Here is a 55,539-nt window from a genome sequence, read left to right as displayed (position 1 = left end):
GAGAAAGTCGACCTCACGATCCGGTCGGGCGAGATCGTGGGATTGCTCGGACGCTCGGGTTCCGGCAAGTCCACGTTGCTGCGAATCATTGCCGGCCTGGTCAAGCCATCCTCGGGCCAGGCAACCTGCCGGGGCCAATCGATCATCGGGCCGCCGAACGGCGTCGCAATGGTGTTCCAGTCGTTCGCGCTGTTTCCCTGGTTGACGGTGCTCCAGAACGTTGAGCTCGGGCTGGAGGCACTCGGCGTCGATGCCAATGAACGGCGCAACCGTGCGCTGGCGGCGATCGACCTGATCGGCCTCGACGGATTCGAGTCGGCCTTTCCCAAGGAGCTGTCGGGCGGCATGCGCCAGCGCGTCGGCTTTGCTCGTGCGCTGGTCGTGCACCCAGACTTGATGCTGATGGACGAGCCGTTTTCGGCGCTCGATGTGCTGACCGCCGAAACGCTGCGCACCGATTTGATCGATCTCTGGATGGAAGGTCGCTTGCCGATCAAGTCGATCCTGATGGTGACGCACAATATCGAGGAGGCGGTCCTGATGTGCGATCGCATCCTGGTGTTCTCGTCAAACCCGGGACGTGTTGCCGCGGAGATCAAGGTCGAACTGCACCATCCGCGCAACCGGCTCGATCCGCATTTCCGCCAGCTCGTAGACAGCATCTACGCGCGCATGACTCAGCGCGCGGAGCCCAAGACGCCTTCCCTCGAAGGCATTCCCGGCTCCGGCGTCGGCATGACCCTGCATCACGTGTCGTCCAACGTGCTGTCCGGCCTGATCGAGACGCTGGCGGGACCGCCCTATTACGGACATGCCGACCTGCCGGTGCTCGCAAGCCAGCTCCAGCTCGAGGCCGACGAGATCCTCCACCTTGGCGAATCCCTCCAGCTCCTGCGCTTTGCCCAGCTCAGCGAGGGCGACCTGATGCTGACGGAAGCCGGCAAACACTTCGCCAATCTCGAGACCGATGCCCGCAAGAAGCTGTTCGCCGAACATCTTGTCACCTACGTGCCGGTGATGGGATTGATCCGCCGCGTGCTCGACGATCGTCCCTCGCATACCGCGCCTGCCGCGCGGTTCCGCAACGAGCTCGAAGACTACATGTCCGAGGACTATGCGGACGAGACGCTGAAGACAGTGGTGTCCTGGGGCCGTTATGCCGAGCTGTTCGCCTATGACGAGCAGTCCGAAACGTTCAGCCTGGAAAACCCCGGCGAGAGCGGCTGAGCCGCGCCTGCGACAATTTGGTCGGAACCGGGCAAACCGCGTATCAAGTTCATATATAAAGGCTTCGGTCCGGCGTCCGCCGGGCCGATACCTTTCCATTGCGCACAATGTTGTCCGTCGAACTCATCATCGTCGCCGTCCTGATCGTCATCAACGGCCTTCTGTCCATGTCCGAGCTGGCGGTGGTCTCGTCCCGCCCGGCCCGGCTCTCGCTGCTCGCCGCCAAGGGCGTGCGCGGCGCCGAGCAGGCGCTGACGCTGGCCGCCGATCCCGGAAAGTTCCTGTCGACGGTGCAGATCGGCATCACGCTGGTCGGCGTGCTCTCGGGCGCATTCTCCGGCGCGACGCTCGGGCAGCGACTGTCACAATGGCTGGTCGAGCTCGGCCTGTCCTCCGGCATTGCCGACATCGTCGGCGTCGGCATCGTTGTCACGCTTATCACCTATGCGACGCTGATCGTCGGCGAGCTGGTGCCGAAACAGGTGGCCCTGCGCGACCCCGAAAGCATCGCGGTCAAGGTCGCGCCCGCCATGCATGCTCTGGCGCGAATCTCGCTGCCGCTCGTGTTTCTTCTCGATGTCTCCGGCAAGCTGATCCTCACGCTGCTCGGCCGCGGCGGCAAGGCCGAGGAGAAGGTCTCGGAGGACGAGATCCATCACCTCGTCAGCGAAGCCGAAAGCGCGGGCGTGCTCGAGCCCGGCGAGAAGGAGATGATCGCCGGTGTGATGCGGCTCGGTGACCGGCCGGTCGGCGCGGTGATGACGCCGCGCACCGACGTCAACGAGATCGACCTGAACGATGCGCCGGAGGCCATCCATGAGATCATCGTGAAGAGCCCGCATTCACGCTTTCCCGTCTCGGACGGCGATCGCGACAAGCCGATCGGCGTGCTCCAGGCCAAGGACCTGCTGATCGCCTACATGAATGAACGCACGCCGGATCTGCGCGCCCTCGTGCGCGAAGCGCCCGGCATTCCGGCGTCGGCAGATGCCCGCGACGTGCTGGCCATCCTGAAAGCTGCTCCCGTTCACGTCGGTCTCGTCTATGACGAGTACGGTGCCTTCGAAGGCATTGTGACTGCCGCCGACATCCTCGAGTCGATCGTCGGCGCCTTCCATTCCGAGGAAGGGCCGCCGGAGCCGGCCTATGTCAGGCGCGCCGACGGCTCGCTGCTGATCTCCGGCTGGATGCCGGTCGACGAGTTCGGCGAGTTGCTCGGCATCGAGCTGCCGCCGCACCGTTACAACACGGTGGCGGGCCTGGTGCTGCAACAGTTCAGCATGCTGCCCAACGTCGGCGATGCCTTCGACTTCGGCGACTGGCACATCGAGGTCGTCGATCTCGACGGACGGCGGATCGACAAGATTCTCGCGAGCCGGCGCGGCGAGATAGAGACGGGGTGAGCTTCGCTCTCAACTGTCGTCCCCGATCTGCGCTTCTCTTGTCCGGGACGACAGTTGAGTTTGCGGCGCGAGCTCGCGTCACACGCAGAGCCCTCACCCGAACCTCACCCCGATCCGCTTCTCCTTGCGCCAGACCACCGTGCAGGACAGGTGCGTTCCGTCAGCCTGGATGAACAGGGTAAAATGCTCGGGGATGCCGACCGGGCTGGTGACGTTGAGGGCTGCGCCGGTGTCGGAGAAATTGCGGACGGTGCAGTCGGTCGCGCCGCCGCCGAACTCGATGGTTCCGGCCTTCAATACGCGATGCCTGGCTTTGTTGCGTCGCTCATCCATGGGGCCAGTTTACACCGGAAGCTGACACAGACGTTAAGATGGGCTCCGGCCTCCACGAATTTGTGCCGCCTCGGGACGCGGCGGCATCGTACGTGGACCAGAACGTCATAGCGCCGGCTGGAACGTCTCCGCCCGGGCCATCCGCCAGGCGTCCCGGAACCGCGGGTCCTCCGTGCCTTCGAGCAACACGCCCGGGCGTAGCGCGGGATAGAGCTGCGCGAAGGATTTCACGTCGGTCGTCGACTTACGCTGTGTGAAGTGGATCGGGCGCAGCTCCTGCGGATGTTCGAGACCGGCCGCGGCAATCAGCTCGGTCAGCGAGTGCAGCGTCGCGTGGTGGTAGTTGTGCACGCGGTCGATCTTGAGCGGCACGTAGAGCGCGCGCGCACGTGTCGGGTCCTGCGTCGCAACCCCGGTCGGGCAGCGATCGGTGTGGCAGCTCAGCGACTGGATGCAGCCGAGCGAGAACATGAAACCGCGCGCCGAATTGCACCAGTCGGCGCCGAGCGCCATCGCCCGCGCCATGTCGAAGGCGGTGGCGATCTTGCCGGACGCACCGATCTTGATGCGGTCGCGCGCATTGATGCCGACCAGCGCGTTGTGGACGAAATTGACGCCCTCGCGCATCGGCATGCCCAGATGATCCATGAACTCCAGCGGCGCGGCGCCGGTGCCGCCTTCATTGCCGTCGACGACGATGAAATCCGGATAGATGCCGGTCTCCAGCATCGCCTTGCAGATCGCCAGAAACTCCCAGGGATGGCCGATGCACAGCTTGAAACCGGCCGGCTTGCCACCGGAGAGGCGGCGCATCTCGGCGATGAACTGCATCATGCCCGTCGGCGTGGAGAAGGCGCGGTGCGAGGCCGGCGAGATGCAATCCTCACCCATCGCGACGCCGCGGATCTTGGAAATCTCCTCCGAGACCTTCGCCGCCGGCAGCACGCCGCCATGGCCCGGCTTTGCGCCCTGGCTGATCTTGAGCTCGACCATCTTGATCTGGTCTTCGGTGGCGACGCGCGCGAACGCCTCCGGATCGAAGGTGCCATCGAGATGACGGCAGCCGAAATAGCCGGAGCCGATCTCCCAGATGATGTCGCCGCCCATCTCGCGGTGATACGGGCTGACGCCGCCCTCGCCGGTGTCGTGCGCGAAGCCGCCCTTTTTCGCGCCGGCATTGAGCGCACGCACGGCATTGGGGCTGAGCGCGCCAAAGCTCATTGCCGAGATGTTGAACACCGAGGCCGAATAGGGCTTGGTGCATTCCGGACCACCGATCATGACGCGGAATTTCTCCGCGGCGTGCGCCTTCGGCGCGACCGAGTGATGCATCCACTCATAGCCCTCGCGATAGACGTCCTCTTGCGTGCCGAACGGCCGCTTGTCGAGCTGCATCTTGGCGCGCTGATAGACCACCGCCCGGATGTCGCGCGAGAATGGCATCCCGTCCTTCTCGCTCTCGAAGAAGTACTGCCGCATCTCGGGCCGTATCTCCTCGAGCAGGAAGCGGATATGCGCCGAGATCGGGTAGTTGCGCAGGACCGCGTGACCTTTTTGCAGGAGATCGCGCACGCCGAGCAGAGTCAGCCCGCCGAAGATCACGATCGGAGTGACCAGGATGTCGAAGGCCTTTCGATCGGCAATGCCTACACCGATCAGAAGTGCGGTGACCACCGCGCAGATCGTCAGGATGATGTAGCGCGGCGAGAACGGAAGGAGCAGGGTTTCCATGATCCCCTCTTCGAGGGGGCCCCTGGGCTGATTGTGCATCTTGTTATCATGGGCCACGATCACATCCCTCCAGTCAGAATGACGGGGTACGACACGCCCTCGCCACGTCTATTGGATATGACGCGAGCCTGTCTTGAGGCTACCGAATCCGGATGCTGCAAATCAATCCATCCAGGCCGGGACCTTTTCAATCCATCCAGGCCGGGACCTTTTGCAGTGCAATAGTTTCAAATGAAATGACAAATCAGTGACTGTGTGGCTGGGCCTCGTGCGGGATGACGCCGTGCCGCTCGAGACCACCCTGCGTCAGCCAGGCATCGGTGCTCGCGATAGCGCGCGCGATGTGCTCGTCGGTGCGCGAGAAATCGTAAGGTGACCCGACCAGCGGACAAAGCGGTGGCACCACGACATATTCGATGTCGGACGCCAGCCCTTCGAGCTCCGCCACCAGCTGCCGCGCGATCAGCAGCGTCAGTGCATGCAGCGCGTTGGCGACGGCCCCCACCGGGGGGATGCTCGACCGCACAAGCGTGGCCGGTTGGCAGCACGACCAGCCGTTTTGCGCCTTTCGCGACCGCGACCCGGACGGGTGTGTTCGACGAAATCGCACCGTCGGCAAGGAACCGATTGCGGTAATGGACCGGCGTGAAAGCGCCGGGGATCGCGGTGGACGCCAGGATCGCTTCCACCGCCGGCCCTTCCGACAGCACCACGCTGTCTCCCGAGACGAAATCGGTGGTGACGATGTGCACGGGCAGCGCGGCATCCTCGAGGTTGCGATAGGGCAGACGGTCCTCAACCAGCTTGCGGATGCCGTCATGGGGAATCAGAAAATCCCGCCGCCACATGAATCCGGCGAGGCTTCGCCAGGTGACCGGGAAGACGTCATGACGCTTGAGGCCACGCCAGACCGCTTCAAGCCCGAGCACGCCCTTGAGCGAGGGATCGCCGGCATAATAGGCGCCATTGATCGCGCCGACGCTGGAGCCGACCACGAGATCGGCAACAACTCCATGCTTGGCCAGCGAATGCATCATGCCGACCTGGATCGCCCCGAAACTGCCGCCGCCCGCCAGCACGAAGGCGGTCGGTTTTGGCGGACGGCCATGGTCGTTCACGGACAAGACGTGCACAGCTCCCCCCAGCTCTCGCGTTGCAACATCGAGGCGAGATTTTGGCGCGAGCTTATAGCAGCGCCCGCGCGAGCGGCGCTAATAACAATGTCGGGGGAGAGAGGTGAGCGGGGAAGTACTGATGACTAGCGAGTGTGAGATGACGGCCACACACTAAACTGCCGTCCAGGCGAACACCGGAACGGCAGGAAAGTCAGCTTTGGCGAGCGGCTCTACCGCTCCACGAACGCCTTCTCAATCACGAAGTGCCCGGCTTGTTGCCGGAGCCCTCGATGAAATCGCGGCCTTCGAACATCACTTTCAGCTCTTCCAGCATCGCCGGGCTGCCGCACATCATGATGCGGTCGGTTGCGATGTCGAGCGGGCCCTGGCCGATGTCGTTGAAGATCTGCTCGGAGTTGATGAGGTCGGTGATGCGGCCGCGGTTGCGGAACGGCTCGCGGGTCACGGTCGGATAATAGACGAGCTTCTCCGACAGCAGCGGCCCGAACAGCTCATCTTCGCGCAAGCCGGCGACGAGCTTCTCGCCATAGGCGAGCTCGGAGACCTGACGGCAGCCATGCACCAGCACGATGCTCTCGAACTGGTCGTAGACCTCGGGGTCCTTGATCAGGCTCGCGAACGGCGCGAGCCCGGTGCCGGTCGAGAGCAGCATCAGCCGCTTGCCGGGGATGAGATTGTCGGTGATCAGCGTGCCGGTCGCCTTGCGGCCGACCAGGATGGTGTCACCTTCCTTGATCTTCTGGAGGCGCGAGGTCAGCGGACCGTCCTGAACCTTGATCGAGAAGAACTCGAGCTCTTCCTCGTGATTGGCGCTCGCCATGCTGTAGGCGCGCAGCAGCGGGCGGCCGTCGACCTCGAGGCCGATCATGGCGAACTGGCCGTTCTGGAAGCGGAAGCCGGTATCGCGCGTGGCGCGGAAGCTGAACAGCGTGTCGGTCCAGTGCTGGACGGAAAGAACCTTCTCTCGGTAAAACGCGCTCATGATTTTCGATATTCCGAATAATTGCGGTTTTAGGACAAAAGCGTCGCCCGGCCCCTGAAACGAGGCGGACACCATTTGCCATGGCGGAGGATTTCGCGTGTGTGATCTACGCCATTGAGACCAATAATCAACCTCGTTCCGCATGCAATTGATGCTGGTCAAACCGGCATTTGCGGCGGAAATGGTCAGATCATTAACGAATCTGCTGCCGGGCGCGCGCGGAGGGCAATTTCTTTTCCCTCCAGAGCTCGATTGCAGCACTTAATTTCCAGCGCGCTCGCGAGAATTTCATTAAGAATAGCTCTGATTTTCACCCCGGTTTGGCGCCGTTTCCCGCATTTTTGCGGCTTTTGGCGACAGGAACGACTGAAGCACATGGCAGGCGGCGAACGCATGTTCATCCAGGCGATCCGGCGCTATTGCGCGAACCATGGCATCGCGGTCGACGTCCGCTCCAGCGGCTGGCTGATCGCGATGCGCCGGGACGGGACGCACCGCTTCGCCTTCGGCTACGACATCGGCCTCAACAGCGCCATCGCCCACCGCCTCGCCAACGACAAATCAGCCACCGCCGAGGCGCTGGCGCTGGCGGACGTGCCCTGCGTTCCCCATCACCTCTTCCTCAATCCGAGCATGGGCGTGCACGTCGCCGGTGCCCATTGGCGTGAAGCGATGCTGGCGCTGCTCGCGCAACATCCGCAGGGCGTCGTGGTGAAGCCGAACGAGGGGACATCGGGCCGCGCGGTGTTCAAGGCGACGAACCGCGACGAACTCGATCGCGCCGTGACCGAGGTTTTTTCATCGAGCCTCGGCCTCGTGATCGCGCCTTATGTCGAGATCGAGGACGAGGTCCGCGTGATCCTGCTCGATTGCAGGCCGATGATCGTCTACCGCAAGGAGCGCCCGTCGGTCGTTGGCGACGGGGAGCATACATTGCGTGAACTCGCCACTCGGGCAGGACACGACAGTCAGCTCCGCGAACTCACCGCGCACGAGGTGAACGCGATCGTCCCGACGGGCGAGCAGCGCATCCTGAATTGGCGGCACAATCTCGACGCCGGCGCACGGCCGGTTCTTCTGGAGGATGGTGAGGTCAGCGCGGCCTGCGCAAACCTCGCCATCGACGCCGCCAACGCGATCGGGATCACCTTCGCCTCGATCGACGTGGTCCGCGTCGAAGGCGAGTGGCGTGTGCTGGAGATCAACTCTGGCGTGATGATGGAGGCGCTGGCGAAGCTGCATCCGGAGCTGGTGCAGGCGACGTACGATGCGGCGCTGGATCGAGTGTTTGAAAATTAGCAGCTGCGAACCCGCTGCACCCTCTCCCCTTGTACAAGGGGAGAAGGGAAGGCAGCGAGTTTGCGGCGCGACGCGAGCGATTAATTATTCGCGCTCGCCGAATCGTCCATCGCCTTGAACGCCTCTTCGAGCTGCAGCGAAATCGGCACGTTCAGCCGTTCGCCGGTCGGAAGCCGCGCGGTGAACCATTTGTTATAGAGCGGGATGAGGTCGTGGTTGGAGCCGAGCTTGCGGAAGGCGCGCTCGACCAGGGCTGAGAGCTGCGGCTCGCCCTTCCTGAACATGATGCCGTAGGGATCGTAGGACAGGTAATCGCCGGTAACGCGGAACTTGTCCTGCGCCTTGTGGCGCACGATCAGGCCGGAGAGCAGGATGTCGTCGGTCGCGAACGCATCGGCCTTGCCGTCGACGAGCATCTGGTAGGACTGCTCGTGATCGGCGCCGACGGCGATGTTCAGCCCCAAAGAGAACTTCTTGTCGGCCGCCCGTATCGCCTGCTCGTTGGTGGTGCCCTTCGTCACCACGATGGTCTTGTCCTTCAGATCGGTCAGCGACTGGACGCTGGACGCCTTCGGCACCATCAGCTTGGTGCCGGCGACGAACATCAGGGGCGAGAACGCGACGCGCTTGCCACGCTCGGCATTGGCCGTGGTCGAACCGCACTCCAGGTCGATCTTGTTCTGCAGCACCGCATCGATGCGGTCATCCGAGGTGACCTTGACGTAGTCGATCTTCAGATTGGGATCGTCGACCTCGACGCCGATCTCCTCGACGATGGCCTCGCAGAGCTCGAGGCTGTAGCCGATTGGACGGTTGGCTTGATCGAGGAAGGAGAACGGCGGCGAGCTCTCGCGATAGCCGAGCCGCACCGTGTGGCTGCTCTTGATGGCCGACAGCGTCGGGCTAAGCCCTTCGGTGCCTGCGCTCTGAGCCAAGGGGCCGGTTGCCAGCAGACACGCTGCCAGTAACAGGCTGCCCGAAATCGCCGTTGAAAGGCGCATGACGCACTCCCGTCAATGGCCGGCCATCGCGGGCACTTCGCCGGGCACCATGTCGCCGGGCACGGCCTCGCCCGGTCCCAACGCGTGCTCGGGCCCGAGCTCGCCCTCCCACTTCGCGACCACCGCGGTCGCGAGCGAGTTGCCGATCACGTTGGTGGCGCTACGGCCCATGTCGAGGAAGGTGTCGATGCCCATGATCATCAGCAGGCCCGCCTCAGGAATGCCGAACTGGGCGAGCGTAGATGCGATCACCACCAGCGAGGCACGCGGCACGCCGGCGACGCCCTTCGAGGTGATCATCAGCGTTGCCAGCATGGCGAGTTGCGTCGCAAGCGACATCTCGATGTGGTAGGTCTGCGCGATGAAGATGCTGGCGAAAGTGCAGTACATCATCGTGCCGTCGAGGTTGAAGGAGTAGCCGAGCGGCAGCACGAAGCTCGAGATCCGCGACGAGGCGCCGAAGCGGTTGAGCCCCTCCAGCGTCTTCGGATAGGCCGCTTCCGAGCTCGCGGTCGAGAACGCGATCATCAGCGGCTCACGGATCAGCCGCAACAGATGGCTGTATCGCGGCCCGATCACGATGAAGCCGACGATGACCAGAATGCCCCACAGGAGCAGAAGCGAGAGATAGAAGCCGCCCATGAAGACGATGAGCTTCCAGAGCACCAGCAGGCCGTTCTTGGCCACGGTCGCTGTGATGGCGGCCCACACCGCGAGCGGCGCGAACAGCATCACGTAGCTGGTGACCTTGAGCATGATGTGGGAGATGTCGTCAATCAGTGCCAGGATCGGCTTGGAGCGCTCGGGCATCGCGCCCATCGCTACCGAGAAGAACACGGCGAAGATCACGATCTGGAGGATTTCGTTCTGCGCCATCGCGTCCGCGATCGAGGTCGGGATCAGATGGGTCAGGAATTTCTCGATCGAGAAGGCCGAGATGGGAAGGCCGGTCGCCTGCGCCTTGTCAGGCAGCGTGCCGGGGAAATTCGCGCCGGGCTGAAGCAGATTGACCATGATAAGGCCCAGCATCAGCGACACGAAGGAGGCGCTGATGAACCAGCCCATGGTCTTGGCGAAGATGCGTCCGAGCTTGGCGCCCGAGCCCATATGGGCGATGCCGCCGACCAGGGTCGCGAACACCAGCGGCGCGATGATCATCTTGATCAGGCGCAGGAACATCATGGCGATCAGGTTGATGGACGAAGCCCAGTCGGCTCGCGTATCGGGCAGGAAGTTGTAAATCGCCGAGCCCATGACGATGCCCAGCACCATCGCGGCCAGAATGTATTGCGTAAACCTGTTGGACATAGTTTACCCCCGCGTACACCGGCGCTTCATGATGTCGCAGATGCGACGACGAAGCAACACGCTTGGCGTGCACTAGCGACGGCGAGATGTTCCCGTTGCGAAACTGAAGGCGGCGATCTAGCTTTCACGCAGCGCACAACGAATGTGGCCTGCACGTTTTCCTTGCTGCGGCTGCATCAATGACCGTCAAACACGCTAGGAGGGAAACGCTATGAGCGGCAGCATCAATCGCCAGATCCTTCTGGTTGAAAAGCCCAGCGGCAAGCTCGGTTCCGAACACTTCAAGATGGTCGAAGGCGCGATGCCTGAGCCGAAGGACGGCGAGGCCTTGCCGCGCGTGCGCTACATCTCGCTCGATGCCGCCAACCGCGCCTGGATGCACGGCGCGACCTATCGCTCCGCGGTCGAAGCCAACAGCGTGATGGCCGGCGGCGCCATCGCCGAGGTCGTCAGCTCGAAAGCGCCGGATCTTGCGCCCGGCGACATCGTGTTCGGCGACACCGGCTGGCAGGAGTTTGCCGCGGTGCCGGCGAAGCATCTCACAAAAATGCCGAAGCTGGAGCCGATGACGCATCTGCTGAGCGTGTTCGGCATTGCCGGCCTCACCGCCTATTTCGGCTTGCTGGAAGTCGGCAAGCCCAAGGAGGGCGAGACCGTCGTGGTTTCGGCGGCCGCAGGCTCGGTCGGCTCGATCGTCGGTCAGATCGCCAAGATCCGGGGATGCCGCGTGGTCGGCATCGCCGGCGGCGCCGACAAGTGCAGCTGGCTGACCTCCGAGCTCGGCTTCGATGCGGCCGTCGATTACAAGGACGGCGCGGTATTCAAGGCGTTGCGTGCGGCCGCGCCGAAAGGCATCGACGTCTATTTCGACAATGTCGGTGGCGACATTCTCGAAGCCTGCCTTCCGCAGATGAACAATTACGGGCGCATCGCCTGCTGCGGCGCGATCTCGCAATATGACGGCGTGCCGTCGGCGCACGGCCCGCGCGGCGTGCCCGGGCTGATCGTGGTGAATCGGCTCGTCATGCAGGGCTTCATCGTGATGGACTACATGAAGGAGAGCCCGCGTGCGCTCGCCGACCTGCAAGCCTGGGTCAAGTCCGGCAAGCTGAAGGTGCAGGAAGATATCATCGATGGATTGGAGAACACCCCGAAAGCGCTGATCGGATTGCTTGCGGGCGAGAACCGCGGCAAGCGCATGGTCAAGCTCTGACGACGTGGTTTCGTCGCAACTGCACCGGCATATTCTACTTGCGGTAGCTGGCAAAGCGGCCAATGATGCCGCACGCGAGGCATTATTCGCGACAATACATTTGCATCACATTGATTTTCCGTCGGCGTTCCCGACAGGGCAGGATCACTCAGATGTTCAACACGTTGAAACATATTTCGACGCGAAAAGCGCTGCTGGCGGCGGCACTCTTCGCAGCTGCAACAAGCGCATTCGCGCAGATGCCAACCGACGCGCAGAAGGCCGCTATCCGCTCTTCGTGCCGATCAGACTACGAGGCGCATTGCGCCAGCGTCCCGCCCGGCGGCGAAGCATCGTTGCAATGTCTCCAGAGCCACATGTCCAGCCTGTCATCGGGATGCCAGAGCGCTGTGCGCGCGATCGAGCCTGCGGCCGTGCCAAAGACCGAAGCCGCGCCGGCCAAATCTGAACCTGCGAAGACCGAGACGGCTCCTGCTGCCGCTGAACCGGCGGCCAAGCCGGCCGCCGCAGCCGCCCCCAAGGCCGCGGCGCCAAAACAGCCGAGCAGCGCCCAGGTCGCGGCGGTCAAGAGCGCCTGCCGCGCCGACTATCCCAAGGTCTGCGCCGGCGTACCGCCGGGCGGCGCACCCGCGCTCGAATGCCTGGAGAAGAGCAAGGCGAAGGTGTCGGCCGCCTGCGCCAAGGCCGTGAATGCCGCGTCCGGCGGCGGCGCAGCAGCAACGGCAGCGCCTGCAGGCGCAGCTCCTGCGGCAGCGGCACCGGCGACTGCGCCTGCCGTGATCGTTCTGCGCCCGTTGCGGCCGCGCGAGGAGCTGTTCATCGTCCGATCGGCTTGCGGCGCCGACATCCGCACGCTGTGCGCGGGCGTCCAGCCCGGCGGCGGCCGCATCGTGCAATGCATCGCGAGCAATACCGCAGCGCTGTCGCCGGCCTGCAAGGACGTGCTGGCGCCGTTCGCGGCGCGATGAGGCGCCGGGCGTTTGCGCGCCAAACGCGGATCGATAATCGGCGGCCGCGTGTGAATGAATTTTCGCGCGCCTGCCGCGACAAACCTTTTGCCGATATGCGATTTCAATCATGTCCAGACCGGGAGAAAGACATGCGTTCACTGCTGCTCATCGCTTCCGCGCTCCTCGCCTTCTCGGCGACCATGACGTTCGAGGCCACCGACGCCAACGCGGTCGTGTGCGCCCGCGGCGTCTATCGCGCCGGCTGCGCCGGGCCGAACGCCGCTGTCGTCGTCCGCAAGCCAGTTCCGGCGGTCCGCTGCACCACCGTGCTGGTGAACGGGGCTTGGGTGAAGCGCTGCGTCTGACGCGTGGATGGCCAAGCCCGCACGGTTTGGCTATGTTCCCCTGATGGTTTCGGGCACACGCCATACGCGTGTCCGAGAGCGAGCTGCGGCGCGCCTCACCTTGCCGATAATTCCGCTGGCGCCGGACGCCGGAGCACATTAGTCTGCCCCTAAATAGTAAGTATACTGTCAATTACGGAGGCAAACGTTGCGGATCGCCGTGATCGGCGGAGGGCCCGGCGGGCTCTACTTCGCCTATCTCTGGAAGAAGCGGCACCCCGAGGATCAGGTCGACCTGTTCGAACAGAACCCGGCCGACGCAACCTGGGGCTTTGGCGTCGTGTTCTCCGACCAGGCGCTGGAATTCCTGCGCGCCGACGACCCCGAAACGGTCGACGCGATCGCACCGCATATGGAAAGCTGGGAGAACATCACGCTCAACCTGCACGGCGATAGCGTCGCCATCGACGGCGTCGGCTTCTCCTCGATCGGACGGCTCGAGCTCCTCAGGTTCCTGCAACAGCGCGCGCTCGATGCCGGCGTCACCGCGCGCTTCGACACGCCAATTCAAGCGATCGACCAGCTCAACGGCCATGACCTGATCGTCGCCGCCGACGGCCTGAACTCGCTGGTGCGCCGCGCTTTCGAGGGCGATTTCGGCACCTCGCTGTCCTACTCCTCCAACAAGTTCGTCTGGTACGGCACTTCGAAGTACTTCGACACGCTGTCGCAGACTTTCGTCGAGACCGACCGCGGCGCCTTCAACGCCCATCACTACCGCTACTCGCCGACCATGAGCACGTTCCTGGTCGAATGCGACTACGCGACCTGGCAGGCCTATGGCTTCGCCTACAAGGACGTCGAGCAGTCCAAGGGCGTTTGCGAGGAGGTATTTGCAGACACGCTCGGCGGCCACTGCCTCGTCTCCAACAAATCGGTCTGGCGCAACTTTCCCTGGGTCTGGAACGAGCATTGGTCCTTCAAGAACATGGTGCTGATCGGCGACGCCCTGCACTCGGCGCATTTCTCGATCGGCTCGGGCACGCGGCTCGCGATCGAGGACGCCATTGCGCTGGTCAAGGCGCTGGAATCGGACGCGCATCTTTCGACCGCGCTGCTTCGCTACCAGGCCGCGCGCAAACCTGTCGTGCAGAAGCTCGTCGACGCGGCCCGCACCTCAGCCTGCTGGTACGAGAATTTCGCCGAGCACATGAAGCTCGATCTGATGGACTTCGCCTACAGCTACATCACGCGGTCCGGCCGCATCGACGATTCCCGGCTGCGAGCGATGTCGCCGGCGTTCATGGCGCGTTACGAGGCCGCCAAGAACGGCGGGGATGCGGAATGACCAACGAGATTCGCGACCAGGTGCCCGCCAACAGCCCGGGCGCGCGGGAGATCGGCTTCGCCGTTCCGCAAGTCTACAACGCCAGCCGCGTGCTGTTCGACAATCTTGCCAAAGGCCGTGGCAACAGGCTCGCGCTCATGGGTCCAGCAGGCACGCGCAGCTATGCCGAGCTCTGCGTGGACGCTAGCCGCTGGGGCAACGGCTTTGCATCCCTCGGTCTGACGCGCGGCGACCGCGTGCTCCTGTTCCTCGATGACACGCCGGCCTATCCCGCAGCCTTCTTCGGCGCGGTGCGCGCGGGCTTTGTGCCGCTCCTCATCAACACGCTGACGCCGCCGGACCTGCTGCAATTCTACCTCGCCGATTCCGGCGCGGCCGTTGCGGTCGCGGACGCCGAGTTCTGCGCGCGCTTCAACGCGGACGCCTGCAAGGACACGAACCTGCATACGCTGATCGTCGTGAATGGCGCGGTGGACGATCACGCCGCACCGGACGCGATCGCCGCCGCAAGTTGGCTCACGCAATTCCCGACCGAGCTCACCGAAGCCCCGACGCATCGCAACGAGATGGCGTTCTGGATGTATTCCTCCGGCTCGACCGGCCGGCCCAAGGGCATCGTGCATCTCCAGCACGACATGGCCTATAGCGAAGTCGCCTTTGCGCAGAACGTGTTGAAGCTGACGCCCGGCGACATCTGCTTCTCCGTGCCAAAGATTTTCTTCGCCTATGGCTTTGGCAACTCCGTCACCTTCCCGTTCTCGGCCGGTGCCACGACGCTGCTGCTGCCGGGGCAGCCGAAGCCCGCAACGATCTTCGCGGCGATCGAGCAATACAAGCCGACAGTCTTCTTCGGCCTGCCGACGCTCTACACCTCGCTAACCAAGGCCGAGGGCGCACAACTGACGAACTTCTCGTCGCTGCGCATGGCGCTCTCCGCAGCCGAAGTGCTCTCGGCCGAAGTCTTCAACGGCTGGAAGACGCTCACCGGCCTCGAGATCGTCGAAGGCCTCGGCTCGACCGAGGTGCTGCACATCTATCTCTCGAACCGCCCCGATCGGAAGAAGCTCGGCGCCGCCGGCCTGCGCGTGCCCGGCTACGAAGTCGCGCTTCGCGACAAGGACGGCCGCGACGTCGACGACAATGAAGAAGGCATCTTGTGGGTGCGCGGCGATTCCAACACGCCGCTGTACTGGAACCGGCCGGACAAATCCGCCGAGACCATCCGCGAGGGCGGCTGGATCTACACCGGCGACCGTTTCGTCCGCGACAGCGACGGCTTCCACTTCTTCCGCGGCCGCGCCGACGATCTCATAAAAATCTCCGGCCAGTGGGTCTATCCGCTCGAGGTCGAGCTGTGCCTCGCCGACCACCCCGACATCCGCGAATGCGCGGTGTTTGCCGCCGAACTGCCGGATCGGCGCATGACGTTGAAGGCGGTCGTGGTGATGAATAATCGCGCCGTCGACGAGAGCGAGGCGGCGCGCATGCTGCAAGACTACGTCAAGGGCAAGCTGCTGCCCTACAAATACCCGCGCGAGGTGATCTTTATCGACGAGCTGCCGAAGACGGGTACGGGGAAGATTGACCGGCAGGCGTTGTTGAGGATGTGAGGGGGAGTAGCAAGCGTGAAGGACGCAGAGTCCTAGCACACCCTCAGTGTCGCCCCGGCGAAAGCCGGGCCCCATAACCCTAGGGAGGCGTGTGGCGCACACTGCTAACCACGAGCCTTCGCCAAACTACTCCCTGTGGTTATGGGTCCCGGATCTGCGCTCCGCTGCGCTTGTCCAGGACGACGAGAGTGTGTGAGGCCGAGTCTTCTCCTCACCCCGCCTTACCCAGATGCTCAAGCGCATCCTCGGCCCGCAGCGGCACACGCGACGCCTCGTTGTTGAGATCGACGAGTTGCACCAGAAGCCCCATCAGCACCTTGCGGTCGGCGGGTTTGAGCGGCTCCAGCATGCGCGCCTGGGCACGCTCGACGACGGGGATGATCTCGCGCAGGATCGCCGCGCCTGATTTGGTCAGGTAGAGCAGCTTGATCCGCTTGTCCTCGGGCGCCGGCTTTCGCTCGATATAGTCCTTGACCTGAAGCCGCTCGATCACGCTGCCGAGCGTGGAGCGGTCGAAGGCGATCACGGCCGATAGCCGCGTCGCATCGATGCCGGGATGAGTGTGGATTGCGATCAGCGCCGCATATTGCACCGGCGTCAGGTCGAACGCCTTGCACTCCTCCATGAAGATCGAGACCGCGATCTGCTGCATGCGCCGGAACAAATAGCCCGGCGCGGCATAGACCGCGTCCATCGTGATCGGAGGAAGCGGCTTACTCGGCATCGGGCTGCTTCTCCGGCGCGGCATTGGCGAAGCCCGGCAGCGCCTTCGCCGCGGCTTCCGCCTTGAGCAGGCGGGGATAGGCCGTCACATCCACGCCGAAACGTCGCGCATTGGCAAGCTGCGGCACCAGGCAGAGATCGGCGAGCGTCGGCGCATCACCAAAGCAGAACGGGCCGGGCTCATGCCTGACCAGCGTCTCGCAGGCAGATAGCCCCTCGCGGTTGACCCACGCCGCCCACTCCTGGACCTTCTCCTCCGCCAGGCCGAGTTCGCGCAGCCGCGCCAGCACCTTCAGGTTCTGCACCGGATGGGTGTCGCAGGCGATCGCGAGCGCGAACGCCCTCACCTTTGCGCGCCGCAGCGGATCTTTCGGCAGCAGCGGCGGGTTGGGATGGGTCTCGTCGAGCCATTCAATGATCGCGACCGACTGGGTCAGCACCGCACCTGCATCATTCTCCAGCGCCGGCACCAGGCCTTGCGGGTTGATGGCGAGATAGGCGGGCGCGCATTGCTCGCCCTTGCGCAAGTGATGCGGCAGGTGCTCGGCGCCAAGGCCCTTGAGATTTAGCGCGATCCGCACGCGATAGGCGGCGCTGGATCGGAAATAGCCGTGCAACTTCATCGAGACCTCCCTGTTATTCGTCATTCCGGGGCGCGCCGGGAGGCGCAAGCTATGATGCGCAATTGCGCATCTGAGAATCCATACTCCCGATCGTGGTTATGGATCCCGGGCTCGACGCTGGCGCGTCGCCCCGGAATGACGACGGCCTTGTATATCGTTCGTCAGGTTGACGCTACCTAGATCGTGAGTATACTGTCAATTAACAAAGCGAACGGGAGGCGCACCATGGAAGCCGTGACCAAGACGCCGGAACGCGAGGCGTTCTACAAGAAGATCGACGGCGAGAATCTCACCGCGCTGTGGACGGTGATGAGCGACCTGATCACGCCGGAGCCGAAAAGCGCCTGCCGGCCTCATTTGTGGAAGTTCGACGTCATCCGCGATTACATGACGGAAGCCGGCAAGCTGATCACCGCCAAGGAAGCCGAGCGGCGCGTGCTTGTGCTGGAGAACCCGGGCCTGCGCGGCCAGTCCAAGATCACGACGTCGCTCTATGCCGGCGTGCAGATGGTGGTGCCCGGCGACGTCGCACCCGCGCACCGGCACTGCCAGTCGGCGCTGCGCTTCGTGCTCGAAGGCAAGGGCGCCCACACCGCGGTCGACGGCGAGCGCACCGCGATGGAGCCCGGCGACTTCATCATCACGCCGTCGATGACATGGCACGATCATTCCAACGAGACGAGCGAGCCGATGTTCTGGCTCGACGGCCTCGACATTCCTCTCGTCCAGTTCTTCGACTGCTCCTTTGCGGAAGGCTCGAAGGAAGACCAGCAGAAGATCACCAAGCCCGCCGGCGACAGCTTTGCCCGCTACGGCCACAATCTGCTGCCGGTCGACGCGAAGCGGAGCTCGAAGACCTCGCCGATCTTCAGCTACCCTTACGCCCATACGCGCGAGGCGCTGGAAAAGGCCAGGACGCGCGAGGAGTGGGACGCCTGCCACGGGCTAAAGCTGAAGTTCAGCAACCCCGAGACCGGCGACTTCGCGATGCCAACCATCGGCACCTTCATCCAGCTACTGCCGAAGGGTTTCAAAACCGCGCGCTATCGCTCGACCGATGCGACCGTGTTCTGTCCAATCGAGGGCAAGGGCCGCACCCGCATCGGTGATCAGACTTTCGAGTGGGGCCCGCGCGATCTGTTCGTGGCGCCGAGCTGGCAATGGGTCACGCACGAGGCCGAAGACGACGCGGTGCTGTTCAGCTTCTCCGACCGCCCGGTGCAGCAGAAGCTCGACCTGTTCCGCGAGGATCGCGGGAACGCGTGAGGAGCTCGCAGGGTGGGCAAAGGCGCACTTGCGCCGTGCCCGCCATTGCCCGACACTGAGATAGACGCGGTGGGCATGCTTCGCTTTGCCCACCCTACGGCTGCGGTGATTGCAGCTACCGCCAGTGCAGCAGCCGCGTCTCCAGCCAGCCGATCACCTTCCCCACCGCCAGCCCGAACACCGACAGGATCACCACGCCCGCGAGCAGCTGATCCGTCTGCATCAGATTGCCCGCCTGCAGCACGAACGCGCCGATACCGTACTGCGCGCCGATCATCTCGGCGCTGACGACGAGCAAGAGCGCGACCGAGGCCGTGATGCGGAAGCCGGCGAGGATCGCGGGCAATGCGCCCGGCCAGATCACCTTGCGCACGATGGTGGTGAAGGGAACGTTGAAACTCTGCGCCATGCGGATGAGGTTGCGCGGCACGGCATCGACGCCGCTATAGACCGAGATCGCCGTCGAGAAGAACACACCTAGCGCAATGGTCGCAATCTTCGGTTCTTCGCCGATGCCGAGCCAGAGGATCAGGAGCGGCAACAGCGCGATTTTCGGGATCGGGAACAGAGCCGAGATGAAGGTGATGCCGACGCTGCGCGCGAGCCGCGACAGGCCGATGGCGAAGCCGACAGCAACACCGGCCGCCGTTCCCAGTAACCAGCCGACGCCGATGCGCAGCAGCGATGCGGACAGATGCTGCCAGAGTGCGCCTGACATCGCGAGCTCGTAGATCGCCCGTGCGATGGCCGAAGGCGCCGGCAGGAACAGCGGATTGACGAGGCCGGCGCTGCCGGCCGCCTGCCAGATCGCGATGACGAGGGCGAGCGCGATCCAGCCGCCGAAGCGGCTGCTGGCAGGCACGAAGCCTGCGCCACGAAAGCGGACGCGCCGGGTCGCTTCGTCCTTTGCAAGTGTTTCCGGCACCGACGAGCGATCAAGCATGCTGGACCTCGCGTTCGGCATCGATCGCCTCGTTGCGGATCAGCGACCAGATCTGGTTCTGGAGCGAGAGCAGTTTTTCACGCGCTGCCGCCTCGCCACGCGCCGCCCGCGTCATCGGCACGGTCACGACTTCGCGAATGCGCCCCGGCCGGCGCGACAGCACCACGATGCGGTCGGCCAGGCGCGCGGCCTCTTCGAGATTGTGGGTGACATAGACCGCGCCCATGCCGCCGTCCGCGAGCAGGCGGACGAAGTCTTCCATCAGGAGCTCGCGCGTCTGCGAATCCAGCGCCGACAGCGGCTCGTCCATCAGCAGAATGGCTGGCTTGACCGCGAGCGCGCGCGAAATGCCGACGCGCTGGCGCATGCCGCCCGAGAGCTGTTTGGGGTAGGTCGCGCGAAAATCGGTCAGGCCGGTGCGGCGCAGGGCATCGTCGACCAGCGCGCGGCGCTGCGTAGCCGAGAGCTGGGTATGCAGCAGCGGGAATTCGACATTCTCCTCGACCGTCGCCCAGGGCAGCAGCGCAAAATCCTGGAACACGAAGGTGAGCGGATTGAGACTATCCGCCGGCGGCGCGCCGCGCAGCTCGGGCGCGCCCGAGGTCGGCTGCATCAGCCCGCCGAGAATCGACAGCAGCGTGCTCTTGCCGCAGCCCGATGGCCCGACAATCGCCACTACCTCGCCGGCGCCGACCGTGAAGGAGATGTCGTCGAGCACGGCGAGATCGCCGAAGCGATGGGTGATGTGGTTGGCGATCAGGTCCATCGGCTGCCCCCTGCTCTCGATCCGTCATCCTGAGGAGCCGCGAAGCGGCGTCTCGAAGGATCGACGGCCCGGATGCCGCCCGGCCGTGCATCCTTCGAGGCTCGCTTCGCGAGCACCTCAGGATGACGGGTTTGGAAAGGCGCGCGTAGCATCAATCTGCCTTCACATAATCCTTGGCAATGATCGCATTGGCATCAAAGCCCTTGTCGGCGAAGCCCTGCTCCTGGAGCCATTTGATCTGGTTGTCGACGTTCTTGACGTCGAGCTTGCCGTCGGGATCGATATAGGCGCAATTGCCGACCACCTGCTCGACCGGCAGGTTGGTGTACTTTGCGATGATCTCCAGCAGCGGTTTTGTCTGCTCGTTGATCGGCGCAACGCCGTCCTTCATCGCGGCGAGGATGACGTCGTGATATTCGCGATCGGCCTTTGCGAGGGCGACGAGCAGCTTCGTCACCAGCGCCTTGTTGGTCAACGTCTTCGGCGAGGCGAACACCGCGCCCAATTGCCAGGGCGTTTCGTCGCCGACCCAGCCCAAAAACTTCGCGCCGCCCTCATCCATCAGCTTTCGCGCGGTGGAGACAGGAAGCAGCGCCGCATCGACAGTCTCGCCCTTCAGCGCAGCGGCCGCGTTCGACAGCGATTGCAGCGGCACGATCTTCACGTCCGCGAGCTTGAAGCCGTATTTGTCGGCGAGCAGGCCGAGTGAATAGTGGAAGCTTGATCCGACCTGCGTCACCGCGACGCGCTTGCCCGCGAGATCCTTCGGCGTCTTCAGCCCGGCGGCATAGGCATTGTTGCTGGCGAAATAGCCGATCAGAGGATAGCCGGCCTTCTCGCGGCTCATGCCGCCGATCACCTTCAGCACGCCCTTGCCGGCGAGATTGTAGAGGCCGGCGGTGAACGCGGTAACGCCGAAATCGACGTCGCCCGAAGTGGTCGCAACCGCGATCGGCTGCGCCGCATCAAAGAACTTCAGCTCGACGTCGAGGCCGGCCTCGCGAAAGTAACCCTTGTCCTGTGCGATGAAGACGGGCGCGGAGGACGACAGGCGGAGCACGCCGATCTTGGCCTTCAGCATGTCCTCGGCCTTCGCCGTTCCCATCGCCATGATCGCCACCAGGCCCGCAAGCGCGAGCCGCGCAATTCCGATCATCCCGTCTCCTCCGTCGTTTCTCTCGGTCGTTCTCTTGCAGTCCGTTACAGGCCCTCGGGCACGGGCTGGTCCCGCCCGATGAAGGCGCCCTGTTGTTTCAACGTTTCCTGCAATTTTTCAACCGGGATGTCACGTAGGTTCCGGTTTCCGGAGAGCGCCAGCCCTGCTGCGGAACCGGCCGCCTCCCCCATCACGAAGCAGGCACCCGAGACCCGCGCCGCCGACTGGCCCTCATGGGTCATCGAGGCGCAGCGGCCGGCGACCAGGAGATTGTCGACGCCCTCGGGCAGCAGCATCCGGTAAGGCAGCTCATTATAGCCGCGCGATTCCGGAATCGGCGGGAAGGTGAAGACGACATCGCCGGGAACATGGGCCTCGATCGGCCAGCCATTGACGCCGATCGAATCCTCGAAAGAGGCACAGCCGAGCACGTCCTCGCCGCTGAGCTGGTAGCCGCCCTTGATGCGGCGGGTCTCGCGGATGCCGAGCTGCGGCGGCAGGTCGACGATGTAGGACTTCTCGAAGCCCGGCACGGTGCGCAGGAATTCGAACGCGGCGAGCGCCTGCTTGCGGCCCTCGATCTCGCCGCGGGTGAGATCGTCGGGCTCGATGCCGTTGATGGCATGGCCATCCTCGCGCGCCACCTGGGTAAAGTTCACCCGCCATTCGATGCCGGACTTTTGCGGCCGCACGATCGCGCTCTTGCGCGGGAATTTGTGCGTGCCGGCGGCGATGGCCTTCTCCATCAATTGCGGGATCGTGCGCCAGGCATCGCCCGCCTTCTCGGGATCGATGCCGTTGAGGCGGAGCATCATCGATGGATAGAGCGGATGACCGTGTTCATCACCGACCTCGAACGGCGCGCCGGCCCAGACCGCGAGATCGCCGTCGCCGGAGCAGTCGATGAATATTTCCGATCGCACAGCCTGCCGGCCGGCCTTGGTCTCGACCATCAGCGCGTCGATGCGGCGGTCACCGCCCATCACCACGCCGGCGCCGAGCGCGTGGAACAGGATGTGCACCTTGTGGCTCGCCAGAAGCTCGTCAGCCGCAATCTTGTAGGCGGCGGTGTCGTAGGCCTGGGCAAAGACCTTGCCGAGGATCAGATGCGGTGCGTTGAGGCCGTTCAAGTGGTCGATCCGCGCCAGCAGCTCGGACGCCATGCCCTGGACCAGCCGGTGGGCCTGGCCATAAACATTGCCATGCAGGCCGCAGAAATTGGTGACGCCGGCAGCGGTGCCCATGCCGCCAAGGAAACCGTAGCGCTCAATCAGCAGGGTCCGCCGCCCCGCCCGCGCGGCGGAAGCCGCCGCCACGATGCCGGCCGGTCCGCCGCCGAGAACGACGACTTCATATTCGCCGTAGAGCGGCACCTTTCGTGCCGGTTCTTCAATCATCGTGGCCCGCATGGCGCATCCACTCCTAAAATCCTTTGCTTGAGACGACTATGAATTAACGCGGGCCGGGCTACAATCCACCAAAATATGCGATCAGCTTTCTCGAATCGCGAAAGGTCGAGATGGACATTCTGGTGAACCTTCAGGCGTTTCTCGCTACCGCGGATGCGGCCGGCTTCTCCGCAGCCGCGCGAAAGCTCGGCGTCTCGACCTCGGTCGTCGCAAAACGCGTGACACAGCTGGAGGCGCGGGTTGGGACGCCGCTGTTTCATCGCTCGACCCGGCAATTGCGACTCACCGAAGCCGGGCAGCGCTACGTGCATCGCGCGCGCGGTGTCGTCACCGATGCCACAGACCTTCTCTCCCGCATGGGCGAGAAGGGCCACGATCTCGTCGATCACCTCCGCATCAAGGCGCCGACCTCGCTGACGGTGGCGCACCTCGCCGAGGCCTTCAGCGCGTTTCAGACACAGAACCCGCGGCTGAAACTCGAGATCATCCTGATCGATCGTCCCGTCGATCCCGTCACCGAAGGCTTTGACATCGCCATCGGCGCCTTCCCGCATTCGTTCGGCGGCGTGGTCGACGAGCCGCTGTGCCCGCTGAAGCGATTGCTCTGCGCTTCACCGGCCTATTTGAAGAAGCACGGCACGCCAAAGCATCCGCGCGATCTCGTCGATCATCGCTGCCTCAGTTTCCTGCCGACCGGCCCCGAATGGATTTTCGACGGACCACGCGGCCGCATCAGCATCCAGGTCAGCCCGCTGCTCTCCTCCAACGAGGGGCATGTGCTGGCGCGCAGCGCGATCGCCGGTAACGGCATCGCACTGTTGTCAGACTATCTGGTTGCTGATGCGCTGTGCGACGGGACGCTCAAGCCGGTGCTGCGCGATTTCCCAATTCCCGAGCTGTGGATCAAAGCTGCGATCCCCGAGCGGCGACGGAATGCAGCCGCGGTGCAGGCATTGCTCACCTTGCTGAAAACGTCACTCGCACCGTCGCTGTAAACCTTGTCGCTACTCGTCACAGCACGGCGTTGCTCTCGCATGACGGACCTGAGAGAAGGGCGTTAACTGCGAGATGGTCGTAGCCCGCATGAGCGAAGCGATATGCGGGATCGCTCGCGGCATTCCCGGATATCGCTTCGCTCATCCGGGCTACACGCCGTCCGTCTCTCTGCAGCCATCGCGCGCGAAAGAAGCTGACCGCAGTTTCTAACGCTCAGCCTTTTCCGCTGCCCCAGTTCGCGGCCCGCTTCTCGGCGAACGACGCCAGTCCTTCCGCCGCCTCCGCGCTCTGGCGCTTGACCGAATGCAGGTGAACGAGCCGCTTGTACGCGGCATCGTCCACGGCCATTCCGCCGAACGAGCTTTCCAGCGCGAGACGTTTGGTCTCGGCCATCGCCTCCGGTCCATTGGCGAGCAGTTGCTCGACTACCTTGGCGCCGGCGGTCTCGAGATCGGCAAGCGGCACGACGTCGTGGACGAGACCGATGCGGCGGGCGTCTTCGGCGCCAAAGCGCTCGCCGGTCAGCGCGTAGCGGCGCACCTGGCGCACGCCGATCGCGTCGCAGAGCTGCGGTATGATGATGGCGGCGGTCAGGCCCCAGCGCACTTCGGTGATGGAGAACAAGGCATTGTCCGCCGCGATCACGACATCGCAGGCCGCGATCACACCGGTGCCGCCACCAAAACAGCCGCCCTGCACCAGCGCGACCGTCGGGATCGGCAAGGTATTGAGTCGCTGCACGGCCTCGAAGGTCGCCCGCGACGCCGCCTCGTTCGCCTCTGCCGATTGCGGCCGCACGCCGTTGATCCATTTGAGATCGGCGCCGGCCTGGAAGTGCTTGCCATTGCCCCGGAGCACGACGACGCGAAGGTTGGGCTTCTTGCCGAGATCATCCATAGCCGCAAGCACGCCCGCGATCAGCGCGCTGTCATAGGCGTTGTTGACCTCCGGCCGGTTCAGGGTGACGGTCGCGACCCCGCGCGCATCGAGGGTCCACAGGACGGGGCTGGCGGTCATCGGCGTTCCTCCGGTCAGTTTTGTTTGCCGCGCACTATGGCCGATCCCGCTCGCCCCGATCCATATCTTTCCGGCGTGGGGCGGTCGCGCCCATCGCATGGCGGCTTGTGTCATGCTGGCGCCGGGCGGCAGCCAAGGGATTAGAGACGGGACATCACATGCGCATCTGCATTTTCGGCGCGGGCGCCGTCGGCAGCCACATTGCGGTACGGTTGGCGCGCGCCGGCCATGAGGTCTCGTGCGTGATGCGGGGAGCGCATCTGGAGGCGGTCCGCGCGGGTGGCCTCAAGCTGCGCGTCGGCGATTCCGAGGTCTCAGCCAAGGTGAACGCCTCGGGCGATCCGGCCCAGCTCGGCCCGCAGGACGTCGTGATCAGCACGCTGAAGGCCACCGCGCTTCAGGGGCTGGTCTCTAGCATCAAGCCGCTGCTCCAGGACGACACCGCGATCGTGTTCGCACAGAACGGCATTCCCTGGTGGTACGGCATCGGCCTGCCGCCGCGGCACCCCACCCCGCCCGACATTTCCTTCCTCGACCCGGGCGGGCGCCTGCGCGCCTGCATCCCGAAGGAGCGGATCATCGGCGGCGTGATCTTCTCCTCCAACGAAGTCGTCGCGCCGGGCATCGTGCAAAACCTCACGGCGGACCGCAACCGCGTGCTGATCGGTGAATGCGACGACCGCAATTGCGAGCGGATTACGAGACTTCGCGGCGTGCTGAACGACGCACGGCTGGAATCGCCGCCGGTGGCTGAGATCCGCGAAGCGATCTGGTCAAAGCTGTTGACCAACATGTCGCTGTCGGTGCTGTGCCTGCTGACGGGCCAGACCGCGCGCGGCGTGCGCGACGACCCCGCCTTTGCCGAGGTCATTCCACGCATGCTGAACGAGGCCAACGACATCGCGCAGCACTTCATCCCCGAGGTCAAGCGCGTCACGCGCGGCGGCCCCGCCCCCAACCACAAGCCGTCGCTGCTGCAGGATTACGAGCTCGGCCGCACCATGGAGATCGACGTGCTGGTGAAGGCGCCAGCCGCTTTCGCGCGCACTGCCGGCCTGTCGACGCCGACGCTCGATCTTATTGCCGCGCTCGCGATCCAGAAGGCGCGCGACAAGGGGCTTTATGCCGCTTGAGTTTCAGGCGAGCGCGTCGATCCAGGCGGCGAGGGCATCGAGCACCTCTGTAAGGGCCTCCTCGTTGGAGCGGCCGGACTTTTTTAGCACCGCGAAAGAGTGGTCACCGCCTTCGACCTCATGCAGCGTCGCTTTCGGACCGAGCGCCTCGATGACGGGCTTGAGATGGCCGAGGTCGGCAAGCCCATCGCGCGTGCCTTGCAGGAACAGCATGGGGATTGCGATGCTGGCGAGGTGCTCGGCGCGCTCGGTCGACGGCTTCTTGTCGGCATGCAAGGGAAAGCCGAGGAACGCCAGCCCCTTCACACCTGGCAACGGCGCCTTTGACTGTGCCTGCGATGTCATGCGCCCGCCAAAGGATTTTCCGCCTGCGACCAGCTTTAGTCCGGGGCAGAGCCGCGCCGCCTCTTCGACCGCTGCGCGGATGGTGGCGTGCGCCACAGCCGGCAGGTCGGGGCGACGCTGCTTGTTCTCCATATAGGGGAAATTGAAGCGCAACGTCGCAATACCGCGGTCCGCAAGGCCCGCGGCGACTTTCTCCATGAACGAATGCCGCATATCGGCCCCGGCGCCATGCGCCAGAACGTAGCAGGCGCGCGCATTGTCCGGCTGCGTCAGGATCGCCGAGACCGTGCCGATGCGCTCGATGTCGAGCTTGAGCTCTTGAGTTTTGACAGCCAATGTCAGACATCCCAACAGATGCGAACCCGGCCGCCTTGGTAGCGTCACCGGCGCAGCCTGAAAACACAATAATTGCCGCGGCCGGCTAGCCTACCAAGCCGGCAAGCCGCACCAACCGAGGTAATCATGTCCTACCGCTCCTCCTGGATGACCGAAGAGCTCGACGTTTTCCGCGACCAGTTCCGGAAATATCTTGCCAAAGACCTGGCGCCGCACGCCGAGAAATGGCGCGAGCAGAAGATGGTCGACCGGTTCGCCTGGCGCGGGCTCGGCGAGATGGGCGCGCTGCTGGCAAGCGTGCCCGAGGAATATGGCGGGCTGGGTGCGACCTTCGCCTATGATGCCGCGGTGCTGGACGACCTCGAAAGCACGGTGCCGGAGCTGACGACCGGCGTCTCCGTGCACAGCGCCATCGTCGCGCACTACATCCTCAATTACGGCTCGGAGGAGCAGAAGAAGCGCTGGCTGCCGAAGATGGCCTCAGGCGAGATGGTCGGCGCCATCGCCATGACCGAGCCCGGCACCGGCTCCGACCTGCAGAGCGTCAAGACCACGGCCAAGAAGCAGGGCAATTCCTACGTCATCAACGGCCAGAAGACCTTCATCACCAACGGCCAGGCCGCCGATCTCGTCATCGTGGTCGCACGCACTGGAGATGTCGGCGCCAAGGGCATCTCGCTGATCGTGGTCGAGACATCAGGCGCGGACGGTTACAAGCGCGGGCGCAACCTCGACAAGATCGGCCTGCACGCCTCCGATACGTCAGAGCTTTTCTTCGACAATGTCACGGTGCCGCCGGAAAACCTGCTCGGCAAGGAGGAAGGCCAGGGCTTTGTCCAGCTGATGCAGCAATTGCCCCAGGAGCGCCTCGCGCTCGCGGTCGGCGCCGTCGCCTCGATGGAGCGCGCGGTGAAGCTCACCACCGACTACACCAAGGAGCGGAAAGCGTTCGGCAAGCCGCTGATGGACTTCCAGAACACCGCCTTCACGCTCGCCGAGCGCAAGACCGAAGCCATGATTGCGCGCGTCTTCGTCGACTGGTGCGTCGAGCGCCTCGTCGCCAAGGACCTCGACACCGTCACCGCGTCGATGGCGAAATACTGGTGCTCGGAGAAGCAGGTCGAGACCGCCGACGAATGCCTCCAGCTGTTCGGCGGCTACGGCTACATGCAGGAATACCCGATCTCGCGCATCTTCATCGATTCCCGCATCCAGAAGATCTATGGCGGCACCAACGAGATCATGAAGCTGTTGATCGCGCGGTCGCTGTAGGGTCTTGCCGCTTCGAGACGCCCGGGCGCAGCGGTCAAACTCTCCGCTGCGCCTTTTTCTTTTGGAATTCGGCCGAACGCCTTGTTCAGCTCACCGCGGGAATAGCCGCTCGCAGGCTGGGAGATCCCCCCAATGAGCGGAGGAAAGTCACCGCTGTGCTCCTGCACCCATCAATCCCATAAGCGGCATCAAGGGTCCGACCGGGAGGTACTGGTAATCCATCAAATTTTCTTTTGAGAGCGGCAGGGTTTCCATGACTGCTCGCGCCTCATCTTCGGTCTTCGCGTCGATCAGGAAGACAACGCCCCTGCCATGCGAGTACCACTGGCGGATTTTTCCATCGAGATAGAGCTTCACGGTCTCCCGAATCTCGGACGGCATGATGGCCATGATCTGTTGGCGGGTTACGCCCGGCTTGGCAGTCAGAATAACCATCACCTCGGTGGTTTTGGGGACGACCGCGGAGGCGCTTTGGGTTTGATCCTGAGCTTGGCCTTGGGCTTGGGCTTGCCCGGACTGTGATTGCGCTACGGCCGCGACCGGAAGCGCTGCAGCGAGAAGTGGGATTATGAATTTCATCGGCTCACCTCGTTCAGTCTGGTTAGGTTCTCGGGTTGATCGTTCATGTGACTCTTTGAAATGGCGGCGCAAACGGGCGATGCCATTTGCCTAGAGTTCGCTGGTTGCCGGCAGACGACGAAGGAAGTCGATCATGGCGGCGCTGACCTCCGCAGCGCGCTCCTGCTGGGTCCAATGTCCGCAGCCTGGCAGCATGATTGGTGGCCGGAGCTTTGGAACGAATGACGACTGCCTGGCAATGTCCTGTTGAAACACGGCGGCAACGAAGTCGCGGTCGCCCGCAATGTAGAGCGCCGGAACGGTGACTGCCGCTCCATCAAAGGCGGCCATCAGATCCCAGCTGCGATCGATATTGCGCCACCAGCTCAGGGGACCACGCAACCCGCTCCGCGTGAATGCCTCGACATAAACATCGACGTCGGACTCGGTGACCCAGCCCGGCAAGGACGCTGGTTCGGATAAGAGAGCGCCCTTCCGGGGCATCATCCCGGCAGGAAACCCTCCGCCCGCGGATGGCGGTTTGTCGCCCGAGAGCGCGTAGAACTGCGCACGAAACGTTCGACGCAGGTCGCGCCCCAGGGCCGCCTCAGCCTCGGGGCTCTGGAGGAAGAGCTGGTAGAAGACCGCGTGCTCGTCCCGCGGCATGAGCGTCGTCGGCGGCACCGAGCCGCCAAACGCCCGCGGCCGGAACGGCGCGCTGAGCGCGATGACAGCACGGAATCGGTCGGGGCGCAGAAGCGCGGCTTGCCATGCTATCGGGGCGCCGATGTCGTGACCGGCGATCACCGCCTGCTTGGCACACAAGGCATCGACGAGACCCACGATGTCGCCGATATCATGGAGAATGGTGTACTTCTCCACCTCCTCCGGACGGTCGCTGCGCCCAAAGCCACGCAAGTCGGGCGCCACCGCACGGAACCCAGCCTTCGCCAGCGCCGGGAGCTGATGCCGCCAGGAATACCAGCACTCAGGAAAGCCGTGACAGAGGATGATGAGCGGGCCGGTCCCCTGTTCGGCGACGTGCAAGCGGAGACCGTTCGTCTCGATCATCCGATGCGTCACCTCGGGCATCGCCGAATCCACCCAGGATGTCGGCTCTGGACCAGCCCCGCCGGGCTCGGTAGCAGCGGCGTCAAACGGCTTCGCGAGAGCTGCGCCGACCGCGAGCGCGCCGCCCACCCACACCATGTCGCGTCGGGAAAACATCGCGTTTCGCATTGTGTTGCTCCCTTGATGCCGCGCATCTGGATGCCTCGGTCAGGCGCATATACGACTGCTTCCAGCGAGCGACTATTCGCTGTAATGTTGACGGGCTATGAAGCAGAACTTCACAGTCAGGCATGGCGCCCTCGACGGCGTGGAGGCGTTCCTGAGCGTTGCGCAGCACCGCAGTTTTCGGCGAGCGGCGGCAGAACTCGGGGTGACCCCATCGGCCATCAGCCAGGCGGTACGCGCACTCGAGGCGCGCATCGGTGCGGCGCTCTTCATACGCACGACTCGCAGCGTCGGGTTGACCGAAGCCGGCGAACGATTCCTTTCGCGCGCAAAGCCCGCCTTCGAAGAGCTCGTCACAGCAAGCGAGGTCGCGCGTGACCTCGGACAGCGGCCGGCCGGGCTGTTGCGCCTCACGGCGCCGCGCGCGGTGCTGACTCATCTGAATCAGCTGATCGCATCCTTCTGCCAAACTTATCCCGAGGTCGAGGTGGAGATCGCCGCAAGGGCGGACCTCGTCGATATCGCCGCCGAAGGATTTGACGCCGGCATCCGGCTCGGCCAGTTCATCGATGCCGACATGATCGCGGTGCGTTTGACGCCGTCGTTCCCGCTGGCTGTCGTCGGCAGCCCCGACTATCTGCGCCGGCGGCAGCGGCCGGAACTCATCGACGATCTGCGTCGACACGCCTGCCTGCGCATGCGTCGCTCGGACGGATCGATCGCGCCCTGGTCCTTTGTCAACGGCAACGAGGCAATCGAAGCCGTCGTTTCGGGACCTTTTATCGCCAACGACGTTCCCACGGTGCTTGGCGCGGCCGTCGAGGGATTGGGCCTTGCGCAGGTGCCCGGGCCGATCGCTGCCGACGCGGTGAAAGCGGGAAAGCTGGTGGGCGTGCTGGAACGGTTCGCACCCATGGCGCCGGGTGTGTTTCTCTGCTATCCCCGCTACCGCATGATGCCGAAGCTGCGTGCCTTCGTTGATCACGTGAAGGGCCGCTCGGGCTCCGCCAACAAAATCGGAATCGGTATTAATGACAGGCGAGCCGGGCGGCGCAGAAGAGCCTGACGCGCGAGGTGATGGCCCGAGATAGCGCCTGTCCGCTGATCGGTGTTTAGACGGTTACGCGCGCGCGGCCGCGGATCTGCGCGATCATTTCGGATGCCACCAGCGGCCGCCGATGACGACGCCTTCGGATGCGATCTTGCGATCGCCCATCAGGTGCTCGCCGACCACATCGACGTAATCGAACTGCCCTTGCTTGATCGAGATCAGCGTGGCGTCGCCGACGCTACCGGGCTTGAGGCTGCCGAGCTCGGGGCGCCGCAGTGCCATCGCCGCGTTCACTGTCGAGGCCGCGACGACGTCGGGCAGCGACATGCCCATGCACAGGAACTTCGACATGGTCGTGACCTGGTCGAAGGCCGGGCCGTCGATGCACAGCATGTGGATATCGGACGAAATGGTGTCCGGATAGAAGCCGTTGGCGAGCATGGCGCGCGCGGTCTTGAACGCGAACGAGCCCTTGCCGTGACCGATGTCGAACAGCACGCCGCGCTCGCGCGCATCCAGCACCGCCTTCTTCACCGTGCCCTGTGCGGTCGCCGGCGTGTTGGGGAAGGGCCGGAACGCATGGGTCAGCACGTCGCCGGGGCGCAGGCGCGCCAGCACCTCTTCATAGCTCGGCGGCGGATGGTCGATATGCGCCATCAAGGGCATGCCGACCTCGTCGGCAACCTGGAGCGCAATATCGAGTGGCACCGTCCCCGAGGTGCCCGAGGAGTGCAGCCCCACCCGCACCTTGATGCCGACGATGAGATCGCGGTTGGCATCGGCCACCTTGGCCGCATCGATCGGATTCATCAGGCGCAGCTCCTCGCTCTCGCCGACCATGATCCGGTGCGAGAAGCCGAAGATCCCGGCATGCGAGACGTGCAAGTAGGCGAGGATGCGGACCTGGCTCGGCTCGATCACATGCTTGCGGAAACCCGCGAAATTGCCGGGCCCCGCGCTGCCGGTATCCACCGCCGTGGTGACGCCGGAAAGGCGGCAAAATTCCTCGGCATCGATGCCGAGCGAGGTGCCGCCCCAATAGACATGGGTGTGAAGATCGATCAGCCCCGGCGTCACGATGTAGCGCGAGACGTCGCGCACTTCCGTGCCCGGATCCGCCTTGAGCCCGCTGCCGACCGCCGCGACCTTGCCGCCGGCAAAGGCCACATCCGTCACGGCATCGAGCTTCTGCGAGGGGTCAACGACCCGGCCGCCGCGCAGGATCAAGTCAAAAGGCATCATTGTCTCCGGATATGCACTGAGGCGAGATGGCTCGCGGGTGAGCCGAGCAAGGAGGGAAGCCTGCTTCTAGCAAATCTTGCGCCGGAGGGCCTGCCAAATAGCTATGCGGTGATCGCGCAGACCATCCGCGAGGCGCGGCGCACCTCCGAGTACGTGCCGACCGCAACGGAGTTTCTCGATCTCGGCGATTCCGACAATACCGCTCGGACACCGATTATCTGTTGGCGCTGCGGCAGGACGCCGAGGACATCCTGATCGAGACCGGGACATGAAGGTCGACGACGGGGATATGCCGTTCTGAGAGTGGCTGAGCCGACGGCAAAGCGCTTTGATCCAGTCAACCGGTGCCGTCGTTTCTCTCCGACCATCGCGGCATGAAGCGCCCGGAAGAACCGCACCAGGATAACGAAGAGCCGACAACCAAACCCTCGCGCTCAGCGGAAATTCGACAGGTCATCGAGGATGAAGTGAAGGACCTGCAGGAGATCATCAAGAGGCTCAGCGAAAGTTCCATTGAGGTCCGGGGCGGCGTGGATGGACGCATCCGCGGGCCGGACCGCTCGACCACGGCGATAGCTGGCAGCGTCTTGTGATTCGCTGCCCAGCAAGCCCCTTCTGCTTCCGTCCCGCACGACGGCGGCGCGGTGAGACCGATTTGAACTTCCTGTGCGTTCCGACGTTCATCCGGTGCTCCTGACGGCGGCGCGCTGGAGCGCCTCGTGGATCGGAGGCTGTTATGGACCTGCAGCAAATCCTGTCACGTCAGGGGCGCCGCCTGCTTCAGCTCGGCGTCGTCCTGTTTCTTTTCACCTCGTTCGAGGGCTTTGTCATCCCGGCGTTGGCCTCGCCCCATCTCGGCCGCTCGGTGCATACGCTGAGCGGCTTCACCGGCGTCCTGTTCCTGGCCACGGGACTGATGTGGCCGACGCTGAAGCTCGGAACGACGGCCACGCGAATTGCCTTCTGGTTCCTCATCTATTCGGCGCTGGCGACGATTGCCGGATTCATCGTTGCCGCGCTCTGGGGCGCCGGCGGCTCGATCATGCCGATCGCCGCCCAAGGCGCACGCGGCAGCGCCTTCCAAGAGGCGATGATCCAGATCGTGATGTATCCAGCCGCTCCGACCGGCATCGTCGCCTTTACGCTGATCCTCTGGGGACTGCGCGGCAAGGCGGGCTCGGCGCCCGTCTGATCGGAAAGCTCAAAATGCCCTGTGCAAGCCGAGATGGTGGTTGTTCATAATCCGGAAATCCCGGAAATTGAACACGTCCCCGTCGGACAGAGCAAGGCGAAGGCCGGCACCGTCGACGCGGTCACGATCGCCTTCTACAAGAGCGATGCCTTCAAGAAGGCACTCGCGAACGACACCCAGGACACGTGGGGGCCGATCCTGGATCGCTTCTGCGAGCACTGCACACGATAACCGGCGGCAACCTTGCGCGCGAAGTCGGTGCGCGACTTCCTCGACGGCAAGACCTACAACGCACAGAAGAACTCGCTTACGGCATCCGCGGCGATGCCGTGAGGGCGAAGCTTGCGAACAGCTCCGGAACAGCGAGTGACTAACCGATTTTGAAATCGACGACTAACGGGAAGCCAAGCTATTGAAGATGTTAAAGGAAGTTTTAGGTATGGCGATCCCGGGAAGACTCGAACTTCCGACCTACGGTTTAGGAAACCGTCGCTCTATCCGGCTGAGCTACGGGACCGCGGAACCCGCGGGGCGGGCTCGGGCCCCTCATAGCAGAGCAGAATGCGCTTCGCCAGCCGCAAGGCGGGCCAGATCATCGTCAACCTGAGCCTGGGGGCTATACAATCGCAGATCCCTCTCGGCGGAGCCGCTCACATGATCGAAAGCATCAGCGCCATCACGCTCGGCACGCATGATATGGGGCGCGCCGTGCACTTCTACCGTTCGCTGGGGTTCGAGCTCCTGTATGGCGGCGAGGCCGCGGCATTCACAAGCTTTCGCGCCGGCACCGGCTATCTCAACCTGACGGCGCAGCCGGACGACAAGCGCTGGTCCTGGTGGGGCCGCGTCATCTTCCATGTCGCCGATGTCGACGGGACCTATGAGCGCGCATGTGCCGCCGGATGGCAGCCGTCGACCGCGCCGCGCGATGCGGAATGGGGTGAGCGCTACTTCCATCTCACCGACCCCGACGGCCATGAGCTCAGTTTCGCGCGGCCGTTGTCCTAACCGAGTAAGCCACATCCGCTGACGCTCCGAACGCGCAAGTGGCGTTGTCGCAGCCGCTGTGGCACACTCGGCGCGGTTTCCTCAAGCGAGAATTGAATCTGGGTTCTAACCAGGGAGGACGACCATGGTAACCTATGTCGTACTGGGGAAATTCACTGATCAGGGAGTCCGCAACGTCAAGGACTCGCCGAAGCGGGCCGACGCATTCAAGGAGATGGCCAAAACGTTCGGCGTGACCGTGAAAGAGATTGTCTGGACGCAGGGACGATATGACGTTGTGACCGTTCTCGAGGCCCCAGATGAGACTGCCGCGATGTCGCTCAGCCTTAGTCTCAGCGCACTCGGCAATGTCCGCACCGAAACCCTGCGCGCGTTTTCGGCAGCAGATATGACTGAGATCGTCGGCAAGATGCTCTGACGATGAGATCGACATGGCCGCCGAGCACGTCGTTCATGGCCGGCCGCGACCACGATACGGCACGTGCGTTTAAGCGCTAGTCGTCCCGAAGCCCGATCCGGGTTTCCTGTATTCGGGTCGTGGCGGACTGAAGATATCCAGCACGCGGGCACCGTTGGGGCCGGCGCACATGGTGTGCGGCACGTTGCCCGGCGTGCGCCAGAAATCGCCCTTCTTCACGGCGATCTCCTCATCGCCCTGGACGCGGATCGCGGTGCCGTCGAGCAGCACGCCCCATTGCTCCTCGGGATGATGATGCAGCGTGCCTTGGGCATGCGGCGCCAGCGTCACCACCGACAGCATCGCCTGCTCGCCAGATGCGCGTGGTCACGCCGGCCGCGAGCTCGCGGAACAGCCCGTCACTGGCATCGTTGAGATTGTGGAATTCGTCTTTCTGACTCACGCCGTTCTCCCTCTGCATCCTATTTTGCCGTAGACAGACGCACGGCGTCCAGGAGCCGGTCTTTGAACTCACCCTTCAAGGTCACGTACACGCTGGACCATTGCCGACTCTTGAACTCGCAGCCGCCTCGCGGACAATATTCTTTATCGTGATAGTCTCCACTGAGAACGCCGAACAGAGTCATTCGACTACCCAATAAGCGAAACAGGGCGCTACCTGATGCCCCAACTGTAAACTCGCAGTTCGTTTCAAATATCGACCAGTCCCTTACGTCGCGTATTTGACACTCCTGTATCGTCTTGTTGAACGGCCCGTACTTGTCTGTCTTTCCTGTGGCTTCGATGTCGTAACCGACAACCGCCAGGACACGCTCCAGCTCGACCAAAATTTCGGGCCGTTCGTAGACCTCGTAAGGCGTCACCTCTGCGGGAAACTCGAGCTTTGCGACTGCTCAGTCGCCGACAACAGCTCTCGACCCACTATCAAAGCAGGTGCCCATCCATAAGCCCGCCGACAAAGGAATGGTCCGCCTCTCCGCTCCCAGATAGTATTCGAATCTACACTTGTCGGGCGACGTTGGAGGCTTACAGACCTCCCGAAACGCGTGAGCCGCCGTCGTGATCACGTCGCGTGCGCCAGTCACTTGAGCGCTGCTATCTCCACCAGGGCATCGTAAGACTCCACTGGCCGCAAAACGGCTTCCGACCGCGTCCGGGGAGAGACCGTTTGTTTTTGCGTACGTCTCTTCCGTCATTCGCCGCTCTGTATCGGTCGAAGCAACCGTGATTTTCGGCTGCACGGGATGACTTTTAATAATCTCATGGTCATCGAAAATAGGCACTGTACCGCGGTCGGAACCAAGACGCGGCATCTGCCACGAACCGACCTCGTCGTTTCCAGAGATCAACAGAAGGAGAAAGCTAGGCAGGATAACCGCGTAAATCCTCATCATCCAAAGTAACCTCAGCATCAAAAAGCATGAGAAAAGCTTGGCCGAAAACAAGTTGTGAAATCACTTTAGAGAACAGCAATGGCCGACTTCGGTTGGCGATCGACCCAGCCATTGCCTTGACTTAAGCCTCGCGTTGATCAGGATTTGCCGTAGGAGCCCTGGTAGCGGCCCTCGCGGATCGCCTTCAGCGTCTCCTCCTCGCGCGTCACCTGGGCACGCACCGCCTCGAGCAGCGCCGCGGCGCCGGCAGCGGGAAACGACACCACGCCGTCCTCGTCGCCGACGACGATGTCGCCGGGCGAGATCACGCTGCCGCCGATCGTAACAGGCACGTTGATCTCGCCGGGACCGTTCTTGTAGGGACCGCGATGGATCACCGCGCGGGCATAGCAGGGGAAATCGTCTCCGGCGAAGGCCGCGACATCGCGGATGGCACCGTCGATGACGTAGCCTTCCGCCTTCCGCCATTCGGCAATGTTCTTCATGATTTCGCCGACTAGCGCGCGCGTCTCGTCACCGCCGCCATCGACCACGATGACATCGCCTGGACCGACCAACTCAAGCGCGCGGTGGATGGCGAGATTATCGCCGGGACGAGTGCGCACCGTGAAGGCTGTCCCCACCAGCTTGCCGCCGCGATGATAGGGCTTTAGCCCCACCGCGCCCGGCAGCCGGGCGAGATTGTCTGATATGACCGAGGTCGGCGCGTTGCGAAAACCCGCGATGATGTCGGCCGGCGGCTTTGGCACGCTGCTCGCAGCGATGGTGATGCTCATCGGTTCAGTCCTTCCGTGATGTGTCTCAGTCGGCGTGCGCCCGCGCCTTCGACGGCAGGATGCGGAAGGCGCGCCCCTCCTTCATCCACGCCGCGCGCTCATCGCGCAACAGCGTGCGGCGGACTTTTCCGGAATCATCGCGCGGCGGGGCGCTGACGATCTCGAAACTCTCGGGGTGCTTGTAGCGGCTGAGCCTGTCCTTGAGGAAATCCGCCATACCATCCGCGATCGTCTGTCCATCCGCATCGGACTCCGGCTCGATGATGGCGTGCACGCGCTGGCCCAGCTCCGGATCAGGCAATCCCACCACGACGCAGGACCGCACGCCCGGGCACTCGGAGACCGCGGCCTCGACCTCGGCCGGATAGATGTTGGCGCCGCCACGCAGCACCATGTCGGCGAGGCGGTCGCCGAGATAGAGGTAACCTTCCGCGTCCAGCCTGCCGATATCGCCGAGCGATTCCCAACCGTCTGCGCGGCGCTTCGGCTCGGCACCGAGATAGTGATAGGTGGCGTCCTTGCCGTCGTTGTTGAGGAAATAGATCTCGCCGGTTTCGCCCGGTGCGACGTCGTTGCCGTCTTCGCCTATGATACGCAGCTTCGCCATCTCGCCGATCTTGCCGACCGAGCCCTTGTGCGTCAGCCATTCCGTGCCGGAGATGATGCAGGAGCCCTGTCGCTCAGTGCCGCCATAGAGCTCCCAGATCCGCTCCGGCCCCAGCCAGGCGATCCAGTTTTCCTTCAGCCAGGGCGGCATTGGAGCTGCCATATGAAACACAGTCTGCAAGCTCGACACGTCGTAGGCGTTACGCACGCTCTCCGGCAGCGCCCAGATCCGGTGCATCATGGTCGGCACGAAATTGACCCATTGCACGCGCTCGCGTGCGATCAGGCGCAGCGTCTCCTCGGCATCAAACTTGACGAGGCCGGTGAGCTTGCCACCGCCGAACAACGCATAATGCGACACGATGAACGGCGCATTGTGATAGAGCGGTCCCGGATTGAGCAGCGAAGCGCCGAAGGGCATGTTGAGCGGCAGCGCGGCCACCGTGTCTGTCACTGCCGGCTGATGATCGAGGATCACCTTCGGCCGGCCGGTCGAGCCGCCGCTGGTCATGGCTTTCCAGTAGCGGGCCACCGGCGGCGTCAGCGGCTCGTCCGAAAAACCTTCCGGGGAGAAATCCGCAGGCAGGCGGTTCGGCGCGTTCCAGTCGGCCTCGCCGCCGACGACCAGCGCCGGCTTCAGGATATCGAGTACCGCGGCGGCTTCACCGCGCGGCAGGCGCCATGACAGCGAGGTCGGCGTCGCACCGCACTTCCACACCGCGAAGCTGGTCTCGAAGAACGCATTGCCGTTAGGAAGGCCGATCGCGACGAAGTCGCCGGGCTTGACGCCTTTCGCCGCGAACGCCCGCGCGCGCCGGTTGGCACCGCGCTCGAGTTCGGTCCATGTCAGCATGTCCTGCCCATGTTGGACGGCGATCGTGCCCTGGGGTTTGCGTTGAGCGTACCAGCGCGGCAAATCGGACAGGGGCAGCAGCATCAGGCGTTTCCACTTCGTCTTCTTGGCGTCGCCTCACGATGAGGCACGTCGCAAGGCGAAGTGTAACAGCCGGAGCCAAGCCATCAAGATATCTGCCTTCAAGACGTCAGCATCAGCGCTCCGCCCCGCAGCCCGGAATATCGAACAGCGCCGCGAGCCCGCATGTCGAGGTCAGCATCTTGTCGCCGTCATGGCCGACGCCGGCAACATCCCAGACCCGATGATTGGGCGTGCCGTGGTCGCGCTTCGTCATCGCGTCGGCGTAGGCATGGCCGCGGAAGTAGCGATGAGGCCCTTGCGCCCTTGCCATGCAACTCTTGTCAAGCGCGGGGTGCTCCGGGTTGGTGTCGAGCGTGCCGAGCAGATAGATCACCTCGCGCTCGACATAGCGCTTCTCGAGCGCGACCGGCGTTGCGTCCGCAAGATAGGGCGGACGCTGGTCCATGCCGTATTTCCAATTATTGAAGCCCGGGCAGGATGCGGCGATGGCCGGCACCGGCCGCGTGTCGCTGAAATAGGCGTAGGACGAGGGATTGGCGACGACGTAGCGGACGTCGATGTGCTGGCGCGACAGCGTCGCCTCGCCCTTGCCGGCGATGGCGTAGCGCTGCGCGACCTGGCCGCCGCCGGAGTGCCCGGCGACCACGACCTGCTTCAGGTTCGGAAAGGTGCGCCGGTCTGAGAGTTTTGCGAGGATCGCGTCGAGCGCCTCGAAGGAAGAAACCGGATTCGGCGCGAGCGCGGCGTCGCCGCCCTCCCATCCCTCCAGCGACCAGCGCAGCGTGTCCGCGGGCAGCTTGTGCGCTTCGATATCGACCTCTGCCAAAAACTGCGGCACGATCATGAGCGCGCTCTTGCCGTCGTCGCCCGCGGCGACCTGCGCGGTATGGGCTGACATATAATATTCGTCGGCATTACGCAGCCGTCCGTGCAGCACGATGATGGCGCGCGAGATCGCCGGCAGCGGCATCGACCAGTCGCTAGAGAGATAGAGCGGCAGAACTCCCTGGCCGCCGACCGATAGCCGCGCGTCGGCAATCGCTCTCACCGGCTTGCGGTTGGGCGCATCCTCGTTCGCGGCGAACGTGCGGCCGCACATCAGCGCGAACGCGATTGCGGCGAAACAGGCCAGCGCTCTCATGACGGACATTCCCCTTCAAATTCAGACCGATAAACTCTAAGCGCATCATGTGCCGCGCGGCTGTGACTCCCGGGCCACGTCAAGCAAAAAAAAATGTCAGCAATACAGTCATGAAAATCCCGAGTTCCATGGGTGACAAATCAGCCATAAAGGGGCAAAAATCCGCCTCGACTCAATTGGGGTTGAGTTTTGCAAGGAATGCTCTCCTAGAATGTCATCCGTGTTCGCATCGCGTCGTGCGGCGCTGCTTCTCGTTACCGCAGCAGGTTTCTTTCTGCTGACGCATTCGCACGCGCATGCGCAATGGTGGAAGCGCGCACCGGTCGACTTCGAGGAATGCGCCGACGCCGCCGAGAAATCTTCGACCAAGGCCGAGAAGACGGCCGCGCTTGCCGAATGCAACGCCAAGTTTGCCGCCCGCCGCAAGGCCGGCGGCGGCTACACCTACTACGACTTCCTGCAGGATCGCACCTTCGACATCGCCGGCCCGAACCCGACGCCGGAAGAGCAGAAGAAGATCGACGAGTCCTACACCGCTTACCTCGCCAATCAGCGCCGCAGCAATGAAGCGGCCGAAGCCGCCGCACGCCTCCAGCGCGAGCAGCAGGAACAACAGGCGCAAAAGCTCCAGCAGGTCGCGCTGCGAACCGAAGCCGCGCGCGTGCCCGTTCCGGTCGAGCGGCCGAGGGTCCAGCAGCGGCCGAAGGGCGCGCCCTGCACCAAGGGCTCATTCTCCTGCGAATGGCCGCGGCTGTCGGAAAGCTTGAACGACCTGAAGAAGCTGTTCAGCCCGACGCCAAGCAAGCCGGCGAAGAAGGGCTGAGCTGAGGCCCATCATTCCGGGGTGGTCGCGAAGCGAGCGAAGGCGGAATTTCACGCCACATCCTCGCTGTCGTCCCGGACAAGCGAGCGAAGCGAGTGCAGATCCGGGACCCATACCCCATGGAGTAGTCGTCGCGCGAGCTGCCAACCGCGAGTCTTCGCCCAACTCCTCCCTGTGGCTAGCGCGACGAGCGCAAGCGCTCGCGCGGGGGTCCCGGATCTGCGCTTCGCTTGTCCGGGACGACAGTGAGAATGCGGCGCTGGTATTGCCTCCAAACCGGAGCACTCTGCACGAGAGACGCGCGCGTCAGTTCGGATGCTTCTTCTTGCTGCGCTTCGGTTTGGCCACCGGCGCATTCGCCGGCGCGGTTGCCGCCTGCGAGCCACTCAGCGCCGACTGGCTCTCCTGCAAGCGCGCATCATAGCCGGGAGAGTTCATGACTGTCGGTGGCCTGGCATGGGCGAGCGTCGATGCGCCACAGAGCGCCACAAGCGCAAGACCTATGGTCAAACAACGCGGCATCGCGTTCCTCCATCGCGCTCAGGGCCCCCCCGCGGATCTGCTGCGGCGTCAATCGCGGCGGACCTTTTCCCGCGACTTCGGCCTCCTTGATCAACGCCACAATGCGCCGCATCAGCGGCACATCAACGCTGTTCTGCTCTGCAAGAGCGATGACCGCGCCCTGGAGGTAGTCGATCTCGGTCCTGCGTCCCTGCTTCAAATCCTGCCACATCGAGGAGCGCGCCTCGGGATCGATCTTCATCGTGCGTCCGAGGATTGCGTTGAAGATCACATCCGGCAGCCTCAGCAATGTCGGCATCCAGTTCGGCGGGACCGGCGTAGCCGACGCCGGCGTGATGCCGGCAGCCTTCAGCGCAGCCAGCCCCTCTGCCATCTGGTCGGCGAACAGTTTTCGCCAGTCGCGGTTTGCCAATTGCGCGGCGAGCGGCATGTCGGACAAGGCGCTGAGCGCGTTGTTCAGATTGATGATCAGCTTGCCCCATTGCACGCCTGCGATGTCGCGGCTCGCGCGCATCGCAAGACCAGGCACTGACAGCGCAGCGGCCGTGTTCGCCTCATCCTCTCCGACATGGATATCGCCGGAGGTCGAACGGTGGAAACGGCCCTCGCCCATCGCGATGACGTTGAACGGCACCATGCCCGCGAGCACGCGCCGGCCGCCGAGGCGCTCACGCAAGACGGCGATATTGCCGACACCATTTTGCAGGGAGACGATGACCGCATCCTGCGGCGCGTGCTGTGCGATCTGATCCGCGACGTCGGCGGTGTCGGCGCTCTTGACCGTGACCAGCACAATGCCCGCACTGTGGAAGATCGCAGGATCCTCGGACAGCGCGAGCTGACTTGCGGCAAGCTTCGTCTCGGAACCGTCGAAATCGGTCAGCCGCAGGCCGAACCGCTCGATCTCGGTCTTTACCCGCGGCCGCACCAGGAGGGCGACGCGGCGGCCCGCGGCCGCCAGCGCGCCGCCGACGAAACAGCCGATGGCACCCGCACCAGCCACCACGATCGGTCGATCCGTAACCACCTGGCTTGCTCCCCCTTAACGACCGGCCTTCGATAGCAGAGGCAACGCCGGCTGCCCATCGGTTGCAGAGCATCCGCCTTGTAACCGTCATGAGAGCCCCATATGCTTTTACCCGGGGGGCTGTCACCGGCGAGCGCTCGCCGGCGGAGAACGGCAAAGGAGAGCACCATGGGTCTACTCGACGTCCTCAACGGCATGCAGAAAGGGCCCCGCGGCTCGAGCACGCCGAGCTCCGAACAATCCTCCGGCGGCATGTCGCCAATGACCATGGCGATCCTCGGCCTGCTCGCCTGGAAGACATTCAAGCATCTGACCGCAAGCCAGCCCAGCGCGGCGCCGCAGCAGCGTTCGCCGCTGCCGCCCCCGACGCCGGCGAACGCTGGCGGAGGCGCGCTTGCCGGTGGGCCCGCGGGTAGCGGCGGTCTTAGCGATTTGCTCAAAGGCGGACTTGGCGGCCTGCTCGCGGGCGGCGCGGCCGGCACCGTGCTGAGCGGCGGCCTCGGCGATCTCCTCAACCAGCTTCAGCAGGGCGGTCATGGCGAGACCGCGAACTCCTGGGTCGGCAAGGGCGAGAACAAGGCGATCGCGCCGGGCGATCTCGCCAATGCGCTCGGCGCCGACCAGATCGAGAGCCTGTCCGCCCAGAGCGGCCTGTCGCGCGACGAACTGTTGTCCGGCCTCAGCCAATATCTGCCGCAGGTGGTCGACCACCTGACGCCAGACGGACGGATGCCGACCGAGAAAGAGCTGTCGGGCAGGATATAGTCGAACTCTGAAGATTGGTTCGGGCGTGATCTTTTCGGAGAGCCGCTGCAGACTTCTCCGGATCATGCTCTAGGCATTCAGGAAGGGGAGCACTGTCATGAGCATGGGCGGCTTGTTGTGGATCATCGTCGTCGGCTTCGTCGCCGGCCTCATCGCGCGCTGGCTCGCGCCGGGACCGAACAACCCGAGCGGCTTCATTCTCACCACCATCCTCGGCATCGCCGGCGCGTTTCTGGCGACCTTCATCGGCCAGGCCATCGGCCACTATAGTCCCGACCAGGGCGCCGGCTTCATCATGGCCACGATCGGCGCGGTGGTGGTGCTGTTCATCTGGCACCGGCTAGTGGCCAGCGGCGTGATCAAGGGATAGCAATGGAAAGCGCCGAAGGACGACACGCCGCCGCCTAGTCGTCATGCCCGGGCTTGACCAGGGCATCCACGCCTTTCTGACTGCACGGCAACACGTGGATGGCCGGGTCAAGCCCGGCCATGACGAGGAGAGAGCGTGTCAGCAATCAAGTAATCAGATGCATCCCCGCATCCATGCGCACGACCTCGCCGGTCATGTTGCTGGACGCAGGCATTGCCAGGAAGCAGACGAGCTGCGCGATGTCGTCGGCGGTTGATGCGACCTTCAGCGGCACCTTCGCTACGACGCTGTCGCGCACCTGCTTTGCCCCTGCCTCGCCGCGGCCCTTGGTGAACCAGGGCGTGTCGATATAGCCGGGGCACACCGTGTTGACGCGGATCAGCGGCGCCAGCGCGCGCGACAGCGACAACGTCATGGTGTTGAGCGCGCCCTTGCTCGCGGCATAGGCGATCGACGAGCCGACGCCGCTGATGCCGGCGACCGAGGACACGTTGACTACGGCGGACGGCCGGCCCGAAGCCTTCGCGCCGGCCTCGAGCAGGCTGCGCGCCGCGCGCACCATCTGGAACGGGCCGATGGTGTTGACGCCGTACACGCGCTGGAAATCCTCAGCCGACAATCCATCGAGATCGGCATGGGCCACATGCTTGGTCGTGCCGGCATTGTTGACGAGGATATCGAGCCGGCCCCATCCGGCCGCCGCCGCCACGATCTTGCGGCAATCCTCATCCCGCGAGACGTCGCCCTGCGCGATCAGCACTTCCGCCGCGCCGGCCTTGCGGCAGAGCTCTGCCGTGGCCTCGGCTTCCATCTGGCTCGACGAATAGTTGATGACGAGCCGCGCCCCGCTCCGCGCCAGAATTTCCGCGGTCGCCGCGCCGAGGCCGGATGCGGACCCCGTCACGATTGCGCACAAACTATCCTTTGCCATCCGGTTTCCTTCCCCTTGATTGAATATCGATGCCCTGTTTAGCGAGTTTGCCGTGCCCTGCAAATCGAGCAAACTCCGCTAAACGGAATTAGTCCGGATCGGTTCTTGCGCCCATGCCGGTGCCGCAGATGGGCCTGCGATCAACGCTTGTCAGGGCCATGGCTTTTTCCGATCATCAGGCGCAAGAAGAGACCGCGCGCCGGCCGACCGGGCAGAGCGCGCCAATGGCAAAACACGGGGAACGCTGTGGCGGAGAGTGACAATATCGTCGTCGAGACCGCGGAGAAAATCTTCTCCGATCTCGCCGATCCGCAAACCATCAACAATACCAAGAAGGATTCGTGGCAGGCGCCGCTGTGGCAGGCGCTGAGCGAAGCCGGCCTGCCGCTGTCATGGGTGGCGGAAGATCTCGGCGGCTCCGGCGCAAGCCTTGCCGACGGTTTTGCCTTGCTGAATGCCGCCGGCCGCTTCGCGGTCGCGGTTCCCCTGGCCGAGACCATGCTGGCAGGCTGGCTGCTGTCGCAGGCCAAGATCGCCTCGCCGGAAGGCGAGATGACGGTGTTGCCGGCAAGCCCGAAGGATCGCATCACGCTCGATGCCAATGGTGCGCTTTCCGGCCGCGCCCGCGGGGTGCCCTTCGCCAAGGCGGCCAAGCACTTTGCGGTGCTGGCGCACGGCAAAGACGGGGTCTCGATCGCGCTGGTCGATGCGAGCAAGGGCCGGATCGAGGCCGGTCTCAATGTCGGCTACGACCACAGTGATACCGTGACGCTCGACAAGGTCCAACCCGTCGCCATCAAGCCGGCGACGAAGGGCTTTGACCAGACCACGCTGATGCTGATGGGCGGCGTTGCGCGCAGCCTTCAGATCGCGGGTGCGCTGGAATCCATGCTCGACATCTCCGTGCGCTATTCCAACGAGCGCGTCGCCTTCGAGAAGAAAATCTCGAAATTCCAGGCAGTGCAGCACAATCTCGCGCGCCTCGCCGGCGAGTCCGCCGCAGCGCTTGCGGCCGCGACATCGGCCGCCGACGCCATCGCGAACGCAACGTCGTTCAATGATGAGGTCTACTTAGAGGCCGCCTCCGCAAAAATCCGCTGCGCGGAAGCCGCGGAAAAAGGTGGCGGCATCGCGCATCAGGTGCACGGCGCGATCGGCTTCACCAGGGAACACATTCTGCACCGCTATTCACTGCGGGCGCTGGCCTGGCGCGACGATTTCGGTTCGGAAAGCCACTGGGCCGTCGAGCTCGGCAAGCTGGTCGCCAATCGTGGCGCCGATGAATTGTGGCCGCTCGTGGCTTCGCGCTAACAGGGAACGAAACACATGACCGCTGCCCTCCGTTTCGATCCGATCCGCCTGCCCGAAAAGTGCGAGCAACTACGCAAGGAAGTGCGTGCCTTCCTCGCCGAAGAAATCGCCGCCGGCACCTTCGATCCACACAAACCCAACCGCGAAGACACCGACGCACCGGAATTTTCCCGGCGGGTCGGCGCCAAGGGCTGGCTGGGCATGACCTGGCCGAAGAAATATGGCGGCCAGGAGCGCTCGTTCCTCGAACGCTACGTGGTGACCGAGGAGATGCGCGTCGCCAATGCGCCGACCCGGCGCTTCTTCGTCGCCGACCGCCAGAGCGGGCCGGTGCTGCTGAAATACGCGCCCGAGCACATCAAGATGGACATCCTGCCGCGGATCTGCCGTGGCGAGATCTGCTTTGCGATCGGCATGAGCGAACCGAACTCCGGCTCCGACCTGTTCGCCGCCAAAACACGCGCGACCAAGACCGACGGCGGCTATCTCATCAACGGCACCAAGATCTGGACCTCGTCGGCGCATATCGCCGACTACATGATCGCGATTTTCCGCACCTCTCCGCCGACCAAGGAAAATCGCCGTCACGGCCTGACCCAGTTCCTGGTCAAGATGAAGCAGCCGGGCATCAAGGTGAACCCGATCGGCCAGATCACCGGCCAGTTCGAGTTCAACGAGGTCGTCTTCACCGACTTCTTCGTCCCTGACGATCACGTGCTTGGCGAAGTTGATGGCGCCTGGAAGCAGGCCACATCGGAGCTCGCCTATGAGCGTTCGGGTCCCGAGCGTTTCCTCGAGACCTATTACGTGCTCACCGAGCTCGTGCGCGCAGTCGGCCCCAACCCGGATACGCGCAGCGCCGAAGGAATCGGACGCCTGGTGGCGCAGCTCCACACCATGCGGCGCATGTCGGTTTCGGTTGCGGGCATGCTGCAAGCCGGCAAGGAGCCCGTGGTCGAAGCCTCCATCGTCAAGGACATCGGCACGGTCTGGGAGCAGCAGCTTCCGCACCGCGTGCGCGATCTTGCCGCCTTCGTCGAGGAGACCGCGACCAACCGCGAGACACTGGAGCGGCAGCTCGACTTTGCCATCAAGACCGCGCCGAAACTCACCATCCAGGGCGGCACCACCGAGGTGCTCCGCGGCATCATCGCCCGCGGACTTGGTCTGCGCTAGTCGCGCGGACTTGGTTTGCGCTAATTCATTCGAGGATCATCATGAGCACCTATAAAGATATCGGCGTCGAGAAAGTCGGGCATGTCGGCACCATCGAGATCCGGCGCCCGCCGCTGAACTTCTTCGACATTTCGCTGATCAACCAGATCGCGGACGCGCTCGACGAGTTCGACCGTGACATCGAGATCCGCGCCTCCGTTCTCTCGGCCCAGGGCAAGGCGTTCTGCGCCGGCGCCAATTTCAACGACCCGGCGCGGCAGGCGCAGGAGGCCCGCGAGGCCAAAGGCGATCCGGCCGACAGCTTAGGGGCGATCAACCATCTCTACATCCAGGCCGTGCGCATCTTCCACGCCAAGAAGCCGATCGTCGCCGCCGTGCAGGGCGCGGCCATCGGCGGCGGACTGGGCCTCGCGGTGTCGGCAGATTTCCGCGTCACCTGTCCCGAGGCGCGCTTCTCCGCCAACTTCACCAAGCTCGGCTTCCATCCCGGCTTCGGCCTGACGGTGACGCTGCCCGAGCTGATCGGCAAGAACAACGCCGAGCTGATGTTCTACACCAGCCGCCGCGTCACCGGCGAGGAGGCCGTCAAATGGGGCCTCGCCAACGTGCTGGTGCCGCAGGACCAGGTGAAGGCGGGGGCGATGAAGCTCGCGGCCGAGATCGCCGAATGCTCCCCGCTCGGCCTCCTCTCCACCCGCGCCACGATGCGCGCCGGCCTCGCCGACCGCGTCTTGGCCGCGACCAATCACGAGCTCGCCGAGCAGACACGGCTGCGTGGGACCGAAGACTTCAAGGAAGGCGTGAAGGCCACCGAAGAGCGGCGCGCAGCGAATTTTAGGGGGCGGTAACTACCGCCTGATCTCGCCGACTCTGGCCTGCGGTTATGGATTCCGGGCTCGCGCTTTGCGCGCCCCGGAATGACGTAACTGGCATTCTACTGCTGCTACATTCTCCACTGTCGTCCCCGCCTAGTGCGCAATTGCGCACGGGGCGCGGGGACCCATAACCACAGGGAGAAGTTGCAGCGCGAGGTTGGTCACCACGAGTCTTGGCCAAACTCGCCCCTGTGGTTATCCCGACGAGCGCAACCGCTCGCGCGGGGGGTCCCGGATCTGCGCTTCGCGTGTCCGGGACGACAGCGGTGTTTGTCGCTCGCTACTTTCTTCCCACCACCAGCGCATCGACGATCGTCACGCCCTGCCCTTCCGGATGCACCAGCACCGGGTTGAGCTCGATCTCCACGATCTCGTGCGCATGCCGTGCGGCGAGCACGGAGATGTCGGCGATCAGTTGCGCCAGCGCCGCAACATCCGCCCTCGCCGCCCCGCGAAATCCGTTCAGCAGCGGCGCGGCTTTCAGGGCCTTCAGCATCGCGCCCGCCTCCTCCGCGCCGACCGGCGCCGGGCGGTAGACGACATCGCGGAACAGCTCTGTGGTGATGCCGCCGAGGCCGACCATGACCATGGGGCCGAAAGTCCTGTCCGTCATCGTGCCGACGATGATCTCGACGCCCCGTTTTGCCATCGGCCCGACCAGCACGCCCTGGATCGCCGCCTCAGGGTGGTGCTTGCGCGCATTGTTGAGCAACGCCTCGAACGCCAGAAACACCTCGCCCTTGGCGGTGATGTTGACGCGCACGCCGCCGATCTCGCTTTTGTGCGCGATATCAGGCGACTGGATCTTCATCACCAGTGGAAAGCCGACGCGGGCGACCGCCTCGTCCAGCCCAGCCTTATCCTTCACCAGCACCTCGTCCGGCAGCGCGATGTCCGCGGCGCGGAGCAATGCCTTGCTGTCGGCTTCGGACAGCACCGGTGATTTCAGGTACGCGGAGAGATCGCGCGCCGGCAGCCGTGTCTCGTCGGCGGATTTCGGGAGGCTGAACTTCGCGTAGTCGACGAGCTGGCGCATCGCGACACCGACATGAGTAAGGCCTGACAGCACCACGACGCCGGATTTAGCAAGCTCGCGGCGCGCGAAGTCGGACGGCACCGTGCAGGAATAGAACACCACCGGCTTGTGCTGCGCTGTCAGCACCGGCGTCAGCTCGGCCTCCTTGAAGGGCTTGCGTACCTCGCTCGACAGCGACAGCACGACCAGGATCGCGTCGACCTCGTCGGAGACGGTGAGTAGATCGACGCTCTTCTGTAGGCCGCCCAAGGTTACGCCTTGCGCGGTGACGTCGATCGGGTTGCGCGCGGTGCCATAGGACGGCATCAGCCTTCCGATCTCGGTCTGGATCGGTTCGGAGAGCTCCGGCACCTGCAAGCCTTGTAGCGCCACCGCATCCGCGCCCCAGATCCCTGCGCCTCCGGACGCGGTGACGACGGCGACACGATCGCCTTTCGGCAGCGGGTTGCTTGCAAGCAAAGCTGCGATCGTCAGCGCCTCGTCGAGATCGTTGGAGACGATGAAACCGTATTTCGCGAACACCGCATCGTAGGCCGCCGACCAGCCGGCCATGCTCGCGGTGTGCGAGGCCGCCGCGCGCTCCCCGGCACCGGAGCGGCCGACCTTGGTCACGATGACCGGCTTCTTCACCTCCGCGGCGCGACGTGCGGCGGCGATGAATTTGTCGACGTCGCGGATGCCTTCAATGAATAGCAGGATCACGTCGGTCGAGGTGTCCTGCACCATGTAGTCGAGGAACTCGCCGGCCCCGAGATCGGATTCATTGCCGGCACTGACGACATAGCTCACGGCAATTCCGAGCGCCCTGGCGCGGTGATAATAGGCAAAGCCGATGCCGCCGCTCTGCGCGACGATACCGATCCGCCTTGTGGTGGCGATCAGCGGCACCACACCCGGCTTGACGTCCACGGCGGGGCTGAAGGTCGCCGCCACGCGCGGCACCTGGCTGAAAAAGCCCTCGGCATTCGGGCCGGAAATCCGCATGCCCGTGCGCCTTGCCAGCGCCGCGATCGCGTCCTGCATCACCGCGCTGTCGCCGCCCTCCTCGGCAAAGCCGGAGGAGATGACGACGGCGTTCTTGACACCGACGGCGGCGCATTGCTCGAGTGCGGGAAGCGCGGCACGCGCGGGAATGATGATGACGGCGAGATCAATCGGCGCGCCGATCTCCGCGATCGATTTGTAGCAGGTGAGCCCGTCGATGTCGGCGTAGTTCGGGTTCACCGGATAGATCTTTCCGGGATATTCGTTCTTGCGCAGCATCGCGAGCAGCCGCCCGGGTATCTTCTCGTGATCGCGCGAGGCGCCGATCAGCGCGATGCTTGCCGGCGCGAAGAAGCTGTCGAGCGGATGCGGCATGTTGGGCGCCTTGTTCTTATCTCTTCCCGTCATCCCCGCGCAGCGGCGAAGCCGCTGTCGCTGGAGGTGCCGGAGCGCAGCGGAGGCCTCGAAGGATGAACGGCCACCGGCCGGGCCGTTGATCCTTCGAGGCTCGCCACGCGGCGCGTTGCACCGCGCGTCTCACACCTCAGGATGACGGATTGAGAGCTACGAAGGCAAGTGGTCCAGCCGCAAGCCGGAACGTCACCCCACCCAGCAAGAATTCGTTGCCCGCGACCGCGAGCCCTTTCGCCCGTGCGGCATGCAGCACGCGCGCGGTATCGACAACCCGGAACTCCAGCGCGCTCATGATCTCGCTTGCGCCCTTGACGAAGCGGAAGCTGGCATTAGGCAGCTTGAGCTCCGCGGCGTCGCCGCCTTTGCCAGGCACCACGCCGATGATCTTTCCCCAATGCTCCGCAAGCCCCTGCGGATCCGGGCTCTGCATCTCCACGCCAGTCAGCGCCTGCGTCACGTCCTTGCGGATGAATTTTTGCCAGTCCGGTCCGGCTGGCGGATACGGACCCAGGACGTCATCGCTGCCTTCGGTGTGGTTGAACTCGATGAAGGCGGCGCGGCAGTCGCGGGGATGGAGCTGCACGCCGTGATAAGGCGGGTGGTCGATGACGTTGGCGGTTCGCACGCCAAGCGCATTCGCGTTGCGGCCGCGCTCATCGGGATCGTCGCAGCAGAAGATCGCCATGTAGCCGCCGCGGCCACCCGTCTTCTCGATGAAACGGCCGGCCGTGGTGCCGTCCTTGAACGGCGCCACCACCTCGAGCAGGATCGTGTCGACCGGGAGCAGAGCGTTTTCCAGGCCATATTTCGCGACATTGCCGTCGCGGTAGCAGACGGCGAGGCCCATGATCCCGGCGATATCAGAGATCACGGGCTCGAGCTGCGGCGCGAGCAGGCAGATCTGCCGTAACCGCATGTAGGCAGCCATCGCTAGGCGCCCTTGAAGGTCGGCTTGCGCTTCTCGACGAAGGCCTTCGCGGCTTCCTTGTGATCCTCGGTGTCGCCGCAACGGGTGTGATGGATCGCCTCGCCGTCAAAGCAATCTTCCAGCGCCAGATGTTCGGCGTTGTTGATGTTGCGCTTGATGTAGCCGAGCGCGATCGAGGGTCCTTGCGCCAGCGACAGTGCGAGCTCGTGCGCCGCGGTGTCGATCTCGGCGTCGGGAACGACCTTCGTCACCAGGCCGATCGCCTGCGCCTCCTTCGCCGTGAGCACCGGCGACATCAAATAAAGCTCGCGCGCCCGAGCGCTGCCGAGCAGCTGGGTCAGGAAATAGGTGCCGCCGTAATCGCCGGAGAAGCCGACCTTGGCGAAGGCGGTCGTGATCTTGCAGGATTCGGAGGCGATGCGGAGATCGCACGACAGCGCCATCGAAAGGCCGGCGCCGGCCGCGGCACCATCGAGCTGCGCCACCACGGGTTTCGGCATCTGGTGCAGAATGCGTGAGACCTCCATGCCGCGGCGCAGGTTCGCCATTTTCACTTCGAACGGCAGTGGCGCGCGGCCTGCCGCCATCGACTTGACGTCGCCGCCGACGCAGAAAGAGCCGCCGGCGCCCTTGAACAGCACAGCGCGCACTTCCGGATCGTCAGCCGCGCGCCGCGCAGCCTCGACCAGCCCGGTCACCATTTCGGGATTGAGCGCGTTCTTCCGCTCCGGACGATTCATCGTGATGGTGAGCAGCCCGCCTTCGAGCTTCTGCAGGACCATGTCGTTGCTCATGGGTGTTTGCCTCTTTTCTGTGGTGCCACTCTCTCACTTCGTCATTCCGGGGCACGCCTCTTGGCGCGAGCCCGGAATCCATTTCTCAACAGTCACTGCCGCCCGATGGATCCTCAGATGCGCAATTGCGCATCATAGCTCTCGCTTCGCGAGCCCCGGGATGACGGCGTGACTTCGTTACGCCGTCACTTCTTCACTAGCGGGCAGCGCGACTGCTCCAGCGACTGAAACGCCTCGCTGCCGGGCACGGTGGCGAGCAGCTTGTAGTCGTCCCAGCGGCCCTTGGACTCCGACGGCTTCTTCACCTCGAACAGGTACATGTCGTGGATCATGCGGCCATCCTCGCGGATCTTGCCGTTGTGAGCAAAGAAGTCGTTGATCGGCGTCTCCTTCATCACCTTGATGACCGCAGCGGAATCGGTGGTCCCTGCGGCCTTCACAGCCTTAAGGTAATGCATGACGGAGGAGTAGACACCGGCTTGGGCCGAAGTCGGGACACGCTTGGTGCGCTCCATGAAGCGCTTCGAGAACGCGCGCGTCTCGTCGTTGAGGTCCCAGTAGAACGCTTCGGCCAGCAGCAGGCCCTGCGCGGTCTCCAGCCCGATCGAGTCGATGTCGGAGACGAAGGCGAGCAGCGGCGAGACCTTCTGGCCGCCCTTGGTGATGCCGAACTCGGCCGCCTGCTTGATGGCGTTGACAGTATCGCCGCCGGCGTTCGCCAGTCCGATCACCTTCGCCTTGGAGGCCTGCGCCTGCAGCAGGAACGATGAAAAATCCGACGTGTTGAGCGGATGGCGCACGCTGCCGAGAACCTTGCCCCCGGTCTTGGTGACGACGGCACTCGTATCCTTTTCCAGATCCTGGCCGAAGGCGTAGTCGGCAGTCAGGAAGAACCAGGTGTCGAGGCCCGACTTCACGGCCGCTAGGCCGGTCACGTTGGCCTGGCCGAAGGTGTCGAACACGTAGTGGATGGTGTACGGACCGCAGGCCTCGTTGGTGAGACGGATCGAGCCCGGGCCATTGAACATGATGATCTTGTTGCGCGCTTTCGCAATCTCGCCAGCGGCGAGCGCAGTCGCGGAGGCCGCGACGTCGTAGATCATCTCGACGCCCTGGTTGTCGATCATGTCGCGGGCGATGTTGGCGGACAGGTCAGCCTTGTTGAGATGGTCGGCCGCCAGCACCTGGATCTTGCGTCCCAGCACCTCGCCGCCAAAATCCTCAACGGCCATCTTGGCCGCGGTCTCGCTGCCGGGACCGGTGATGTCGGCATAAAGGCTCGACATGTCGAGGATGCCGCCGATCTTCAGCGGCGGCTTCTCCTGGGCCTGCGCGGCGCTCGCACTCAGGGCAAACGCTGCGGCAAAAATGCCCGACAAAATATTCTTCATTGAAAACACCTCCCTTGTCACCCCGCACTCTGTCGGCGCTTGATTATCGCTGTTGCCCGCAATCATGCCGCATGCGCAAGAGAGCGGCAAGCGTAGGTGCGAAGACGACGCAAAGTCGGCGAAGGTGTTTTCCGCAAAGCGGAATGGTGGTGGCAAGGTGTTTCCACATCGTCATTGCGAGCGCAGCGAAGCAATCCAGAATCTTTTCGCGGAGGCAGTCTGGATTGCTTCGCGAAGCCAGTCATCGGGCCGCGCAGCGCGCGGCCCGTTGGCTCGCAATGACGGAGTGTGAGGAAGCCCCTTCGCGATCCACCACGTTTGAGTTAAGAACGATACTCAACGCAACCTCTCCGGGTCATGTGACGCAACTGCTTCACCTCATCGTCGCACTTCTTCTCGTCGCAGGTCACACTGCGTTCGCCACGCCGTGCCAATTCGAAACGCAAGGCGAAGGCCGCGTCGCCGCGATCGTCGATGCGCGCAGCGTGCGTTTCGACGACAACCGCGAGATCCGCCTCTCCGGGATCGAGCCGACGGCAACGACGAAGCAGGCGTTGACATCGCTGCTCATCGGCCGCGACGTGACACTGCGCGGTACCGACGACACGCCCGACCGTTACGGCCGGCAAGGCGCACTTATGTTCATCGGCGAGAGCGACACCTCGGTGCAGGCCGCGTTGCTCGCCCAGGGCGATGCCCTCGTCTCAGCCGAAATCGCGGACAAGGACTGCTCGAACGCCCTGATGTCGTCGGAGGCCGAGGCGCGGCGCCAAAAAAAAGGGCAATTGGGCTGCCCCGTCGGCCATAAAAAACGCGGAAAGTCCGGACGATATTTTGGCCGGGATCGGGCGCTTTTTGGTGGTCGAGGGCAAAGTCCTGTCGGTCCGGCAAGCTGGGGCAATGACCTACCTCAACTTCGGACGGAACTGGACACGCGGCTTTGCCGTGACTATTTCAAAGCGCATGCTGCCGGCGTTCGAAAGCGCCGGGATTACCCTTAAGTCCTTGGAAAATCGGCGTATTCGAGTCCGGGGCTGGGTCGAGGGGAATACGGGGCCGCGTATCGATGTGCTCCGGGTGGGACAGGTCGAATTGCTGGGTGCAAACGAGCTGACAGGGGTAAGGCCCTAAAAGGGCCGGACACGGGTTAAGCGACGTGAATGGGGTGCTAGAACGGCACGGACGAGGTGAAAGCCGCCGCCTGCGGGCTGCGCCGGCCGCGCTATGCCTTATGCTGGGCACAGCTCTGGCCGGTTGCGGCGATATGGGCCGGTTCCAGACCGCGGCCGCCCCGCCGACCGTCGCGATGCCCAAGCCGAAGCCGGCCGTCGCGCAGACCCCCGCAACCGAGAAGGAGCACGAGCGCATCCTGGCGAGCTATGGCGGCGCCTATGACGATCCCAGGCTCGAATCACTCGTCAGCAAGACCGTCGACCGGCTCGTCGCCGCCTCCGACCGCCCCGACCAGGGCTACAAGGTTACGATCCTCAATTCCGGCGCGGTGAACGCCTTCGCGCTGCCGAACGGCCAGCTCTATGTCACGCGCGGCCTGCTCGCGCTCGCCAGCGACACCTCGGAATTGTCCTCCGTGCTCAGCCACGAGATGGCGCATGTGCTGTCCAAGCACGCCGCGATGCGCGAGGACCAGGCGCGTCAGGCCGCGATCGTCACCCGCGTCGTCACCGACATGAGCAACGATCCCGATCTCACCGCGCTTGCGCTCGCCAAGACCAAGCTCACCATGGCGAGCTTCTCGCGCAACCAGGAGTTCGAGGCCGACGGCATTGGTGTCGGCATTTCCGCCCGTGCGCATTTCGACCCCTATGGCGCGGCGCGCTTCCTCTCGGCGATGGAGCGCAATGCGGAGCTGAAGGCCGGCAAGGGCTCGCTCGATCCGCGCGCGCAGGATTTCACCTCGTCGCATCCGGCAACACCCGAGCGCGTGCAGAATGCGCAGACCATCGCGCGGCAATATGCTGCGCCTGAGGGCGCCGAGCGCGACCGCGAGAGCTATCTCGCCGCGATCGACAACCTCGTCTATGGCGAAGACCCCAGCGAAGGTTTTGTCCGCGGCCGGCGCTTCCTGCATCCGAAGCTCGGCTTCACCTTCCAGGCGCCCGACAATTTCACGCTCGACAATACCGCGCAGGCCGTTATCGGCGTTCGCGACGGCGGCTCGCAGGCGATGCGCTTCGACGTCGTGCGGGTGCCGGCCGAGCAGTCGCTCGGCGATTATCTCAATTCGGGCTGGATGGAAGGCGTCGAGAAGGCGTCGACCGAAGACATCAACATCAACGGCTTTCCGGCTGCGTCTGCCACCGCCAAGGGCGATCAGTGGCAGTTCAAGGTCTATGCGCTGCGCTTCGGCAGCGACGTCTATCGCTTCATCTTCGCGGCACGGCAGAAGTCGACCGAGAGCGAGCGCAACGCGCGCGAGACCGTCAATTCATTCCGCCGCCTGACCCTCGACGAGATCCAGGCCGCGCGCCCGCTGCGCATCAAGGTGATTACGGTTCAGCCCGGCGATACCGTGGAATCGCTTTCCCACCGCATGGCCGGCGTCGATCACCCCTCCGAGCGCTTCCGCGTGCTGAACGGGCTCGATCGCACCGCGCAGGTGAAAGTGCGAGATCGTGTGAAGATCGTCGCCGACTGAGGCGCGCTAGCTGCAGTAGCAACCATTAAATGACGGCTGTGTTTGCGCCGTTCGGATCGTCGGCGTCTGCCATGATGACGCCGTGCTCGCGTCCGTCCAGGCATGGC

The 55,539-nt window shown here is 64.1% G+C and carries 52 protein-coding genes, 1 tRNA gene and 3 pseudogenes (1 of these 56 only partly in view); 26 read left to right on the top strand and 30 right to left on the bottom strand.

The window, feature by feature from the left end; all coding sequences use genetic code 11:
• Both AC629_RS08775 and AC629_RS08770 read left to right on the top strand, forming a co-directional pair.
• Window positions 1-1,227, top strand: partial view of an ABC transporter ATP-binding protein gene (locus AC629_RS08775; RefSeq protein ID WP_084804322.1) — the 3' portion only. 87 nt of this gene lie to the left of the window's left edge; 1,227 of the gene's 1,314 nt are visible here — the last part of the coding sequence; its start codon lies beyond the left edge, outside the window; the stop codon is at window positions 1,225-1,227.
• Window positions 1,228-1,334: 107 nt separating this feature from the next.
• Window positions 1,335-2,630, top strand: coding sequence for a hemolysin family protein (locus AC629_RS08770; protein WP_084804280.1), 1,296 nt, complete (start codon window positions 1,335-1,337; stop codon window positions 2,628-2,630).
• A gap of 93 nt (window positions 2,631-2,723) precedes the next feature.
• Here the strand turns inward: AC629_RS08770 and AC629_RS08765 are convergent, their stop codons facing one another.
• From AC629_RS08765 to AC629_RS08750, 4 genes and pseudogenes are all read right to left on the bottom strand, one after another.
• Entirely contained in the window at window positions 2,724-2,963 is a 240-nt protein-coding gene (locus AC629_RS08765) for a PilZ domain-containing protein (protein ID WP_084804278.1), read from the bottom strand.
• Between the two features lie 105 nt (window positions 2,964-3,068).
• Window positions 3,069-4,694 carry an FMN-binding glutamate synthase family protein gene (locus AC629_RS08760; RefSeq protein WP_084804276.1) on the bottom strand — a complete coding sequence of 542 codons (1,626 nt, stop codon included), beginning with the start codon at window positions 4,692-4,694 and terminating at the stop codon, window positions 3,069-3,071.
• A gap of 227 nt (window positions 4,695-4,921) precedes the next feature.
• Window positions 4,922-5,773 carry a patatin-like phospholipase family protein gene (locus AC629_RS08755; protein WP_245331763.1) on the bottom strand — a complete coding sequence of 284 codons (852 nt, stop codon included), beginning with the start codon at window positions 5,771-5,773 and terminating at the stop codon, window positions 4,922-4,924.
• Window positions 5,774-6,039: 266 nt separating this feature from the next.
• A pseudogene (locus AC629_RS08750) lies at window positions 6,040-6,812 on the bottom strand (ferredoxin--NADP reductase).
• A 375-nt stretch (window positions 6,813-7,187) separates the two neighbouring features.
• Here AC629_RS08750 and AC629_RS08745 point away from each other — a divergent pair.
• On the top strand, window positions 7,188-8,111 hold the full coding sequence (locus tag AC629_RS08745) for an ATP-grasp domain-containing protein (protein ID WP_084804274.1): 924 nt from the start codon (window positions 7,188-7,190) through the stop codon (window positions 8,109-8,111).
• An 80-nt stretch (window positions 8,112-8,191) separates the two neighbouring features.
• Here the strand turns inward: AC629_RS08745 and AC629_RS08740 are convergent, their stop codons facing one another.
• Window positions 8,192-9,112: an amino acid ABC transporter substrate-binding protein gene (locus AC629_RS08740; RefSeq protein WP_084804273.1), complete on the bottom strand. Its 921-nt coding sequence runs from the start codon at window positions 9,110-9,112 to the stop codon at window positions 8,192-8,194.
• A gap of 12 nt (window positions 9,113-9,124) precedes the next feature.
• Complete coding sequence (locus AC629_RS08735) at window positions 9,125-10,420, bottom strand: dicarboxylate/amino acid:cation symporter (protein WP_084804271.1); 1,296 nt, start codon at window positions 10,418-10,420, stop codon at window positions 9,125-9,127.
• 211 nt (window positions 10,421-10,631) lie between these two features.
• Here AC629_RS08735 and AC629_RS08730 point away from each other — a divergent pair, with 211 nt between their 5' ends.
• The 5 genes from AC629_RS08730 to AC629_RS08710 all read left to right on the top strand — a co-directional run bounded on the left by AC629_RS08730 (window position 10,632) and on the right by AC629_RS08710 (window position 15,885).
• Window positions 10,632-11,633: an NADP-dependent oxidoreductase gene (locus AC629_RS08730; RefSeq protein WP_084804269.1), complete on the top strand. Its 1,002-nt coding sequence runs from the start codon at window positions 10,632-10,634 to the stop codon at window positions 11,631-11,633.
• 152 nt (window positions 11,634-11,785) lie between these two features.
• Window positions 11,786-12,601 carry a cysteine rich repeat-containing protein gene (locus tag AC629_RS08725; protein WP_084804268.1) on the top strand — a complete coding sequence of 272 codons (816 nt, stop codon included), beginning with the start codon at window positions 11,786-11,788 and terminating at the stop codon, window positions 12,599-12,601.
• A 131-nt stretch (window positions 12,602-12,732) separates the two neighbouring features.
• Entirely contained in the window at window positions 12,733-12,948 is a 216-nt protein-coding gene (locus AC629_RS08720) for a hypothetical protein (RefSeq protein ID WP_084804266.1), read from the top strand.
• Window positions 12,949-13,135: 187 nt separating this feature from the next.
• Window positions 13,136-14,275, top strand: coding sequence for an FAD-dependent monooxygenase (locus AC629_RS08715; RefSeq protein ID WP_084804264.1), 1,140 nt, complete (start codon window positions 13,136-13,138; stop codon window positions 14,273-14,275).
• Window positions 14,272-15,885, top strand: coding sequence for a benzoate-CoA ligase family protein (locus AC629_RS08710; RefSeq protein ID WP_084804263.1), 1,614 nt, complete (start codon window positions 14,272-14,274; stop codon window positions 15,883-15,885). Before AC629_RS08715 ends, AC629_RS08710 begins: the two co-directional genes overlap by 4 nt.
• Before the next feature lie 211 nt (window positions 15,886-16,096).
• On the opposite strand, the gene AC629_RS08705 is transcribed toward AC629_RS08710, so the two are convergent.
• On the bottom strand, window positions 16,097-16,609 hold the full coding sequence (locus AC629_RS08705; protein WP_084804261.1) for a MarR family winged helix-turn-helix transcriptional regulator: 513 nt from the start codon (window positions 16,607-16,609) through the stop codon (window positions 16,097-16,099).
• Window positions 16,599-17,231, bottom strand: coding sequence for a maleylacetoacetate isomerase (gene maiA / locus AC629_RS08700; protein ID WP_084804321.1), 633 nt, complete (start codon window positions 17,229-17,231; stop codon window positions 16,599-16,601). The genes AC629_RS08705 and maiA overlap by 11 nt, the downstream gene beginning before the upstream one ends.
• 225 nt (window positions 17,232-17,456) lie before the next feature.
• Here maiA and gtdA point away from each other — a divergent pair, with 225 nt between their 5' ends.
• Window positions 17,457-18,497, top strand: coding sequence for a gentisate 1,2-dioxygenase (gtdA, locus tag AC629_RS08695; RefSeq protein ID WP_084804259.1), 1,041 nt, complete (start codon window positions 17,457-17,459; stop codon window positions 18,495-18,497).
• Between the two features lie 115 nt (window positions 18,498-18,612).
• On the opposite strand, the gene AC629_RS08690 is transcribed toward gtdA, so the two are convergent.
• The 4 genes from AC629_RS08690 to AC629_RS08675 form a co-directional block, all read right to left on the bottom strand.
• On the bottom strand, window positions 18,613-19,440 hold the full coding sequence (locus AC629_RS08690; RefSeq protein ID WP_084804257.1) for an ABC transporter permease: 828 nt from the start codon (window positions 19,438-19,440) through the stop codon (window positions 18,613-18,615).
• Window positions 19,433-20,206: an ABC transporter ATP-binding protein gene (locus AC629_RS08685; protein ID WP_084804256.1), complete on the bottom strand. Its 774-nt coding sequence runs from the start codon at window positions 20,204-20,206 to the stop codon at window positions 19,433-19,435. Before AC629_RS08685 ends, AC629_RS08690 begins: the two co-directional genes overlap by 8 nt.
• Window positions 20,207-20,357: 151 nt before the next feature.
• Window positions 20,358-21,362 carry an ABC transporter substrate-binding protein gene (locus tag AC629_RS08680; protein ID WP_084804254.1) on the bottom strand — a complete coding sequence of 335 codons (1,005 nt, stop codon included), beginning with the start codon at window positions 21,360-21,362 and terminating at the stop codon, window positions 20,358-20,360.
• 44 nt (window positions 21,363-21,406) lie between these two features.
• Complete coding sequence (locus AC629_RS08675; protein WP_084804252.1) at window positions 21,407-22,771, bottom strand: FAD-dependent oxidoreductase; 1,365 nt, start codon at window positions 22,769-22,771, stop codon at window positions 21,407-21,409.
• 110 nt (window positions 22,772-22,881) lie between these two features.
• Here AC629_RS08675 and AC629_RS08670 point away from each other — a divergent pair, with 110 nt between their 5' ends.
• The gene (locus AC629_RS08670) at window positions 22,882-23,766 is read left to right on the top strand and encodes a LysR family transcriptional regulator (RefSeq protein ID WP_084804250.1); all 885 of its coding nucleotides are present in this window, start codon (window positions 22,882-22,884) and stop codon (window positions 23,764-23,766) included.
• 214 nt (window positions 23,767-23,980) lie between these two features.
• Here the strand turns inward: AC629_RS08670 and AC629_RS08665 are convergent, their stop codons facing one another.
• The gene (locus tag AC629_RS08665; protein WP_084804248.1) at window positions 23,981-24,784 is read right to left on the bottom strand and encodes an enoyl-CoA hydratase-related protein; all 804 of its coding nucleotides are present in this window, start codon (window positions 24,782-24,784) and stop codon (window positions 23,981-23,983) included.
• A 158-nt stretch (window positions 24,785-24,942) separates the two neighbouring features.
• Here AC629_RS08665 and AC629_RS08660 point away from each other — a divergent pair, with 158 nt between their 5' ends.
• Window positions 24,943-25,917: a ketopantoate reductase family protein gene (locus AC629_RS08660; protein ID WP_084804246.1), complete on the top strand. Its 975-nt coding sequence runs from the start codon at window positions 24,943-24,945 to the stop codon at window positions 25,915-25,917.
• Between the two features lie 3 nt (window positions 25,918-25,920).
• On the opposite strand, the gene AC629_RS08655 is transcribed toward AC629_RS08660, so the two are convergent.
• Window positions 25,921-26,598: an alpha/beta hydrolase family protein gene (locus AC629_RS08655; RefSeq protein WP_084804244.1), complete on the bottom strand. Its 678-nt coding sequence runs from the start codon at window positions 26,596-26,598 to the stop codon at window positions 25,921-25,923.
• Window positions 26,599-26,724: 126 nt separating this feature from the next.
• Here AC629_RS08655 and AC629_RS08650 point away from each other — a divergent pair, with 126 nt between their 5' ends.
• The gene (locus AC629_RS08650; protein ID WP_084804242.1) at window positions 26,725-27,870 is read left to right on the top strand and encodes an acyl-CoA dehydrogenase family protein; all 1,146 of its coding nucleotides are present in this window, start codon (window positions 26,725-26,727) and stop codon (window positions 27,868-27,870) included.
• A gap of 147 nt (window positions 27,871-28,017) precedes the next feature.
• Here the strand turns inward: AC629_RS08650 and AC629_RS08645 are convergent, their stop codons facing one another.
• Window positions 28,018-28,449 (bottom strand): hypothetical protein, encoded by a 432-nt coding sequence (locus tag AC629_RS08645; protein ID WP_245331762.1) that lies wholly within the window; start codon window positions 28,447-28,449, stop codon window positions 28,018-28,020.
• 90 nt (window positions 28,450-28,539) lie between these two features.
• Window positions 28,540-29,667 carry an alpha/beta fold hydrolase gene (locus AC629_RS08640; RefSeq protein ID WP_245331761.1) on the bottom strand — a complete coding sequence of 376 codons (1,128 nt, stop codon included), beginning with the start codon at window positions 29,665-29,667 and terminating at the stop codon, window positions 28,540-28,542.
• A 97-nt stretch (window positions 29,668-29,764) separates the two neighbouring features.
• On the opposite strand from AC629_RS08640, the gene AC629_RS08635 reads away from it, so the two are divergent.
• Window positions 29,765-30,730 (top strand): LysR family transcriptional regulator, encoded by a 966-nt coding sequence (locus AC629_RS08635; RefSeq protein WP_084804241.1) that lies wholly within the window; start codon window positions 29,765-29,767, stop codon window positions 30,728-30,730.
• Window positions 30,731-30,814: 84 nt separating this feature from the next.
• Here the strand turns inward: AC629_RS08635 and AC629_RS08630 are convergent, their stop codons facing one another.
• Window positions 30,815-31,954, bottom strand: a complete 1,140-nt coding sequence (locus AC629_RS08630) for an amidohydrolase/deacetylase family metallohydrolase (protein ID WP_084804314.1) — start codon at window positions 31,952-31,954, stop codon at window positions 30,815-30,817.
• A 377-nt stretch (window positions 31,955-32,331) separates the two neighbouring features.
• On the opposite strand from AC629_RS08630, the gene AC629_RS08625 reads away from it, so the two are divergent.
• The 3 genes from AC629_RS08625 to AC629_RS08615 all read left to right on the top strand — a co-directional run bounded on the left by AC629_RS08625 (window position 32,332) and on the right by AC629_RS08615 (window position 33,380).
• Window positions 32,332-32,550 carry a hypothetical protein gene (locus AC629_RS08625; protein ID WP_084804238.1) on the top strand — a complete coding sequence of 73 codons (219 nt, stop codon included), beginning with the start codon at window positions 32,332-32,334 and terminating at the stop codon, window positions 32,548-32,550.
• A 143-nt stretch (window positions 32,551-32,693) separates the two neighbouring features.
• A complete protein-coding gene (locus AC629_RS08620; RefSeq protein WP_084804236.1) occupies window positions 32,694-33,149 on the top strand; it encodes a styrene oxide isomerase in 456 nt (151 codons plus the stop codon).
• Window positions 33,150-33,182: 33 nt separating this feature from the next.
• The gene (locus tag AC629_RS08615; RefSeq protein ID WP_084804234.1) at window positions 33,183-33,380 is read left to right on the top strand and encodes a hypothetical protein; all 198 of its coding nucleotides are present in this window, start codon (window positions 33,183-33,185) and stop codon (window positions 33,378-33,380) included.
• A gap of 209 nt (window positions 33,381-33,589) precedes the next feature.
• Here AC629_RS08615 and AC629_RS08610 read toward each other — a convergent pair.
• Window positions 33,590-33,666: transfer RNA gene (locus tag AC629_RS08610), tRNA-Arg, on the bottom strand.
• A 137-nt stretch (window positions 33,667-33,803) separates the two neighbouring features.
• Between AC629_RS08610 and AC629_RS08605 the strand changes: the two genes are divergently transcribed.
• Together AC629_RS08605 and AC629_RS08600 are read left to right on the top strand one after the other, a co-directional pair.
• Window positions 33,804-34,157, top strand: a complete 354-nt coding sequence (locus tag AC629_RS08605) for a VOC family protein (protein WP_084804312.1) — start codon at window positions 33,804-33,806, stop codon at window positions 34,155-34,157.
• Between the two features lie 124 nt (window positions 34,158-34,281).
• Complete coding sequence (locus AC629_RS08600) at window positions 34,282-34,575, top strand: GYD domain-containing protein (protein WP_084804232.1); 294 nt, start codon at window positions 34,282-34,284, stop codon at window positions 34,573-34,575.
• Between the two features lie 69 nt (window positions 34,576-34,644).
• On the opposite strand, the pseudogene AC629_RS08595 reads toward AC629_RS08600, so the two are convergent.
• The 5 genes and pseudogenes from AC629_RS08595 to AC629_RS08570 all read right to left on the bottom strand — a co-directional run bounded on the left by AC629_RS08595 (window position 34,645) and on the right by AC629_RS08570 (window position 39,429).
• Window positions 34,645-35,017, bottom strand: a pseudogene (locus AC629_RS08595) (cupin domain-containing protein).
• Between the two features lie 19 nt (window positions 35,018-35,036).
• Window positions 35,037-35,438: a hypothetical protein gene (locus AC629_RS08590; RefSeq protein ID WP_084804230.1), complete on the bottom strand. Its 402-nt coding sequence runs from the start codon at window positions 35,436-35,438 to the stop codon at window positions 35,037-35,039.
• A gap of 668 nt (window positions 35,439-36,106) precedes the next feature.
• Window positions 36,107-36,745 carry an RraA family protein gene (locus AC629_RS08580; protein WP_084804226.1) on the bottom strand — a complete coding sequence of 213 codons (639 nt, stop codon included), beginning with the start codon at window positions 36,743-36,745 and terminating at the stop codon, window positions 36,107-36,109.
• A gap of 25 nt (window positions 36,746-36,770) precedes the next feature.
• A complete protein-coding gene (locus AC629_RS08575) occupies window positions 36,771-38,288 on the bottom strand; it encodes an AMP-binding protein (protein WP_084804225.1) in 1,518 nt (505 codons plus the stop codon).
• Window positions 38,289-38,400: 112 nt separating this feature from the next.
• Complete coding sequence (locus AC629_RS08570) at window positions 38,401-39,429, bottom strand: alpha/beta hydrolase (RefSeq protein WP_084804310.1); 1,029 nt, start codon at window positions 39,427-39,429, stop codon at window positions 38,401-38,403.
• Between the two features lie 211 nt (window positions 39,430-39,640).
• On the opposite strand from AC629_RS08570, the gene AC629_RS08565 reads away from it, so the two are divergent.
• Entirely contained in the window at window positions 39,641-40,252 is a 612-nt protein-coding gene (locus AC629_RS08565; protein WP_084804224.1) for a hypothetical protein, read from the top strand.
• Between the two features lie 306 nt (window positions 40,253-40,558).
• Here AC629_RS08565 and AC629_RS49780 read toward each other — a convergent pair whose 3' ends face one another.
• Both AC629_RS49780 and AC629_RS08555 read right to left on the bottom strand, forming a co-directional pair.
• Complete coding sequence (locus AC629_RS49780; protein WP_283846000.1) at window positions 40,559-40,690, bottom strand: hypothetical protein; 132 nt, start codon at window positions 40,688-40,690, stop codon at window positions 40,559-40,561.
• Window positions 40,671-41,801 carry a 2-dehydropantoate 2-reductase gene (locus AC629_RS08555; RefSeq protein ID WP_245331759.1) on the bottom strand — a complete coding sequence of 377 codons (1,131 nt, stop codon included), beginning with the start codon at window positions 41,799-41,801 and terminating at the stop codon, window positions 40,671-40,673. Before AC629_RS08555 ends, AC629_RS49780 begins: the two co-directional genes overlap by 20 nt.
• A 168-nt stretch (window positions 41,802-41,969) precedes the next feature.
• On the opposite strand from AC629_RS08555, the gene AC629_RS08550 reads away from it, so the two are divergent.
• A complete protein-coding gene (locus tag AC629_RS08550) occupies window positions 41,970-42,566 on the top strand; it encodes a YidB family protein (protein ID WP_084804222.1) in 597 nt (198 codons plus the stop codon).
• Window positions 42,567-42,663: 97 nt separating this feature from the next.
• On the top strand, window positions 42,664-42,936 hold the full coding sequence (locus AC629_RS08545; RefSeq protein ID WP_196236584.1) for a GlsB/YeaQ/YmgE family stress response membrane protein: 273 nt from the start codon (window positions 42,664-42,666) through the stop codon (window positions 42,934-42,936).
• 145 nt (window positions 42,937-43,081) lie between these two features.
• Here AC629_RS08545 and AC629_RS08540 read toward each other — a convergent pair whose 3' ends face one another.
• On the bottom strand, window positions 43,082-43,867 hold the full coding sequence (locus AC629_RS08540) for an SDR family NAD(P)-dependent oxidoreductase (protein WP_084804221.1): 786 nt from the start codon (window positions 43,865-43,867) through the stop codon (window positions 43,082-43,084).
• 246 nt (window positions 43,868-44,113) lie between these two features.
• Here AC629_RS08540 and AC629_RS08535 point away from each other — a divergent pair, with 246 nt between their 5' ends.
• Genes AC629_RS08535 through AC629_RS08525 form a run of 3 tightly spaced genes read left to right on the top strand, consistent with a single transcriptional unit; the run spans window position 44,114 to window position 47,202 of the window.
• On the top strand, window positions 44,114-45,178 hold the full coding sequence (locus AC629_RS08535) for an acyl-CoA dehydrogenase family protein (protein ID WP_084804220.1): 1,065 nt from the start codon (window positions 44,114-44,116) through the stop codon (window positions 45,176-45,178).
• Between the two features lie 15 nt (window positions 45,179-45,193).
• Window positions 45,194-46,354, top strand: a complete 1,161-nt coding sequence (locus AC629_RS08530) for an acyl-CoA dehydrogenase family protein (RefSeq protein ID WP_084804219.1) — start codon at window positions 45,194-45,196, stop codon at window positions 46,352-46,354.
• A gap of 41 nt (window positions 46,355-46,395) precedes the next feature.
• On the top strand, window positions 46,396-47,202 hold the full coding sequence (locus tag AC629_RS08525; protein ID WP_084804218.1) for an enoyl-CoA hydratase/isomerase family protein: 807 nt from the start codon (window positions 46,396-46,398) through the stop codon (window positions 47,200-47,202).
• A gap of 307 nt (window positions 47,203-47,509) precedes the next feature.
• On the opposite strand, the gene AC629_RS08520 is transcribed toward AC629_RS08525, so the two are convergent.
• The 4 genes from AC629_RS08520 to AC629_RS08505 all read right to left on the bottom strand — a co-directional run bounded on the left by AC629_RS08520 (window position 47,510) and on the right by AC629_RS08505 (window position 52,776).
• A complete protein-coding gene (locus tag AC629_RS08520) occupies window positions 47,510-49,624 on the bottom strand; it encodes an acetate--CoA ligase family protein (RefSeq protein WP_084804309.1) in 2,115 nt (704 codons plus the stop codon).
• Between the two features lie 169 nt (window positions 49,625-49,793).
• Complete coding sequence (locus AC629_RS08515; protein ID WP_084804217.1) at window positions 49,794-50,591, bottom strand: VOC family protein; 798 nt, start codon at window positions 50,589-50,591, stop codon at window positions 49,794-49,796.
• A 2-nt stretch (window positions 50,592-50,593) separates the two neighbouring features.
• Window positions 50,594-51,385 carry an enoyl-CoA hydratase gene (locus AC629_RS08510; protein ID WP_084804216.1) on the bottom strand — a complete coding sequence of 264 codons (792 nt, stop codon included), beginning with the start codon at window positions 51,383-51,385 and terminating at the stop codon, window positions 50,594-50,596.
• A gap of 185 nt (window positions 51,386-51,570) precedes the next feature.
• Window positions 51,571-52,776 (bottom strand): ABC transporter substrate-binding protein, encoded by a 1,206-nt coding sequence (locus tag AC629_RS08505; RefSeq protein WP_084804215.1) that lies wholly within the window; start codon window positions 52,774-52,776, stop codon window positions 51,571-51,573.
• Between the two features lie 278 nt (window positions 52,777-53,054).
• Here AC629_RS08505 and AC629_RS08500 point away from each other — a divergent pair.
• Window positions 53,055-53,907, top strand: a pseudogene (locus AC629_RS08500) (thermonuclease family protein).
• 100 nt (window positions 53,908-54,007) lie between these two features.
• Window positions 54,008-55,432 carry a M48 family metalloprotease gene (locus tag AC629_RS08495; protein WP_084804214.1) on the top strand — a complete coding sequence of 475 codons (1,425 nt, stop codon included), beginning with the start codon at window positions 54,008-54,010 and terminating at the stop codon, window positions 55,430-55,432.
• The last annotated feature ends 107 nt before the right edge of the window (window positions 55,433-55,539 follow it).

This window comes from Bradyrhizobium sp. NAS80.1, assembly GCF_001908205.1.
GTDB lineage: Bacteria > Pseudomonadota > Alphaproteobacteria > Rhizobiales > Xanthobacteraceae > Bradyrhizobium.
Note: the sequence above shows the minus strand (reverse complement) of the source record. Positions and strands in the feature narration are given on the sequence as shown.

What these genes read in the sequence shown, in the direction of transcription:
- AC629_RS08770 (WP_084804280.1), top strand. Translation starts at nt 1,335, where the DNA reads ATGTTGTCCGTCGAACTCATCATCGTCGCCGTCCTGATCGTCATCAAC.
- AC629_RS08765 (WP_084804278.1), bottom strand. Translation starts at nt 2,963, where the DNA reads ATGGATGAGCGACGCAACAAAGCCAGGCATCGCGTATTGAAGGCCGGA.
- AC629_RS08760 (WP_084804276.1), bottom strand. Translation starts at nt 4,694, where the DNA reads ATGGAAACCCTGCTCCTTCCGTTCTCGCCGCGCTACATCATCCTGACG.
- AC629_RS08745 (WP_084804274.1), top strand. Translation starts at nt 7,188, where the DNA reads ATGGCAGGCGGCGAACGCATGTTCATCCAGGCGATCCGGCGCTATTGC.
- AC629_RS08740 (WP_084804273.1), bottom strand. Translation starts at nt 9,112, where the DNA reads ATGCGCCTTTCAACGGCGATTTCGGGCAGCCTGTTACTGGCAGCGTGT.
- AC629_RS08735 (WP_084804271.1), bottom strand. Translation starts at nt 10,420, where the DNA reads ATGTCCAACAGGTTTACGCAATACATTCTGGCCGCGATGGTGCTGGGC.
- AC629_RS08730 (WP_084804269.1), top strand. Translation starts at nt 10,632, where the DNA reads ATGAGCGGCAGCATCAATCGCCAGATCCTTCTGGTTGAAAAGCCCAGC.
- AC629_RS08725 (WP_084804268.1), top strand. Translation starts at nt 11,786, where the DNA reads ATGTTCAACACGTTGAAACATATTTCGACGCGAAAAGCGCTGCTGGCG.
- AC629_RS08720 (WP_084804266.1), top strand. Translation starts at nt 12,733, where the DNA reads ATGCGTTCACTGCTGCTCATCGCTTCCGCGCTCCTCGCCTTCTCGGCG.
- AC629_RS08710 (WP_084804263.1), top strand. Translation starts at nt 14,272, where the DNA reads ATGACCAACGAGATTCGCGACCAGGTGCCCGCCAACAGCCCGGGCGCG.
- AC629_RS08705 (WP_084804261.1), bottom strand. Translation starts at nt 16,609, where the DNA reads ATGCCGAGTAAGCCGCTTCCTCCGATCACGATGGACGCGGTCTATGCC.
- maiA (WP_084804321.1), bottom strand. Translation starts at nt 17,231, where the DNA reads ATGAAGTTGCACGGCTATTTCCGATCCAGCGCCGCCTATCGCGTGCGG.
- gtdA (WP_084804259.1), top strand. Translation starts at nt 17,457, where the DNA reads ATGGAAGCCGTGACCAAGACGCCGGAACGCGAGGCGTTCTACAAGAAG.
- AC629_RS08690 (WP_084804257.1), bottom strand. Translation starts at nt 19,440, where the DNA reads ATGCTTGATCGCTCGTCGGTGCCGGAAACACTTGCAAAGGACGAAGCG.
- AC629_RS08685 (WP_084804256.1), bottom strand. Translation starts at nt 20,206, where the DNA reads ATGGACCTGATCGCCAACCACATCACCCATCGCTTCGGCGATCTCGCC.
- AC629_RS08680 (WP_084804254.1), bottom strand. Translation starts at nt 21,362, where the DNA reads ATGATCGGAATTGCGCGGCTCGCGCTTGCGGGCCTGGTGGCGATCATG.
- AC629_RS08675 (WP_084804252.1), bottom strand. Translation starts at nt 22,771, where the DNA reads ATGCGGGCCACGATGATTGAAGAACCGGCACGAAAGGTGCCGCTCTAC.
- AC629_RS08670 (WP_084804250.1), top strand. Translation starts at nt 22,882, where the DNA reads ATGGACATTCTGGTGAACCTTCAGGCGTTTCTCGCTACCGCGGATGCG.
- AC629_RS08665 (WP_084804248.1), bottom strand. Translation starts at nt 24,784, where the DNA reads ATGACCGCCAGCCCCGTCCTGTGGACCCTCGATGCGCGCGGGGTCGCG.
- AC629_RS08660 (WP_084804246.1), top strand. Translation starts at nt 24,943, where the DNA reads ATGCGCATCTGCATTTTCGGCGCGGGCGCCGTCGGCAGCCACATTGCG.
- AC629_RS08650 (WP_084804242.1), top strand. Translation starts at nt 26,725, where the DNA reads ATGTCCTACCGCTCCTCCTGGATGACCGAAGAGCTCGACGTTTTCCGC.
- AC629_RS08645 (WP_245331762.1), bottom strand. Translation starts at nt 28,449, where the DNA reads ATGAAATTCATAATCCCACTTCTCGCTGCAGCGCTTCCGGTCGCGGCC.
- AC629_RS08640 (WP_245331761.1), bottom strand. Translation starts at nt 29,667, where the DNA reads ATGCGAAACGCGATGTTTTCCCGACGCGACATGGTGTGGGTGGGCGGC.
- AC629_RS08635 (WP_084804241.1), top strand. Translation starts at nt 29,765, where the DNA reads ATGAAGCAGAACTTCACAGTCAGGCATGGCGCCCTCGACGGCGTGGAG.
- AC629_RS08630 (WP_084804314.1), bottom strand. Translation starts at nt 31,954, where the DNA reads ATGCCTTTTGACTTGATCCTGCGCGGCGGCCGGGTCGTTGACCCCTCG.
- AC629_RS08625 (WP_084804238.1), top strand. Translation starts at nt 32,332, where the DNA reads ATGAAGCGCCCGGAAGAACCGCACCAGGATAACGAAGAGCCGACAACC.
- AC629_RS08620 (WP_084804236.1), top strand. Translation starts at nt 32,694, where the DNA reads ATGGACCTGCAGCAAATCCTGTCACGTCAGGGGCGCCGCCTGCTTCAG.
- AC629_RS08615 (WP_084804234.1), top strand. Translation starts at nt 33,183, where the DNA reads ATGGTGGTTGTTCATAATCCGGAAATCCCGGAAATTGAACACGTCCCC.
- AC629_RS08605 (WP_084804312.1), top strand. Translation starts at nt 33,804, where the DNA reads ATGATCGAAAGCATCAGCGCCATCACGCTCGGCACGCATGATATGGGG.
- AC629_RS08600 (WP_084804232.1), top strand. Translation starts at nt 34,282, where the DNA reads ATGGTAACCTATGTCGTACTGGGGAAATTCACTGATCAGGGAGTCCGC.
- AC629_RS08580 (WP_084804226.1), bottom strand. Translation starts at nt 36,745, where the DNA reads ATGAGCATCACCATCGCTGCGAGCAGCGTGCCAAAGCCGCCGGCCGAC.
- AC629_RS08575 (WP_084804225.1), bottom strand. Translation starts at nt 38,288, where the DNA reads ATGCTGCTGCCCCTGTCCGATTTGCCGCGCTGGTACGCTCAACGCAAA.
- AC629_RS08570 (WP_084804310.1), bottom strand. Translation starts at nt 39,429, where the DNA reads ATGAGAGCGCTGGCCTGTTTCGCCGCAATCGCGTTCGCGCTGATGTGC.
- AC629_RS08565 (WP_084804224.1), top strand. Translation starts at nt 39,641, where the DNA reads ATGTCATCCGTGTTCGCATCGCGTCGTGCGGCGCTGCTTCTCGTTACC.
- AC629_RS49780 (WP_283846000.1), bottom strand. Translation starts at nt 40,690, where the DNA reads ATGAACTCTCCCGGCTATGATGCGCGCTTGCAGGAGAGCCAGTCGGCG.
- AC629_RS08550 (WP_084804222.1), top strand. Translation starts at nt 41,970, where the DNA reads ATGGGTCTACTCGACGTCCTCAACGGCATGCAGAAAGGGCCCCGCGGC.
- AC629_RS08545 (WP_196236584.1), top strand. Translation starts at nt 42,664, where the DNA reads ATGAGCATGGGCGGCTTGTTGTGGATCATCGTCGTCGGCTTCGTCGCC.
- AC629_RS08540 (WP_084804221.1), bottom strand. Translation starts at nt 43,867, where the DNA reads ATGGCAAAGGATAGTTTGTGCGCAATCGTGACGGGGTCCGCATCCGGC.
- AC629_RS08530 (WP_084804219.1), top strand. Translation starts at nt 45,194, where the DNA reads ATGACCGCTGCCCTCCGTTTCGATCCGATCCGCCTGCCCGAAAAGTGC.
- AC629_RS08525 (WP_084804218.1), top strand. Translation starts at nt 46,396, where the DNA reads ATGAGCACCTATAAAGATATCGGCGTCGAGAAAGTCGGGCATGTCGGC.
- AC629_RS08520 (WP_084804309.1), bottom strand. Translation starts at nt 49,624, where the DNA reads ATGCCGCATCCGCTCGACAGCTTCTTCGCGCCGGCAAGCATCGCGCTG.
- AC629_RS08515 (WP_084804217.1), bottom strand. Translation starts at nt 50,591, where the DNA reads ATGGCTGCCTACATGCGGTTACGGCAGATCTGCCTGCTCGCGCCGCAG.
- AC629_RS08510 (WP_084804216.1), bottom strand. Translation starts at nt 51,385, where the DNA reads ATGAGCAACGACATGGTCCTGCAGAAGCTCGAAGGCGGGCTGCTCACC.
- AC629_RS08505 (WP_084804215.1), bottom strand. Translation starts at nt 52,776, where the DNA reads ATGAAGAATATTTTGTCGGGCATTTTTGCCGCAGCGTTTGCCCTGAGT.
- AC629_RS08495 (WP_084804214.1), top strand. Translation starts at nt 54,008, where the DNA reads ATGCTGGGCACAGCTCTGGCCGGTTGCGGCGATATGGGCCGGTTCCAG.